Source organism: Pseudoalteromonas caenipelagi (assembly GCF_013140855.1).
Lineage (GTDB): Bacteria > Pseudomonadota > Gammaproteobacteria > Enterobacterales > Alteromonadaceae > Pseudoalteromonas > Pseudoalteromonas caenipelagi.
On the sequence record NZ_JABBPG010000013.1, the window covers coordinates 1 to 57,671 of the forward strand.

55 protein-coding genes and 3 tRNA genes (1 of these 58 running past the window's edge) are annotated in these 57,671 nt (G+C 42.6%); 33 read left to right on the forward strand and 25 right to left on the reverse strand.

Going from position 1 to position 57,671, the window contains the following annotated elements; translation table 11 throughout:
• Positions 1–429: 429 nt before the first annotated feature.
• The gene (locus HG263_RS20435; RefSeq protein ID WP_171627932.1) at positions 430–1,080 is read right to left on the reverse strand and encodes a transporter substrate-binding domain-containing protein; all 651 of its coding nucleotides are present in this window, start codon (positions 1,078–1,080) and stop codon (positions 430–432) included.
• A gap of 184 nt (positions 1,081–1,264) precedes the next feature.
• Here HG263_RS20435 and HG263_RS20440 point away from each other — a divergent pair, with 184 nt between their 5' ends.
• The 4 genes from HG263_RS20440 (at position 1,265) to HG263_RS20455 (ending at position 6,365) form a co-directional block, all read left to right on the forward strand.
• On the forward strand, positions 1,265–1,963 hold the full coding sequence (locus tag HG263_RS20440; protein ID WP_171627933.1) for a DNA-3-methyladenine glycosylase I: 699 nt from the start codon (positions 1,265–1,267) through the stop codon (positions 1,961–1,963).
• Entirely contained in the window at positions 1,960–3,411 is a 1,452-nt protein-coding gene (locus HG263_RS20445; RefSeq protein ID WP_171627934.1) for a protein adenylyltransferase SelO, read from the forward strand. The genes HG263_RS20440 and HG263_RS20445 overlap by 4 nt, the downstream gene beginning before the upstream one ends.
• Positions 3,412–3,428: 17 nt before the next feature.
• Positions 3,429–5,204 (forward strand): ABC transporter ATP-binding protein, encoded by a 1,776-nt coding sequence (locus tag HG263_RS20450; protein WP_171627935.1) that lies wholly within the window; start codon positions 3,429–3,431, stop codon positions 5,202–5,204.
• Between the two features lie 117 nt (positions 5,205–5,321).
• Complete coding sequence (locus HG263_RS20455) at positions 5,322–6,365, forward strand: OmpA family protein (protein WP_171627936.1); 1,044 nt, start codon at positions 5,322–5,324, stop codon at positions 6,363–6,365.
• A gap of 51 nt (positions 6,366–6,416) precedes the next feature.
• On the opposite strand, the gene HG263_RS20460 is transcribed toward HG263_RS20455, so the two are convergent.
• The 3 genes from HG263_RS20460 to HG263_RS20470 all read right to left on the reverse strand — a co-directional run bounded on the left by HG263_RS20460 (position 6,417) and on the right by HG263_RS20470 (position 9,196).
• Complete coding sequence (locus HG263_RS20460) at positions 6,417–7,109, reverse strand: 4'-phosphopantetheinyl transferase family protein (RefSeq protein WP_171627937.1); 693 nt, start codon at positions 7,107–7,109, stop codon at positions 6,417–6,419.
• Positions 7,110–7,187: 78 nt separating this feature from the next.
• On the reverse strand, positions 7,188–7,571 hold the full coding sequence (locus HG263_RS20465; RefSeq protein ID WP_171627938.1) for a hypothetical protein: 384 nt from the start codon (positions 7,569–7,571) through the stop codon (positions 7,188–7,190).
• 5 nt (positions 7,572–7,576) lie between these two features.
• Positions 7,577–9,196, reverse strand: a complete 1,620-nt coding sequence (locus HG263_RS20470) for a S41 family peptidase (RefSeq protein ID WP_171627939.1) — start codon at positions 9,194–9,196, stop codon at positions 7,577–7,579.
• A gap of 250 nt (positions 9,197–9,446) precedes the next feature.
• Between HG263_RS20470 and HG263_RS20475 the strand changes: the two genes are divergently transcribed.
• Complete coding sequence (locus tag HG263_RS20475; RefSeq protein WP_171627940.1) at positions 9,447–9,824, forward strand: hypothetical protein; 378 nt, start codon at positions 9,447–9,449, stop codon at positions 9,822–9,824.
• A 295-nt stretch (positions 9,825–10,119) separates the two neighbouring features.
• Positions 10,120–11,235, forward strand: a complete 1,116-nt coding sequence (locus HG263_RS20480; RefSeq protein ID WP_216628528.1) for a DUF3103 family protein — start codon at positions 10,120–10,122, stop codon at positions 11,233–11,235.
• Between the two features lie 111 nt (positions 11,236–11,346).
• Here HG263_RS20480 and HG263_RS20485 read toward each other — a convergent pair whose 3' ends face one another.
• Positions 11,347–12,987, reverse strand: a complete 1,641-nt coding sequence (locus HG263_RS20485) for an endonuclease (protein WP_171627942.1) — start codon at positions 12,985–12,987, stop codon at positions 11,347–11,349.
• Between the two features lie 301 nt (positions 12,988–13,288).
• Here HG263_RS20485 and HG263_RS20490 point away from each other — a divergent pair, with 301 nt between their 5' ends.
• The 4 genes from HG263_RS20490 to HG263_RS20505 all read left to right on the forward strand — a co-directional run bounded on the left by HG263_RS20490 (position 13,289) and on the right by HG263_RS20505 (position 18,281).
• A complete protein-coding gene (locus tag HG263_RS20490) occupies positions 13,289–15,097 on the forward strand; it encodes an assimilatory sulfite reductase (NADPH) flavoprotein subunit (protein WP_171627943.1) in 1,809 nt (602 codons plus the stop codon).
• A gap of 49 nt (positions 15,098–15,146) precedes the next feature.
• Positions 15,147–16,865 carry an assimilatory sulfite reductase (NADPH) hemoprotein subunit gene (gene cysI / locus HG263_RS20495; protein WP_171627944.1) on the forward strand — a complete coding sequence of 573 codons (1,719 nt, stop codon included), beginning with the start codon at positions 15,147–15,149 and terminating at the stop codon, positions 16,863–16,865.
• A gap of 45 nt (positions 16,866–16,910) precedes the next feature.
• A complete protein-coding gene (gene cysH, locus HG263_RS20500) occupies positions 16,911–17,651 on the forward strand; it encodes a phosphoadenosine phosphosulfate reductase (RefSeq protein WP_171627945.1) in 741 nt (246 codons plus the stop codon).
• A gap of 114 nt (positions 17,652–17,765) precedes the next feature.
• The gene (locus tag HG263_RS20505) at positions 17,766–18,281 is read left to right on the forward strand and encodes a DUF4124 domain-containing protein (protein ID WP_171627946.1); all 516 of its coding nucleotides are present in this window, start codon (positions 17,766–17,768) and stop codon (positions 18,279–18,281) included.
• On the opposite strand, the gene HG263_RS20510 is transcribed toward HG263_RS20505, so the two are convergent.
• Both HG263_RS20510 and HG263_RS20515 read right to left on the reverse strand, forming a co-directional pair.
• The gene (locus HG263_RS20510; protein WP_171627947.1) at positions 18,265–19,368 is read right to left on the reverse strand and encodes an NAD(P)/FAD-dependent oxidoreductase; all 1,104 of its coding nucleotides are present in this window, start codon (positions 19,366–19,368) and stop codon (positions 18,265–18,267) included. The genes HG263_RS20505 and HG263_RS20510 overlap by 17 nt on opposite strands.
• A gap of 64 nt (positions 19,369–19,432) precedes the next feature.
• On the reverse strand, positions 19,433–19,651 hold the full coding sequence (locus HG263_RS20515) for a hypothetical protein (RefSeq protein WP_171627948.1): 219 nt from the start codon (positions 19,649–19,651) through the stop codon (positions 19,433–19,435).
• Between the two features lie 175 nt (positions 19,652–19,826).
• On the opposite strand from HG263_RS20515, the gene HG263_RS20520 reads away from it, so the two are divergent.
• Positions 19,827–20,585, forward strand: coding sequence for a substrate-binding periplasmic protein (locus HG263_RS20520; protein WP_171627949.1), 759 nt, complete (start codon positions 19,827–19,829; stop codon positions 20,583–20,585).
• Here the strand turns inward: HG263_RS20520 and HG263_RS20525 are convergent.
• The 3 genes from HG263_RS20525 to HG263_RS20535 form a co-directional block, all read right to left on the reverse strand.
• The gene (locus HG263_RS20525) at positions 20,554–21,006 is read right to left on the reverse strand and encodes a PaaI family thioesterase (RefSeq protein WP_171627950.1); all 453 of its coding nucleotides are present in this window, start codon (positions 21,004–21,006) and stop codon (positions 20,554–20,556) included. The genes HG263_RS20520 and HG263_RS20525 overlap by 32 nt on opposite strands.
• Positions 21,007–21,120: 114 nt before the next feature.
• Positions 21,121–23,859, reverse strand: a complete 2,739-nt coding sequence (gene acnA, locus HG263_RS20530) for an aconitate hydratase AcnA (RefSeq protein ID WP_171627951.1) — start codon at positions 23,857–23,859, stop codon at positions 21,121–21,123.
• Positions 23,860–23,986: 127 nt separating this feature from the next.
• Positions 23,987–24,364: an RNA-binding S4 domain-containing protein gene (locus HG263_RS20535; RefSeq protein ID WP_171627952.1), complete on the reverse strand. Its 378-nt coding sequence runs from the start codon at positions 24,362–24,364 to the stop codon at positions 23,987–23,989.
• Positions 24,365–24,534: 170 nt separating this feature from the next.
• Here HG263_RS20535 and HG263_RS20540 point away from each other — a divergent pair, with 170 nt between their 5' ends.
• The 5 genes from HG263_RS20540 to HG263_RS20560 all read left to right on the forward strand — a co-directional run bounded on the left by HG263_RS20540 (position 24,535) and on the right by HG263_RS20560 (position 29,235).
• Entirely contained in the window at positions 24,535–24,816 is a 282-nt protein-coding gene (locus HG263_RS20540) for a hypothetical protein (protein ID WP_171627953.1), read from the forward strand.
• A 210-nt stretch (positions 24,817–25,026) separates the two neighbouring features.
• Positions 25,027–25,692, forward strand: a complete 666-nt coding sequence (locus HG263_RS20545) for an SDR family oxidoreductase (protein ID WP_171627954.1) — start codon at positions 25,027–25,029, stop codon at positions 25,690–25,692.
• Between the two features lie 119 nt (positions 25,693–25,811).
• On the forward strand, positions 25,812–26,177 hold the full coding sequence (locus HG263_RS20550; protein WP_171627955.1) for a hypothetical protein: 366 nt from the start codon (positions 25,812–25,814) through the stop codon (positions 26,175–26,177).
• 5 nt (positions 26,178–26,182) lie between these two features.
• Positions 26,183–28,522 carry a fatty acid cis/trans isomerase gene (locus HG263_RS20555; protein WP_171628001.1) on the forward strand — a complete coding sequence of 780 codons (2,340 nt, stop codon included), beginning with the start codon at positions 26,183–26,185 and terminating at the stop codon, positions 28,520–28,522.
• A 92-nt stretch (positions 28,523–28,614) separates the two neighbouring features.
• On the forward strand, positions 28,615–29,235 hold the full coding sequence (locus HG263_RS20560; RefSeq protein WP_171627956.1) for a dUTP diphosphatase: 621 nt from the start codon (positions 28,615–28,617) through the stop codon (positions 29,233–29,235).
• A 4-nt stretch (positions 29,236–29,239) separates the two neighbouring features.
• On the opposite strand, the gene yrfG is transcribed toward HG263_RS20560, so the two are convergent.
• A complete protein-coding gene (yrfG, locus tag HG263_RS20565) occupies positions 29,240–29,896 on the reverse strand; it encodes a GMP/IMP nucleotidase (protein WP_171627957.1) in 657 nt (218 codons plus the stop codon).
• Between the two features lie 60 nt (positions 29,897–29,956).
• On the opposite strand from yrfG, the gene nudE reads away from it, so the two are divergent.
• The 5 genes from nudE (at position 29,957) to HG263_RS20590 (ending at position 31,844) form a co-directional block, all read left to right on the forward strand.
• The gene (gene nudE / locus HG263_RS20570) at positions 29,957–30,520 is read left to right on the forward strand and encodes an ADP compounds hydrolase NudE (protein WP_171627958.1); all 564 of its coding nucleotides are present in this window, start codon (positions 29,957–29,959) and stop codon (positions 30,518–30,520) included.
• Between the two features lies 1 nt (position 30,521).
• A complete protein-coding gene (cysQ, locus tag HG263_RS20575) occupies positions 30,522–31,316 on the forward strand; it encodes a 3'(2'),5'-bisphosphate nucleotidase CysQ (RefSeq protein WP_171627959.1) in 795 nt (264 codons plus the stop codon).
• Positions 31,317–31,477: 161 nt separating this feature from the next.
• Positions 31,478–31,554, forward strand: a tRNA-Met gene (locus HG263_RS20580).
• A 69-nt stretch (positions 31,555–31,623) separates the two neighbouring features.
• A tRNA-Met gene (locus HG263_RS20585) sits at positions 31,624–31,700 on the forward strand.
• Between the two features lie 67 nt (positions 31,701–31,767).
• Positions 31,768–31,844, forward strand: a tRNA-Met gene (locus HG263_RS20590).
• Between the two features lie 220 nt (positions 31,845–32,064).
• On the opposite strand, the gene HG263_RS20595 is transcribed toward HG263_RS20590, so the two are convergent.
• From HG263_RS20595 to HG263_RS20620, 6 genes are all read right to left on the reverse strand, one after another.
• Positions 32,065–33,213, reverse strand: a complete 1,149-nt coding sequence (locus HG263_RS20595) for a dipeptidase (RefSeq protein WP_171627960.1) — start codon at positions 33,211–33,213, stop codon at positions 32,065–32,067.
• Between the two features lie 76 nt (positions 33,214–33,289).
• Positions 33,290–33,538, reverse strand: a complete 249-nt coding sequence (locus HG263_RS20600) for a YheU family protein (protein WP_171627961.1) — start codon at positions 33,536–33,538, stop codon at positions 33,290–33,292.
• On the reverse strand, positions 33,535–34,515 hold the full coding sequence (locus HG263_RS20605) for a hydrolase (RefSeq protein ID WP_171627962.1): 981 nt from the start codon (positions 34,513–34,515) through the stop codon (positions 33,535–33,537). Before HG263_RS20605 ends, HG263_RS20600 begins: the two co-directional genes overlap by 4 nt.
• 215 nt (positions 34,516–34,730) lie before the next feature.
• Positions 34,731–34,871 carry a hypothetical protein gene (locus tag HG263_RS20610; RefSeq protein ID WP_171627963.1) on the reverse strand — a complete coding sequence of 47 codons (141 nt, stop codon included), beginning with the start codon at positions 34,869–34,871 and terminating at the stop codon, positions 34,731–34,733.
• 119 nt (positions 34,872–34,990) lie between these two features.
• Positions 34,991–35,455: a TIGR02444 family protein gene (locus HG263_RS20615; RefSeq protein ID WP_171627964.1), complete on the reverse strand. Its 465-nt coding sequence runs from the start codon at positions 35,453–35,455 to the stop codon at positions 34,991–34,993.
• Positions 35,452–37,371 (reverse strand): ATP-binding cassette domain-containing protein, encoded by a 1,920-nt coding sequence (locus tag HG263_RS20620; protein ID WP_171627965.1) that lies wholly within the window; start codon positions 37,369–37,371, stop codon positions 35,452–35,454. The genes HG263_RS20615 and HG263_RS20620 overlap by 4 nt, the downstream gene beginning before the upstream one ends.
• A gap of 176 nt (positions 37,372–37,547) precedes the next feature.
• On the opposite strand from HG263_RS20620, the gene HG263_RS20625 reads away from it, so the two are divergent.
• Positions 37,548–37,748: a YheV family putative zinc ribbon protein gene (locus HG263_RS20625; protein ID WP_171627966.1), complete on the forward strand. Its 201-nt coding sequence runs from the start codon at positions 37,548–37,550 to the stop codon at positions 37,746–37,748.
• 17 nt (positions 37,749–37,765) lie between these two features.
• On the opposite strand, the gene HG263_RS20630 is transcribed toward HG263_RS20625, so the two are convergent.
• Both HG263_RS20630 and HG263_RS20635 read right to left on the reverse strand, forming a co-directional pair.
• Positions 37,766–37,978, reverse strand: coding sequence for a SlyX family protein (locus HG263_RS20630; RefSeq protein WP_171627967.1), 213 nt, complete (start codon positions 37,976–37,978; stop codon positions 37,766–37,768).
• Positions 37,975–38,964, reverse strand: coding sequence for a WD40 repeat domain-containing protein (locus HG263_RS20635; RefSeq protein WP_171627968.1), 990 nt, complete (start codon positions 38,962–38,964; stop codon positions 37,975–37,977). Before HG263_RS20635 ends, HG263_RS20630 begins: the two co-directional genes overlap by 4 nt.
• Before the next feature lie 255 nt (positions 38,965–39,219).
• Here HG263_RS20635 and fkpA point away from each other — a divergent pair, with 255 nt between their 5' ends.
• Entirely contained in the window at positions 39,220–39,972 is a 753-nt protein-coding gene (gene fkpA, locus HG263_RS20640) for an FKBP-type peptidyl-prolyl cis-trans isomerase (RefSeq protein WP_171627969.1), read from the forward strand.
• Positions 39,973–40,047: 75 nt separating this feature from the next.
• Here the strand turns inward: fkpA and rsd are convergent, their stop codons facing one another.
• On the reverse strand, positions 40,048–40,518 hold the full coding sequence (gene rsd, locus HG263_RS20645; RefSeq protein WP_171627970.1) for a sigma D regulator: 471 nt from the start codon (positions 40,516–40,518) through the stop codon (positions 40,048–40,050).
• 449 nt (positions 40,519–40,967) lie between these two features.
• On the opposite strand from rsd, the gene hemE reads away from it, so the two are divergent.
• The gene (gene hemE, locus HG263_RS20650) at positions 40,968–42,032 is read left to right on the forward strand and encodes a uroporphyrinogen decarboxylase (protein ID WP_171627971.1); all 1,065 of its coding nucleotides are present in this window, start codon (positions 40,968–40,970) and stop codon (positions 42,030–42,032) included.
• A gap of 72 nt (positions 42,033–42,104) precedes the next feature.
• On the opposite strand, the gene speE is transcribed toward hemE, so the two are convergent.
• Positions 42,105–42,965, reverse strand: coding sequence for a polyamine aminopropyltransferase (gene speE, locus HG263_RS20655; protein ID WP_171627972.1), 861 nt, complete (start codon positions 42,963–42,965; stop codon positions 42,105–42,107).
• A gap of 703 nt (positions 42,966–43,668) precedes the next feature.
• On the opposite strand from speE, the gene HG263_RS20660 reads away from it, so the two are divergent.
• The 5 genes from HG263_RS20660 (at position 43,669) to HG263_RS20680 (ending at position 49,148) form a co-directional block, all read left to right on the forward strand.
• Positions 43,669–43,935 (forward strand): hypothetical protein, encoded by a 267-nt coding sequence (locus HG263_RS20660; protein ID WP_171627973.1) that lies wholly within the window; start codon positions 43,669–43,671, stop codon positions 43,933–43,935.
• Between the two features lie 215 nt (positions 43,936–44,150).
• Positions 44,151–46,031: a biosynthetic arginine decarboxylase gene (gene speA / locus HG263_RS20665; RefSeq protein ID WP_171627974.1), complete on the forward strand. Its 1,881-nt coding sequence runs from the start codon at positions 44,151–44,153 to the stop codon at positions 46,029–46,031.
• A 123-nt stretch (positions 46,032–46,154) separates the two neighbouring features.
• On the forward strand, positions 46,155–47,030 hold the full coding sequence (gene yihG / locus HG263_RS20670; protein ID WP_171627975.1) for a 1-acylglycerol-3-phosphate O-acyltransferase, YihG family: 876 nt from the start codon (positions 46,155–46,157) through the stop codon (positions 47,028–47,030).
• A 19-nt stretch (positions 47,031–47,049) separates the two neighbouring features.
• The gene (yihG, locus tag HG263_RS20675) at positions 47,050–47,970 is read left to right on the forward strand and encodes a 1-acylglycerol-3-phosphate O-acyltransferase, YihG family (protein ID WP_171627976.1); all 921 of its coding nucleotides are present in this window, start codon (positions 47,050–47,052) and stop codon (positions 47,968–47,970) included.
• Entirely contained in the window at positions 47,967–49,148 is a 1,182-nt protein-coding gene (locus tag HG263_RS20680; protein ID WP_171627977.1) for a mechanosensitive ion channel family protein, read from the forward strand. The genes yihG (HG263_RS20675) and HG263_RS20680 overlap by 4 nt, the downstream gene beginning before the upstream one ends.
• Here the strand turns inward: HG263_RS20680 and chrA are convergent.
• On the reverse strand, positions 49,128–50,261 hold the full coding sequence (chrA, locus tag HG263_RS20685; RefSeq protein ID WP_171627978.1) for a chromate efflux transporter: 1,134 nt from the start codon (positions 50,259–50,261) through the stop codon (positions 49,128–49,130). The two genes, HG263_RS20680 and chrA, sit on opposite strands and share 21 nt — an antisense overlap.
• Before the next feature lie 129 nt (positions 50,262–50,390).
• Between chrA and HG263_RS20690 the strand changes: the two genes are divergently transcribed.
• Entirely contained in the window at positions 50,391–51,167 is a 777-nt protein-coding gene (locus HG263_RS20690; RefSeq protein WP_171627979.1) for a substrate-binding periplasmic protein, read from the forward strand.
• A 74-nt stretch (positions 51,168–51,241) separates the two neighbouring features.
• Positions 51,242–51,868, forward strand: coding sequence for a YiaD family glycine zipper/OmpA-like lipoprotein (locus HG263_RS20695; protein ID WP_439332005.1), 627 nt, complete (start codon positions 51,242–51,244; stop codon positions 51,866–51,868).
• 141 nt (positions 51,869–52,009) lie between these two features.
• On the opposite strand, the gene HG263_RS20700 is transcribed toward HG263_RS20695, so the two are convergent.
• The 3 genes from HG263_RS20700 to HG263_RS20710 form a co-directional block, all read right to left on the reverse strand.
• Positions 52,010–54,589 (reverse strand): serine hydrolase, encoded by a 2,580-nt coding sequence (locus tag HG263_RS20700; RefSeq protein ID WP_171627980.1) that lies wholly within the window; start codon positions 54,587–54,589, stop codon positions 52,010–52,012.
• Between the two features lie 228 nt (positions 54,590–54,817).
• A complete protein-coding gene (locus tag HG263_RS20705) occupies positions 54,818–55,162 on the reverse strand; it encodes a rhodanese-like domain-containing protein (RefSeq protein ID WP_171627981.1) in 345 nt (114 codons plus the stop codon).
• Between the two features lie 2 nt (positions 55,163–55,164).
• A complete protein-coding gene (locus tag HG263_RS20710; protein ID WP_171627982.1) occupies positions 55,165–55,353 on the reverse strand; it encodes a YgaP family membrane protein in 189 nt (62 codons plus the stop codon).
• Positions 55,354–55,450: 97 nt separating this feature from the next.
• Between HG263_RS20710 and HG263_RS20715 the strand changes: the two genes are divergently transcribed.
• Both HG263_RS20715 and HG263_RS20720 read left to right on the forward strand, forming a co-directional pair.
• A complete protein-coding gene (locus tag HG263_RS20715; RefSeq protein WP_171627983.1) occupies positions 55,451–55,744 on the forward strand; it encodes an ArsR/SmtB family transcription factor in 294 nt (97 codons plus the stop codon).
• A 15-nt stretch (positions 55,745–55,759) separates the two neighbouring features.
• Positions 55,760–57,671, forward strand: partial view of an efflux RND transporter permease subunit gene (locus tag HG263_RS20720; RefSeq protein ID WP_171627984.1) — the 5' portion only. The gene runs 1,379 nt beyond the window's last position; only the first 1,912 of its 3,291 coding nucleotides appear in the window; its start codon is at positions 55,760–55,762; its stop codon lies beyond the right edge, outside the window.

Sequence of the window (57,671 nt, forward strand, 5' to 3'; positions counted from 1 at the left end):
TGGTGCTAAATCGTCTCTTGGGATGCTGAGGTTATGCACTTCGATAAAGAGACGAATTAGCGCAAGGTGAAGGTAGCCAGTTTATAGAGCGCAGACCTGTTGATGGCTGTGAAGTAAGCAACCTTCACAGCTTAATCACCCTTCATAGGTGTTGAGGAGGAAATAGAGTCCCTCGGCAGAGTTAAACTGGTTCTGGAGGCGAGTCCCTCGGCAGCAGCTAAACCAGCTCATTTCACCTTGCGCAAAGGAAACGCACTCACTGCGTTCGTTGTCGTTAACCCTTTGCACCTTAACTTCGCTCACTGTCATTAAACATTTGCACCTTAGCTTCGCTCATGTCGCTAACCTTTTGCACTATACTTCACCTTGCGCAAAGGAAACGTACTCACTGCGTTCGTTGTCGTTAACCCTTTGCACAGCCGTTTATATTTATTGCCCTTTAATTCTCAGACAGTGCTTTGCATAATCATCGTAATAGGCCTTATTTTTCCAAAGAGCTGCAACTCCTTCGTCAAATATCGACACATATTGTTCGCTATGCTTGTTGATGAGCAAGTAGCCTTGCTTTATAAATGCGGGTTTAGCTTGAAAGGTGATCAACTTATTTTGCTCTGGCGTAAGTGCTTTTGCATACGCAGTTTTGGTTTGCTCTGTCAAAATCACAATGTCAGCCCTGTCTCGTAGCAGGAAAGGCAAATTTTTCGTTGTGTAGGTCGCATTAACAATGCTTATGTCATATTTTTTTACCGCTTCAAGCAGCTCTTTTGGGTAAGTGAGCCCTTGGTTCAACACTAGGCGATATGGTGCAAGATCTTTATAAGTTTGGTAGGTGAACTGCAAGCTTGTTAAATGATAGAAGCGGCTAATTTCTGTGGTAATTGGGGTCTTAGTATAGATATAGTCGTTGGCTCGTTGTTTGCTGAGGTACCAATAGGCACTGCCTGAGAACTCAGTTTTTAAGCCTTCTTGATAGGCTCGCTCCCAGGGCATAAACACAAATCGAACTTTAAAGTCAGATATTGCAAACGCATCACGGATAAGTTTTGCAACACAACCTTGATCTCTACGCCCTTGATCCATATAAGGGGGCCACTGACCTGTGCTAATATATATCGTCTTTGGTGGGCTTTGTGCTGTGCATTTACCTGCGTTAACTAAAAGAAACAAATACAGAAGTTGTCGTAGCACCAGTATTCTCGATGGAAAGTATTATTATTTAATATAGTCACTTTCTTATTTTAAGGAAATGAGGTGGTCACTTTTTATGGACACATTTAAAACGATTCTGGCATGCGCGAGTGAGCGAAAAGGCTCCGAGCATCACGTACTTTCTTTGCTTACTGACCCTAAACCGTCAGAGGAGCTCTTACAATTGAATGATTCTGATTGGCTCGAAGAGTTTACTCGGAAGATTTTTCAAAGTGGTTTCTACTGGAATGTTATAGACGCGAAATGGCAAGGGTTTCGAGAGGTATTTTGGGATTTTGAGGTCAACAAGTTGTTAATGATGTCTCCGGAGATGCTTGAGCAAAGGGCTAGTGATGAACGTATAGTACGTAATTATAAAAAAGTAATGACCATTCCAGATAACTGCTTGATGATCCATGAGACAGCTCAAACACACGGTTCATTTGCAAAATTTATTGCTCACTGGCCGACAGATGACATTGTTGGATTATGGCTGTATTTGAAAAAGCACGGTGCACGGCTAGGAGGAAATACCGGCCCATTTGCGTTAAGGGTATTGGGAAAAGATACCTTTATCCTATCGCGGGATGTGGAATCCTACCTTCGTGCTCACAACATCATAGATGGTGGTTTGCATACAAAAAAATCGCTACAGGCCATACAGAGTTTCTTTAACACTTTGGTATCTCAAAGTGGCTGGTCACTACAAGCGCTCAGCCAACTTATTGCTCTAAGTGTAGGTGATAACATTATTCACTCGAGTGAAGCATCATGAGTTATTTCGACCGTTACACACAACTCGGCTTACAGTTTACTGTAGCCAGCTCGCCAAGATTGGCAAATAAAGCCAGTACTAAAAAGCTTAATCTGTTGCTGTGGAACGAGGATGTAGCAGATAAGTACGCGATTGCTTTTGACAAAGAGCATGCTCACTTATATTTGAGTGGTCACACACCACTTGAAGGGGTTATACCAAAAGCTTTGGCTTATTCAGGGCACCAGTTTGGCCATTTTAATCCGACTTTAGGTGATGGTAGAGCACATTTAATCGGTAGCTTTAATGATCGGCTTGGGCAAGCATACGATTTGCAATTAAAAGGCTCTGGTACTACTCCTTTCTCACGAGGTGGAGATGGGTTGTGCGCATTAGGTCCGGCGGTTAGAGAGTTTGTCATGAGTCAGGCTATTGGTGCGCTAGGTGTGCCAACAACCGAATGTTTGTCGGTTGTCACAACAGGAGAAGACGTTTATCGAGAATCACCTTTACCGGGCGCTGTTTTATGCAGAGTTGCAAGTAGCCACATTCGTATTGGGTCTTTCCAATATTTGGCGTTGCACGAAGACAAAGAAGCACTCAGTCAACTATTAGATACGGCTATAGAACGCTATTACCCTGAAATTAAGGAGCAAGGGGATGCACGTATTCTTGAGTTTTTACGTGCGGTATGTAAAAGGCAGGTAACATTGATTGTGCATTGGATGCGAATTGGTTTTGTCCATGGCGTAATGAATACCGATAATATATTGGTCGGGGGGGAAACCATAGACTATGGGCCATGCGCAATGTTGGAGCAATTTTCCTTTGAGCAGGTATTTAGCTCAATAGATCGACAGGGACGATATGCCTTTGGTCAGCAACCCAATATTGCCAGCTGGAACTGTGCGCGCTTAGCTGAATCGCTGCTGATGTTATTTGCAGCTGACAATAAGCAGGCAGTAGCACAGATGAGTGAGGTGCTGACTGAGTTTGCAAGTGATTTTAATCAGCAATATCAGCTTATGTGGGCAAATAAGCTCGGATTACTTGATTGGCGCGATAGTGATGCCAACTTATTATCTGAGCTACTGGGTACACTAAAGAGCGAAGGACTTGATTATACAAATAGCTTTGCCGCCTTGACGAATCAGTTACTTGATAAGCCATTGTGTTGCTTCGAAGTGCCTGAGGAGCTTTCTCCTTGGCTTTCAAAGTGGCAAGCACGCATTGAGGAGTACAATACAGTAGAGGTTTGTGCGTTGATGCGTTCCGTGAATCCAGCCATTATTCCCAGAAATGCGTTAATAGAGCAAGTTATTAAGGACTATTACGAGCAAGGCGATAGTGAGTTACTTGAACATTGGTTACCGCTGCTTAAAGACCCTTATCGATATCAAGAGTACGAACAACAGTACATTGAATTTACGACAGAGAACACCCACTACAAGACCTTTTGTGGCACTTAATTTTTTACAGGAAGAATATGACAAAGACACTTACTTGGCACAGCATTAAACAACAAGTGCTGGCACATAAACAGCCGTTAGTGATTGCGCATATTATCGCTTTTTTTGCGGCGCTAGTGAGTGTACCCATCCCATTGATGATGCCTTTGCTGGTTGATGAAGTCTTACTAGAAAAGCCAGGCCCTGCGATTAACTTTTTGAACGGGTTATTGCCCGTTGACTGGCAGCAAAGCGCGGTTTATATCATTATCGTATTGCTCAGTGTTATGTGTATGCGTCTTGCTGCACTCGTGCTTGGTGTTATTCAATCGAGACAATTTACCATTATCGGTAAAGATATTAGTTTGAATATTAGGGAGCGCCTTCTAAGACACCTGCCGCAAGTACAGCTCAAAGAATATGAAACTCAGGGCGCTGCGGCTATTAGCTCTAGGTGTATCACTGACGTGGAAACTTTAGATCAATTTATCAGCCAGACGCTATCGCGATTTTTAATTGGGCTACTGACAATCATTGGTACCGCAATCGTTTTACTGTGGATTGACTGGGCATTGGGGTTGATCATTCTGTTGCTTAATCCCGCGGTAATCTATTTTTCTAGGCAATTTGGCAAGCGCGTCAAAAATTTAAAAAAGGATGAAAATGCGGCATTTGAAGCCTTTCAGGCAGCATTAGTCGAAACCCTAGATGCAATTGCTCAATTAAAGGCTGTACGCAGAGAGACAAGTTACTTTGAACATGTTCGTTCGACCGCAGCCGATCTCAAACACTTTGCGGTGCAATCTCAATGGAAAACAGATGCGGTTAATCGTTTAAGCTTTACGGTATTTTTGCTTGGCTTTGAAGTGTTTAGAGGCATAGCCATGTTGATGGTGGTGTTTGCAGATTTAACCGTAGGGCAGATATTCGCAGTGTTCGGCTACTTGTGGTTTATGATGGGCCCTGTGCAAGAATTACTGGGTATTCAATATGCATACTATGGTGCTTCTGCTGCTTTGCAGAGGCTAAATCAAGTGTTTGCTTTCAAAACTGAAGCGGCGGCACCACCGCAGAGCTCTCTAGTATTTGAGCAGTCGCAAATTGGTATTTCATTCAAGCATGTCAGTTTTGCCTATCAGCCGGAACTGCCTGTTTTACAGGATGTATCATTGGATATCCCAGCAGGTAAAAAAGTGGCGGTTGTCGCTGTGTCGGGAGGAGGAAAGTCCACACTAGTTCAACTGTTGCTTGGGTTATATGAAAAACATACTGGTAGTATTGAGATTGCTAATACACCAGTTGAACAAATTGGCTATCAATCTATACGGGAAAATATCGCGACAGTTTTGCAACAGCCCATTCTTTTTAACAGTACAATTCGTGACAATTTATCACTAGGTCGTAATCATAGTGATGAACAACTTTGGCATGCGCTTAAAGTGGCCGAATTAGAAAGTACGGTGAGAAACATAGATGGCGGGCTTAATGCTCTGGTAGGACGAAATGGGATACGCTTATCTGGGGGACAAAAGCAGCGGTTGGCAATTGCGCGAATGGTACTCTCTGATCCAAAGGTGGTGATTTTAGATGAAGCTACCTCGGCGTTAGACATCGAAACCGAAGCCCGAATTCATAATAATTTAAAGGCATTTTTGCATAACAGGACTACTTTGATCATTGCCCATAGACTGAGTGCAATTAGACAAGCTGATTTAATTTATGTTTTGGATGATGGCAGAATATCACAAGCAGGTGATCATCATAGTTTGTTGTCCGAAGCTGGGCTTTACCAAACACTGTTTGGACATCGTTAATAGTTAAAAAAGGTAAATACCTTCACGTTAAGTAAAAATTAATTTTTGGCCTACTATTATAAGGCTAAATTCATGAGCTATCTGTGCTCACTTGGTATAAAAAGGACGGGACGAAAAATGAAATTTAAATCGATTAGCTTAGCAATTGCTGCGTTATTAGCAGCATCAACAGCGAATGCAAATGAGCATAAAGAAGGCATTCATTTTGGCGTATTTGGTGATTATTATAATGCAGATTGGAACGATGTTCGCGATGCAGCCGGAGTGGATGTTGATGATTCGACAGGGTGGGGTGCAGAGATAGGCTATCGTTTCAACAACAATTGGAGTGCACGCTTAGAATATGCTGATATGGACTTTGACTTATCAGGTGTGGGCACTGGTTCTATGGATGCTGACCGTTTTGGTGTCGATGCACTTTATCACTTTGATGACAGCCCTTTTTATGGGCTAGTCGGTTTAAAAGCGGTAGACGTCTATAAAAGCCTGACATTTGCAAATGTAGGGGCCGGTTATCGTCACTACTTCAACAATAACTTTTTTGTAAATGCTGAAGCCGCTGTTTATCAAGGTTTAGACCGTGGTTACACCGATGTTGGTGCAAAATTAGGTCTTAACTACTTCTTTGGTTCAAGTGAACCTGTGAAAAAAGTAGAGCCAGCACCAACGCCAGTTCAACAGCCAGTGGCAATGGACAGTGATAAAGATGGTGTTATGGACGCGGATGATCGTTGTGCAAACACGCCTATGTCAGATGCCGTTGATAGCAGCGGTTGTACAAAATATGAAGAGCGTGAGGTTTCTGTTAAGCTGCTAGTACGTTTCCCTCACGATGCCGCTAAAGTAAACCAGCAATATTTTGATGACATTAATGAAGTTGTTGCGTTTATGAAAGAGTATGAATCTGCAACTGTGGTGCTCGAAGGTCACGCATCCGCTGTGGGTGATGCAAAATACAACCAGGCGCTATCAGAGAAACGCGCTCAAGCGGTGGCTAAACAAATGATGAGTGATGGCATTTCAGCTGACCGTATTTCGACGATTGGTTACGGCGAAGAGCGTTTGAAAAATACAGCCAATACTAAAGAAGCTCATGCTCAAAACCGTCGTGTAGAAGCAACGGTGACTTCTACGGATCGCGTTAAAGTAAAGCGTCAATAATTACAGAGTAGAAACATTTATCTGGAGGCTCGCTTAATGCGAGCCTTTTTATTATGTAAGCGAGTCTTTAAATGCACATTCAGTGAGCACGAGTTGCTCATTTATCTGATAAAGCACCTCAACTTTCATGCCCTTATGAATGGTTTGTGACAAAGGTTCTGTTATCGCAAATAGTAATCTTTGTGAGTCAAAGTCGATTAGCTGAGCCGCTTCAAACCCAAAAAAACGCTTCACACTCGGGTAGAGCGCTTTATAAACGCTCTCTTTTGCTGAAAACATCACCGTGAGTGGGCAAGGTACATGCTCTGCGAGAGTTGCGTGTATTGCTGTTTCCAAAGGGTGTAGGATTTGGCCTTTTAATTTAGTTTCCTGCGTTTGTGACATTGGTTTCTCAATGTCGATTCCAAGCCCTTTTAATTGATGAGCAGGTGCTGTCATTGCAAGTGCTATGCCTTGGGTATGGCTGATACTACCGATAATGCCGTCTGGCCAAATTGGTGCTCTGTCTTGTGCTGTTTCAATAGACACATGTTTAATCCCCATTTTCGCAAGTGCTGCTTGAGCACATACGCGACCTGCTAGATATTCAGCTCGACGTTTCGGAACTGCATTATTTAACTTTTGCGGCATCACTACATGGTGCTTTATGAAGTCTGTTTGCTCGAACTGTTCTACATCGAACGTGCAGCAGTGATAAGGGAAATCAAGTAGCGGCTTAAATGGATTAGCAGGAAGATAATGCATACACAATTTGGTCTTATAATTCATTGCTGAGTAATTTAACACAGTATGGGGTGTTGCTAACAAGCCTAGTACTATTTTTTAATGTATCGATGTTACAGCTTTACACTGAATATTGTTTAATTCTATATATTTATCTTTTTTAGGGTAATACAGGACACATTGTCCATTTCGTATTTGCAACTCAAGTCGAGTAACTGATATGTCGTGTTCACCAAGGATAGGTTCATAACCGGGCTTATTCATTCCTTGTTCAAGCATCAAAGTACTGCTTATCATAAAAACATTGTCAGCTAGTTGCGGTGTTACGCCACCTTTTAGCTTCACAACCGCATCCTGGATCCGCTTTTTAACCGCAGGGGATGTATTTGTTAGCAGCGCTTTGTGTGTGACAAAAGGTAGGTTGTGTTTGCAGCCTACCTGTAAGCAAACACATAGCAATATTAACGTGTTTTGTCGCTTCATGGTTGTTACTGCTCCCGAATAGGTAGTGAGATTGCCCCATTACGCAATGGGTGCCAAGGTGAAGTAATTGCTGGTCCATCAGCCACTAATCGAGCCCCTTGAGTGGCTTGGCTGCGGTTTTGCTCAGGACACTGACCTGTATTCATATAGTTTAAAGCAGCTGCAAAGAGAGCTTCAGAAGGTGAGCCTAAAGGGTTTGAAAAATCATCGTTAACGCTGCAACCTGATACTCTATTCGATAAACCTAGCTCAACATTATTTTGGCTGGCGGGTACGGGTAAAAATCCATCCGCATATTCTCCAAACCCTTTGGCATTTTCGCTTCTAAACTGGACTGTGTAGTAGACCTGTCCACAATTAGGTGTAGGGAAAAACCCGTATGGTTTTCCGCAGGTGGTTGAGCCTACCAGTACAACATCAACATCTATGCCTCGTAATGCGTTAATGACCAGTTCACTGGCAGAGCAAGTGCTGCTGGTTGTTAATATATACACTCTATCTAAATTGGTACTGGGCAGCGTTTCATCGGTATATATTTGTTCTTCCCAATCAATTACACGGTATTCGAAGGGCATCGCGCGGTTTTCTGCTGTTCGCTTGTCATTATAAACAGTGGTGCTAAACACCTTTCCTGTGCTGTTGGGACCAGACCCTGTATTAGAAGGTCCTGCGATCATGTAGGCCAGCTGTGAAGCCATGTTAACTAGGCCACCACCGTTATAGCGTAAGTCGAGCACTAGTTCAGTAATATTTTGGTTAGCAAAAACTTCGAAAGCATTGATAAGCGGCCTTTGCCCTACAGAAATAAATTGGTCAAAGTGCAAGTAGCCAACATTGCGGCCATTAATATTGGTTATTTGATGCTTACGTACAGGGGTAGATACAATATCAGCGGCGCTAAGTAACACCTCATTAATGGTGCCGTCTGCTTTTCGCAGTGCAAAGGTATGATTATCACCTGCTTGAGGGGAGAGGGCGTTATTAATGGTTGCAAGCTCATTGGTACCAGTTGCGTTTATGTCGATACCATCGATAGCAACGATAGTATCGCCTCTTTTAAGGCCCGCTTGCTGTGCGGGGGAGTCATCTTGCGTATAAGCAACACGGATCAGTCTAGGTGGCGTGCGGTTGATGAAAGCCCAGCGAACCCCATAACTTGCGACTACACCCGCTTGTGATTCTTTCTTATAATCTTCATAGCTTTCTGAAAAGTGGAACTGATCTTTTAGCTTGCCTGATGCTGTAGTGGCAGACGTTTTTAATGAATCAAAGTAAGCTTTAATAGAACTAAACGTATCAGGGTTTTGATCTGGTATTTCATCATACCAAAGGTAAGTTTCATGGCTAAACGAACGCAACCACAGCTTTTCCAACGTGGCACTGCCGGCTTTATCTGGGTAGGGTGTATTCTCAAAAGGGTCTAGACCGCTACGAGGGTTTGCACAGTAATTTATATATTGGTTTGCAGGTGGATAAGTCCCCATATTCCATGTTTCTGGTGGCAACGAGCTAGTTGGGTTAAGTGATGAGGTTGTGGTATTGCTACCACCACCACCGCAGCCGACCAGTGTATTGGCAATAAAAACGATGCTTAAAAGTACTAAACCAAAATTTGAGTTGTTCATATTATGTGCTTTTTGAAACCATTAATTTAAAGCTAGCAAGGCAAGGTTGCAAAGGCAATACAAAAGCTTAAAAGTTGTACCTTCATTGTTCACATGCGTGTCTTGGTAAAGATCATATTTAACTCTTTTGAGTAAAACTAGGTAATGAACAGTGCTTATAATAGTTTACTCTAGCCAGCCAGTGCTTACTTGGTTACACTTGCCTCTAGCAGCTATCTTATAATCAATTAGTTTAGGTAAATCATATCATATGTCAGAAATTCAGTTTTTAAACGTCGACTTAGAATTAGAGTCAAAACATGACATTAGTGCCTTAGTAAGTGATTTGAAGCAAAATGCCATTGTTTTACATTACGACAAAGATGAATATCGTCAGTTAGCGCGCATTGAAGCTGAAGCTGATGTAACAAGTCCTGACAGGGCGATAAACCACCTTTGTGAATTAATAGAGTCGTGCTCTAAACCAGCATTAAAGCAATGGTTATCATGTACCAAACGTACTTTTGATATTGGTTTTAACTCTGGTACATCGCCAAAATGTTATTCTCAGGCATTACATGTAGATACTCTGTTACGCATTTCAGCCATTGGTGCAGGGATTGAAATTACCTTATATCCAGTTGAATAAATACTCTACTCTCAAAAACGCTTGCATTTAAGGTGGCCTGCTAGGATCTGGTAGGTCTGCCTAAACTCTACAATTACCACTAAAACAGCGCTATTAGAATTACCCAGTCTCAAATTAAAGTTACAAAAACTTCTGCTTTTACGCGTACCTATAAAATATTTTGTTAAATTTAAATTAACAGGTTGATAAAAATTTAAATAAGTTTTATCTTCTTCTACTCAAACACACGGATTATTGTCAGGAGTAGAATGTGAAAAAAATAACAAAATTAGCATTGCCCGCGTTGATCGCTGCGATGAGCATGCAAAGTCTAGCTGCCACACCTGTATCACAGGTTCAACAGGCCTTTCCAACGCTAGATGTGTTCAATCCTGCTGGTGACCAAATAGCTGGCATGAAACAACAATTGGCGCGTCAACTTGCTAAGCAGTTGCCTACCATCGGTGCTCATTTACAAGCACAAATGAGTCAATACCGTTTACAGTTGCCTTTATCATCGAATCTAGTATCAGGGGCGTTAGCACAACAGTTGCAAAGTGCTTCAGATCATACGCGTACCCTGAAAGGTTTACCTAGTTCTTCACAGTCTCTATATCAGTTAAGACTTGCTGATGTATCCATGCTTGAGCGTTGGCAAAGTGGCGAAGACGTGCTGGTTGCTTTTGCTCCTAAAGGAGATGATAAGACATGGCAACATGTTGAAGCGTATGACCAATCTGGCAATACGCATTTACTTGATGCACACACACTGCCTAAACAGCCTGTGTTGGTTGTAGAAATTGATGGCCGCCAAAGTATGAAAGAAGGCTTGGCAGTAATGCAAAGTGTATTCGAAAGTGGTCTTGGTAAAGCTCGGCCGTTACAAGCAGAGATACAAAGTGACGCGCAACCTATTTCGACTAGTGTGCTTAAGCGTATTCGTCTAAACGACGATGAAGAGCCTTGGATTTCGGGTGCAGCTGAAGTATACGGTGTTGTCACGGGCGTTAACCCAAGTCGAGATGAGCCTGTTTTAGATATTGTTGATATGCCGTATCTAGATCATGATGGACGCGATTACACACCTAACCAAATTATTATCCATTGGGATCGTTATCGTTGGCAAGCCGCAGATATGTTGTTAATGGAACAAGACGACAACACCAACTATCAAACATTAGCAACAACGCTGCTAGATATTGTTACTCAGGTAATGCGCGCAATTCCAGATCCTAACGTACAGGGGTATGCCATCATCCCGCAATTGACTAATCAGTTAATTAAAGCAATGCCAAGTTCATGGTTTACTAATGATGATGACTATGTTGACGTGTTTTATACCTTATTTGAAGGCCAGCAGTATACGGGCTATATGGGAGCCAGTGGCAATGCAAAAATCAGTTTATCTCCCTTAACCATCAACCCTCGATAATTTTCCCGTTGAGTCGGTTAGCAGCCTAAAGGACTAGGTTGCCTTTTTATTATTAAAACTAGTTAGAAGCGAAAAACAAAAGCCACCCTAGGGTGGCTTTTTTTTTATGATTTACCAAATTTGCTGCACAAACTCAGGATGGTCAACAAATGGGTTACGGTTGCCTTGAAATTCATACGCTGCTTGGTTGCGAGCGCGTTCTAAGTCATCAACAGGGTCCGCTTGGTGCCAACGCAATAGCATAGAAACAACCCATGCCTCAAACACTTGATCTGATGTGCCATTAAGTACCGCGTCACTGTATACCGTGTTGTTTTGCCAGCTACTAATCACATGCTCATAGCGCGTTGCCATATAGAAATAAGCACGAGCAAAGTCACCTTTGAACTGGTCGATTGGTTCAAAAACAGTACCGGTATAATTCAATGTACTCGTCGCACTGCCTAATTTGCTGCCGTTACTTGATACATAAGTGGCACTGGCAACTTCACCAAACGGGAAGTTACTGCGCTTTGAGTTCACAAATCCATCGGTTGCGAAAATATGATGTATATCTGAGTTCATTGGTTCAATTTTTCCACCAAACCAGCTTTTAGGAAAAGAGTGTTCCCGGTTATAACAATCTCCTTCGCCGGAGTAAGAACCACACTGATTGGTTACTGCGACATAGGTAACGCTGTCAGTGCCACTTGGGTTCTCAGAGTAGCGGTCGAGCACTGAGTTATCTTTTTCAAAGTAATTGTCACGCTCCGATTGGTCTATAAATTGCCAAATAGCAGTGTAACCTTGTGACTGATGAGTGCTGATAATGCTATGCAGTTGGCTTTTCAGTGCATAGCCGCTAAGTCCAGCGGTTGAAGCATAATACTCAGATGGGTCGGTTGGTGTGCCACCTCCGTCGCCATTTCCATCACCTATAGTGAAAGTATGTTGCTGCTGGTTTGTAAAGCTGCTGCCTTGCGCTAGGCTGCCCGCAGGCCCAGTTAGGCTGTATGAGCCATTACCAAAACTGCAGCACATGCCATCGCCATAGCTATCTAATACGGTAAAAGTATAGCTATCATCAGTAACACATAATGTTTCAGAATAAGTTTCGTTACTTGCATAACCATTACCTGAAGCAACTTGGGTGTTGCTGCTGTTGACTAATGTCCAACTTGTTTCACTACCGTAGTTGTCTGTGGTCAGTGATAGGTTTAATGAAGTAGCTTGGCAGGTGTTAGTTGGAGGTGGGGGCGTGGTTTCGGTGGGTTGAAAATTATCAATGTAAACAATCTCACTCCCATCAAACCCTGAACCATCATAAAAACGCAATCCAACATTAATAGTCGTATTTGCTGTTGCAGTGTATGTATGACTGATTTGTTGCCATTGGTTGAGTGTAAACGGATCAGAGTAGCCATGATAGCCGTCGACGATTAAGCGAGCTTTGACACCCCCTTCGGTGTGATAAACCCAAGTGCTGAACGTATAACTTTGCCCTGCTTGCACTGCCACTTGCTGCAATAAGTCGGTATTGCTTTGTGTGCCAGTATTTACTGTTATCTGTGCAGCAGTTTGACCAGATTTCACCCTGTCGCTTGTTGCGTTCAGTGCAATTCCTGAATCAATCGTTGTCCAACCTGAAGGTTGGTTTTGTTGCCAATTTTCAAAATCGCCATTAGCGACTTGTGCAAGTGTGCTTTGGCTTAAAGCCATTAAACCCGCTGCTATCGCAAGCTTTTGTTTATAGTATGGTTTCCCGTGTTTCATTTAGTTTCTCTTTATATTTTAAGTTATATTTTTGCTTTTATATAAACAAAGGCCGAGCTTACTGAACCTTTGTTATTGCAATGTTAATATTAGAGTGCCTATTTTTAAAGCAAATCTTTTAATCTGTTTTTGTTGGTGTTTTTGTTTATTAATAACCAAATGGAATATAAAAGCAGATCTTCGTCTTTTTCTTGTCGGTAGAGATCAGTATGCTGCAGGCATAGAAAAGCTTGCTGCCAACTTTTAGCAAGTGACACACCAATCTGAGCAAACGATGTTTTAGGGTTACGGGGATTATTCGATGTTGTTAAGTCAACTTAGTGCTGCGGCAAGCCCGCTCACACAAGAGCAAGTGCAAAAATTACAAGGTTTGGTTGCAGAACTAAACCCTATTCAGCAAGCCTGGGTGAGTGGCTATTTGGCTGCCAATGCAAATACTGCTGCTTTAGCAGGAAATGTGGGAGCTGCAGCTGGTGCTGTTGAAGCGGCGCCGTTGACTATATTGTACGGTTCTCAAACAGGTAACGCTAAGTCTGTTGCAAGCCAATTAAAGTCGCAAGCAGAATCACGCGGTTTAAGTGTGAAGCTGGTTAATATGGCGGATTACAAAACATCTGCGTTGAAAAAAGAGAAGTTTTTAGCCATTGCGGTATCAACGTATGGTGAAGGTGAGCCACCTGAAGATGCAGAAGCCTTACATGCCTTTTTAGCAAGCAAAAAAGCCCCTAAATTAGACGGAGTTAAAGTTGCTGTTATTGGCCTTGGTGACACTAGCTATGAGTTCTTTTGTCAAACAGCGAAAGATTTTGAACAGCGCTTAACCAAGCTTGGTGCCGATGTTGTTTATCAGCGTGCAGACTTAGATGTTGATTATGAAGAGCAAGCAACACAGTGGATTGCTGGTGCGTTGGATATTTTCGAGCCGGACTTAAAAGCACAGCAACAAAGTCAAAGCAATGTTGTTAGCATGGGACTGTCTACCCCTGTTGCACAAAGTCAATATACCAAACAGAACCCGTTTGCTGCTGAGTTGAGCGTAGTACAAAAAATTACAGGCCGTGATTCAACGAAAGATGTACGCCACGTTGAAATATCGCTTGAAGGTTCGGATATTACGTATTTACCTGGCGACTCTTTAGGTGTGTTTTTCTTAAATGATGAAGTGCTGGTGGATAAAGTCTTAGCGGCGTTGAAGATAGACCCAGAAACATCAGTAACGATAGGTTCTGAGACGTTATCAGTAAGAACGGCGCTGATTGAAAAACTAGAGTTAACTCAGAGTTACCCTGGCTTTGTAGAGAAATATGCACAAGCAACTGAGAACGCACAACTATTAGCGTTACTAGACGATAAAGCAGTGCTGCGTGAATATATCGAAGCGCGACAAATTTTTGATGTGATCTTACAAAACCCTGCCACGATATCGGCTCAGGCATTGGTAGATTGTGCACGTAAGTTACAAGCGCGTTTGTATTCAATTGCATCAAGCCAAGCAGAAGTTGAAGATGAAGTACACTTAACAGTGGGCCTCGTAGAGTTTGATGCATTTGGTGAAAAACATTTTGGCGGTTGCTCAGGTTACTTAGCAAATCGTGCAGAGGAAGGTGTTAAAGTTAAAGTGTTCAGTGAACATAACGACAACTTCCGTTTACCTGCAAACGATGAAACGCCAGTGATTATGGTAGGCCCAGGTACCGGCATCGCGCCATTCCGTGCGTTTTTACAAGAGCGAGACACACGCGAAGCGACAGGTGAAAACTGGTTGTTCTTTGGTAACCCACATTTTACTCAAGACTTTTTGTATCAAGTTGAAATCCAAGGATACGTTAAATCTGGGTTGTTAAATAAAGTTGACCTAGCGTTTAGCCGTGACCAAGCGCAAAAGATATATGTGCAAGACCGTTTGCGTGAACAAGGCGCAGAGGTATTCGCATGGTTAGAAAAAGGCGCACATTTTTATGTGTGTGGTGATGCCAATCGTATGGCAAAAGATGTACACCAAGCCTTGATTGATATTGTTAAAGCCCATGGTGGCAAAGATGACGAACAAGCTGAGCAATACCTAAAAGAGCTGCGCAGTCATAATCGTTATCAAAAAGACGTGTACTAACACAAGTACACACCACTGACCGTCACAGTAGAATTTTTAGGATTGAGCCATGAGCACAGATTATAAACCAAATAGCAAGCTAGACCCCAATGCAAAGTTTGCAGATAACGAGCGTTTGAAAACGCAAAGTAACTTTTTACGCGGCACCATTGAGACTGATTTAAAGGATCAATTAACAGGTGGTTTTACTGCTGATAATTTCCAGCTTATTCGTTTTCATGGCATGTATCAGCAAGATGACCGTGATATTCGCCCAGAGCGCACCAAGCAAAAATTAGAGCCACTGCACAATGTGATGCTAAGAGCGCGTATGCCTGGCGGTATTATTAAGCCACAGCAGTGGTTGGCGATTGATAAGTTTGCACAAGAAAAGTCAATGTACGGCAGTATTCGTTTAACGACTCGCCAAACGTTCCAATTTCATGGCGTACTTAAACCCAATATCAAAGAGATGCACCAAATGCTAAATAGTGTTGGCATTGATTCGATAGCAACGGCTGGGGATGTAAACCGTAACGTGCTGTGTACCACAAACCCGGTTGAATCAGAATTGCACCAAGAAGCGTATGAGTGGGCAACAAAGATCTCTGAGCACTTATTACCGCACACTAAAGCATATGCAGAAATTTGGTTAAATGGTGAAAAAACAGAGACCACTGAAGAGCCAATTTTAGGGTCTACTTACCTGCCACGTAAGTTTAAGACAACAGTGACTATTCCACCGAACAATGAAGTGGATGTACATGCCAACGACCTGAATTTTGTTGCCATTGCTGATAATGGCAAGCTGGTTGGCTTTAACGTTTTGGTGGGTGGCGGCTTAGCCATGACTCATGGTGATGTGACGACCTATCCACGTAAAGCGGATGATTTTGGTTTTATTGCATTGGAACATACGCTAAAAATTGCTGAACACGTTGTATCGGTGCAGCGTGATTGGGGTAATCGTGTTAATCGTAAAAATGCGAAAACGAAGTATACCCTAGACACTTTTGGTGCAGATGCATTTAAAGCTGAAGTTGAAAAACGCGCCGGCGTTAAGTTTGAACAAAGTCGTCCGTATGAGTTTACCCACCGTGGCGATCGCATTGGCTGGGTTGAGGGCATTGATGGTAAACACCATTTAACCTTGTTTATCGAAAATGGTCGTATTCTAGATTACCCAGATAAGCCATTAAAAACAGGCTGTAGAAAAATTGCTGAAATTCACCAAGGCGATTTCCGTATGACGGCAAACCAAAACCTGATCATTGCAGGTGTACCGTCGGAACAAAAAGCGGTGATTGAGCAAATAGCGCGAGCGCATGGCCTAATTAATGACGCACATACAAACCAGCGTAAAAATTCGATGGCGTGTGTGGCGCTGCCAACGTGTCCATTAGCAATGGCTGAAGCTGAACGATACTTGCCAGATTTGGTTACTCAAGTTGAGGGCTTACTAGAGAAGCACGGGGTGGCTGATGACAATATTATCTTGCGTGTTGTTGGCTGTCCAAATGGATGTGGCCGTGCAATGTTGGCGGAAGTTGGTCTGGTTGGTAAGGGCTTAGGTAAATATAACGTGTATTTAGGCGGCAACCGTCAAGGAACTCGAGTGCCTAAATTGTATTTAGAAAATGTCGGTGAAGATGTGTATCTACCTGCGCTTGATGAGCTGATCGGTCAGTGGGTGAGTGAGCGTCAAAAAGATGAGTGCTTTGGCGACTTTGTGATCCGCAAAGGCATTGTGACAGAAGTTAAAGTATCTAAAACCGACTTTCACGCATAATAATTGGTGACTTGGCAAGCAGGCTTGCCAAGCTAGGAATGACTAATGAGCGACTACAAAAAACTCTTACAGTTAGATGGCGAAGAACAAGTGGCATTGCTTGCTCAAGCAAATGAGTTGTTACTGGCAATGACGCCGCAACAGCGCGTTGCATGGGCGCTAGAGCATTTACCTGATACCGCTTTTTTATCATCTAGCTTTGGTATCCAAGCTGCAGTGATGTTGCATTTGGTAACGTCAGAGCGTGCTGATATACCGGTAGTATTAACTGACACGGGTTATTTGTTTCCAGAAACTTATCAGTTTGTGGATCACTTAACTGAGCGTTTGAATTTAAACCTAAAAGTGTATCGTTCAGCCTTGAGCCCTGCATGGCAAGAAGCCAAATTTGGTAAATTGTGGGAGCAAGGTCAAGATGGTATTAAGCAATACAACACACTGAACAAAGTAGAGCCTATGACGCGTGCATTGAAAGAGCTCAATGCAGGTACTTGGTTCAGTGGTCTGCGTCGTGATCAATCATCAAGTCGTGCAGATAAACAAATACTAGAGATAAGCAGAGGCACGGTAAAAGTGTATCCTATTATTGAATGGAGCAACCGTGATGTTTATCAATACCTGACAAAGCATGACTTACCGTATCACCCACTTTGGGAGCAAGGATACGTGTCTATGGGCGATGTGCATACAACGCGTAAGTTAGAGCCAGGTATGAGTGAAGAAGAAACGCGTTTCTTTGGCCTTAATCGTGAGTGTGGTTTACATATTGACGGTGATGGCATTTAAACATTCTCCAGCCATGGAGGAGGCGCAAAAGCACAACTTCGGTTGTGCTTTTTTATTGTCTATTTTCGTTGTATGCTGCCTATGAAAATCGTTATAGAGTGTTGGGGTGTATGAATGAAGTATTTTAGCTATTTAATGATCATGGTATTGCTCGTGGGAGTAGGCTCGCTATTCATTCTTAAAAAACCGGATGGTACCCCTTGGTTGAGCTTTGGTGCAGTGACGGAGCAGGTAAAACAAAAAACAAATACACTACTTAACGATGCAAAGCGAAATCTAGAGACAGTCACAGAGCATACAACGTCACATGCAACCAGTACGAGCCAATCTGGCGCAATCTATAAGTGGCAAGATGCAAATGGCAACTGGGTGTATTCAGATAAGCCTAACGCGCAAGGTAAAAGCCAAACTCACACCTTAGACCCAAGCAGAGTCACCGTGATGGCTGCGGAAGATACCAGTATTCTAAACGAGCTGGCGGCAAAAAAAGCGCAGATTGACAGCAAACTTAAAAATCCTTCGGCGTTAAACCCAACTGATGTAAAGCAACTGATGCTGGATGCAAAAAACATTCAAAAATTAATGGATGAGCGCACTAAGCGACTCGATCAGGCTATTGAAGGTAACTAACTTTTTTACTTACATACTGTGCTATTGCCAGGCTGGCGGTTAGACCCGGAGATTCAACACCAAATAAGTTAATTAGGCCTTTCACACCATGCACGGAGTGATCTTGAATAACAAAATCTTGTGCAGCATCTTTGTACAGTTTAGGGCGTATACCACAGTAGCTAAGTTGTAATCGGCTACTATCTAAACTCGGCCAATACTTGTTAATTTCACTCACAAAACGGGCTTTAGCTTGCTCGTTTGGTGTGTAATCAAGCTCATCAATAAAAGAGGTGTCGGGACCAAACTTTAACTGTCCTGCTAAATCAATCGTTGCATGCACACCCAGTCCGTGTTGCTCTGGCATCGGATAAATAAGGTGTTTAAATGGGTGAGAGCCTTGATAACTAAAGTACTGTCCTTTGCAGTAATGCAACTCGGGAATAAAACGCGCGTTTAACGCATCTATTTGCTTCGCACAAGATTGTGCAAAAAGCCCTGCTGCATTAATGAGGGTTGTGCATTTTAGATTAAACAACTCACCATCACAGTTAAGTGTTACGACAAAGTAGTGGCCATCAAACTGCGCACTGACAAAGCGGGTATTGTTGACGTACTGCCCCTTGTGTTCTGAGAGTTTATTCAGATAAGACAGCATAAGTTGATGACTGTCTATAATGCCTGTTGATGGCGACCAAACTCCCATGGGTGCCTTTATTTGCGGTGCTTTTTGTGCCAGTTCAGCCTGACTTAGAAACGTGAGATCTCGCACCCCATTGTCTTTGGCTTGCTGCACAAGTGTATTTAGCTTTGTTTTTTCACCTTCACCATGAGCAACTAAGACTTTGCCAACTTTTTTGAACGGTACATGATACTTTTGGCAATGCTGATACAGTAGCGTCTTACCTTCAACACACAGCCGTGCTTTTAAGCTATTACTTGGGTAATAGATTCCTGCATGTACGACTTCGCTGTTTCGGCTGCTTGTATGCTCACCAAAATAGGTATTTTGTTCAATGACAATAACGTCTTGATGTTCACTGAGTGTAGCGGCGATAGCTAAACCCACGACACCGGCACCAATGACTAAGGTTTCAATGTGTTCCATAATTTTTAGCGCTGTCTAGCGGTGTGGGATATGGTAGCAAAGCAGGTAACAAGGCACTAGGTGATCAGCGTCTTTCCCTGTGCATAAGTAAAATGGTGAGATATATTTTGGTAGGTAGTGAGCAAATAAGACCAATAGCAATACAAGATGCACCAATTGCAAACCCCACTGGACCAAGATGAGTTAGCAAGTTATAGCTCAATAAGGTGTGGCCTGTGAGTATGAGAGTCAGCCCAATGATGATAATTATTTTTAACAGCTTGATTTGTTTTTGGGCTGGCATAAGTGGCTCCTCGGTGAGACCTTGGTGAAACCTCTGATTATGTTAAAAGTATAAGTTGAAAGTAGTTTAAGGAGTATGTCTTTGTGCCTAACTATTGCGCTACATCAAACGATTGGCGTACTAAAAACTCCAACGATTTGCGCAAGCGTCAACTACACTAGAGAATATGATAATTATGACAAAAAGAAGTATGGCCAAACGACTAAACATTGCGCTCATTGCTTTTGTTTTTATTGCGTCAATGTCATATGCGCAAGTAAGCAAAGTGGTGGGAGGACACAACCCATGGCCTCCTTACATTGAGGCTGATGGGTCGGGCTTAGTGCGTGATATTTTAGTGGCGGCTTTTGATTCTCAAGGAATGGAATTAGAAATTCAAATCGCCCCTTTCAGCCGGATGATAGTGTTGCTTGATAAGCATGAGGTTGATTTTATAGCGGCGCTTTGGTGGACAGAGAAACGACACGAAACAATTTTGTTTAGCCAGCCGTATTTTCATAATGAACTGGCGGTGGTGAGCAAAAAAAACAAGCTAATGGATTTTCGCGGCGCCAAAAGTTTGCGATACAAAACGGTGGCAGCAATTAGAGGATACGCTTATCACGAGTTGTTCGAGAGTATCGAACAATTGAAAGTCATTGATGTGCACAGTTTGCATGCTTGTTTGGAGTTGGTGCATAAAGGCAGAGTTGATTTTGCGGTTGCAGATATATTGGCATTTCAACATGAATTAACAAAAGACCCAGAGCTGAATGATTTGATAGCCCACACACCCACATTATTAAGCTGGCCTTTACATATTGGTGTAAGCCGAGAACACCCTGATGGTAAAGAGATCATTAATCGCTTTAACCAAGGGCTTATGCAGATTAAACGTGAGGGCCTTTATCAAAATATTGTTGCTAAGTATTTTGGCGAGCACGCGCCACAATAGCGGCTGTCATACGTGATACGCAGCATAGTTCGCCTTTTGCATTGGTGATTTTTACTTCCCATACAGAGGTGCGTTTTCCTAAATGTAATGGCTTAGCTGTGGCTGTTAATAACCCATTTCGAGAGGCTTTTAAATGATTGGCGTTTATTTCTTGGCCCACGCAGTAGTAATTGTCAAAATCTATAACAAAATTCGCCGCGTAGCTGGCAACGGTTTCCGCCAAAGCAACATTCGCACCGCCATGTACCATACCGATTGGGTTATGGTGATTGACTGTGGCTGGCATAGTGGCAACTAAGTAGTCATCGCCAATTTCTGAAATTTGTATGCCCAGTGTTTTCATCAAAGAGCCTTTACCATGCATCCCTTCATCGAGTTGTCGACAAAGCGCTAAAGTGATGGGCTTGTACCAAATAGCCATAGTTTCAAAATATTCCGCTGCGTATCAAGGTGAGAAGTAGTGTATGAGAAATGTTGAGTTAAGTCACTCAAAGTGAGGAGGTGGTATCTACCACCTCCTTGTTCTTTAAGGCAGTTATTTGTCGCTGAGCATATTCCTGAGTACATACTGTAATATGCCGCCATGTCGGTAGTAGTCCCATTCTTTTGGTGTATCAATACGAACATCAACCTGAAACTCTTTGCTGGTACCTTGCTCGGTAGTCGCGATGATTTTAACTTCATCGCAATTATCACACAGCCCCATTACTTCAAAGCTTTCTTCTCCTGAGAGTGCTAAAGATTCATGGCTATCCTCAGCTTTAAATTGTAATGGCAATACGCCCATACCAATGAGGTTTGAACGGTGAATTCGCTCATAGCTTTGCGCAATAACGGCTTTTACACCTAGCAATAGTGAGCCTTTCGCCGCCCAATCTCGTGAGGAGCCGGTGCCATATTCTTTGCCTGCTAAAATAATCAAAGGAACATCGCGCGTTTGATATTCCATCGCGGCATCATAAATGCTCATGACTTTATCATCTGGCAATAAGCGAGTGATCCCCCCCTCTGTACCCGGTGCCAGTTGGTTACGTAAGCGAATGTTGGCAAAGGTGCCGCGCATCATCACTTCGTGATTACCACGACGAGAGCCATAGGAGTTAAAATCACTCTCTTTGATGCCTTGTTGCTCGAGGTATAGGCCTGCAGGTGCCTCTTTTTTAATGTTACCAGCGGGAGATATATGATCAGTGGTGACCGAGTCTGCCAGTTTTGCTAAGCATTTAGCACCAGTAATGTGTGGTAGTTTAGGGACTTCTGTGGTCATGTCTTGAAAAAATGGTACATGACGAATATAGGTTGAATCTGATTGCCAAGGGTATAATTCACTGCCTTCAGTGCTGATATTCTGCCAGTGTTCATCTCCTTGATATACATTGTTGTAGTTCGATGCAAACATCGTTTTCGTTACTGTCTCGTCGACGAGCTGTTTGACTTCACTAACACTTGGCCAGAGATCTTTTAAGTAAATATCTTTGCCAGCTTCATTTTGGCATAGCGGCTCGTTGTATACATCTATATTTGTGCGTCCGGCTAATGCATAGGCTACAACAAGTGGAGGAGAGGCGAGGAAGTTCATTTTTACATCTTGATGGATGCGACCCTCAAAGTTCCTATTCCCTGAAAGCACAGAGCTGACCACTAATTTATGCTTATTAATAGCCTGTGAGATTTCTTCAGGAAGTGGACCTGAGTTACCTATACAGGTTGTACACCCGTAACCAACTAAATTAAAGCCTAGCGCCTCTAAATGAGTGAGCAAGTTAGCTTGTTTTAAGTAGTCTGTAACCACTTTTGAGCCTGGTGCCAATGAGGTTTTGACCCAAGGCTTTGGCTTGACCCCCAGCTCGTGAGCTTTTTTGGCAACTAATGCCGCAGCTAAAATAACACTTGGGTTGGATGTGTTGGTACAACTGGTAATTGCGGCGATAACACAAGCTCCGTCGTTGAGTGAAAAGGTTTGTCCTTTATAGTTCACTTGCGCAATACCCAATACCTCAGGCTCAGTCGTGGTATCAGTCGATTGGCCCCCTTCGTCAACTATTCTCGCCTCTGGTAGAGAGGTGTTTTGTTCTCTGCGTTTCTCTTGCATCGCTTTAAGCTGCTCGTTTATGAGCTTGCCCGCAGCATCTAAATTAATTTTGTCTTGCGGGCGACTTGGGCCTGCAATGCTAGGTACAACGGTGCTTAAATCTAAGGTGAGTGTATCGCTGTATTCAGGCTCATCTCCATCATAGCGCCACATACCTTGATGTTTTGTATAGGCTTCTATTAAAGCAAGCTGCTGTTCATCACGATTGGTTAAACGCAGATATGATAGGGTCTCTTCATCAATAGGAAAAATGCCACAGGTTGCGCCGTACTCAGGCGCCATGTTGGCAATGGTTGCTCTGTCAGCCAAAGGCAGTTGTGCTAAGCCGTTACCGTAGAACTCTACGAACTTACCAACCACCCCGTGCTGACGCAAGATTTGTGTGATGGTTAATACTAAATCGGTTGCAGTGGTTCCTTCTGGGAGTTCACCTTCCAATTTAAAACCAACCACTTGTGGGATCAATAAGCTAATTGGTTGACCAAGCATGGCGGCTTCAGCTTCTATACCGCCCACCCCCCAACCAAGCACACCTAAACCGTTGATCATGGTGGTGTGTGAATCAGTGCCAACTAATGTGTCAGGGTAGGCAAAGGTTTCTCCATCTACTTCGCTTTGAAATACAACACGAGCAAGGTACTCAAGGTTTACTTGGTGCACAATGCCTGTGGCTGGTGGCACGACCGTTAGGTTATCAAAAGCAGACTGACCCCAACGTAAGAATTCGTAACGCTCTTTATTGCGTTGATATTCAAGTTTTGCATTTAAGTCAAATGCACCTGAATGACCAAACTCATCCACCTGTACAGAGTGATCAATCACTAATTCAGCACTCGACAGTGGGTTAATTTTTTTAGGGTCACCACCTAGACGTGCCATTGCATCTCGCATGGCTGCTAAGTCAACAATGGCAGGCACACCAGTAAAATCTTGCATAACTACACGTGCGGGCGTAAACGCTATCTCTTTGTTAGGCGTGGCATCAGGCTGCCAATTTAGTAGATGATCGATATCTTCTTTGGTCACCGCACGGCCATCTTCATGGCGCAGTAAATTTTCCAGCAATATCTTTAGGGAAAAAGGCAAACGTCTGGCTTTTGCGCCAAGTTTGTCTAATGAATGCAAATGAATTTGTTGCTGGTTGATGGTCAGCTGTGTGAGAGTGTCGTAAGAATTGTGCATGCTACCTCCGCTTAATGCGTTGTGAAGCGATGATTGGCATATGCCGCTTACCTTGCGGCATATTTTTTAGCCATATTCTTAACTGTATTGCGATGAAATAAAAAAATTCAAGGGTGTCGGGTGTTTTTTAACCAAATGAGATTGGTTTGCGCCCAGTGTTACTGTCTTTTTTATCTTTTCGGCTTCTATTGCGTTTTTTGCGCTGACTTGGTGCATCTTGCACTGTGTTAGTTGAACTGCTTGGCACAGGACGTTCGGCAGGTTCAACCCCTTCGGCTAGGATCAGTTGATAGTACTCACCATCAAACGCTAAGGTATCTCCAGCATAGAGCTTTTTTCTCTTTACTGTGCAAGGCTCACCATTAACCGCCACGTAGCCTTCACCAATTAGCATTTTTGCTTGTCCGCCAGTTTCTGCTAAATCAAGCACTTTCAATAGGTTGCAAAGCTCTATGGGCTCTTCTTCCAATTCTATTTCGATATATTCCAAGGGCTGCTCTGACATCTTTAGCTCGTAATTTTGCTATTTGCGTTAGTATACCTCTTTGCTGCGATGAGTGACGAAACTTTTTCCAAGTTTAAAAGATCTTTAACGTAACTGAAGTAATTGGCGTGTATCTTGCTGACAGATTTGCATGAGTTGATTGTTGCAATTTATGACGAGGAACAAACAATATGGGTATTCGTTCAACATTAAAAAAAGAGTTAATGAACTTAGATTCTTTAGGGTTAATGACCGCCGATGATGTAAGAGTCTATTTGCAAAGCCACTTAGCACGAGCAAGGGATAAAAGTGCCCAGCGCTTTAACTTAATAGCGCGCTTTAATGCGCATCACAACCAAATCCAGTCGGGCTTACCTGCGCAGGAGTCGACGTTAACACACCAGCGCCACCGTTTGTTTAAAGAGGTGCTTTACCCCAAATCAGCTGTGCAAAAATGGCTTTCTCAGCAATAACCCGCCTTTTTCCAAACTTGTTTTGTGTGCTGCTTTCACAGGTATAGCCAGCTATATATCAGTGAAAGCGTCTTGATATTGAACAAAGTCCCCTCATTGGAATGCTCGTTTTGTTAGTTTGTAAGTATTTCCTATTTCAAAACTCTTATTCAAACCTGAGGTTAGTTATACTAAATGTAATTAATCAACATAACCCACAAGGAGTTAATGATGAATAAACATATTGTTGTAACGGGTGCTAACCGAGGCATTGGATTTGAATTTTGCAAACAGCTTAGTGAGCAAGGCCATAAGGTAACGGCTGTTGTACGCCAAGCATCCCCAGAGCTCGAGGCGCTGAATGTTACAGTGATATCGGGCATTGATGTGAGCAATGCTGAGCATGTTTCTGAGTTAGCAAAGCACCTGTCTGGCCAGAGCATTGATATATTAATTAATAATGCGGGCGTGTTTTACAATGAAACGCTCTCTAATATGGATTTTGATGCCATTGAAAATCAGCTACAAGTCAATGCCATTGCGCCTATTCGCGTTGTACATGCGTTGCTTCCGTATTTCAATGAAAGCAGTAAGATTGCCATGATCACCAGCCGAATGGGATCGATTGCGGATAATGGCTCGGGTGGGTATATCGGCTATCGCATGTCAAAAGCGGCGCTGAATGCCGCAAGCGTAAGTTTGGCGCATGAATTAAAAGGTAAGGGGATTGCTGTGGGGTTATTCCACCCTGGTTTTGTACAAACACAAATGGTGAATTTTGCTGGAGATATTTCACCAGAGGTCGCTGCAGAGCGCTTGTGCAAACGCATCGATGCATTAACAATTGAAAACACGGGCGGATTTTGGCATTCAAACGGTGACACATTGCCTTGGTAAACGCCTCTGTAGCACTACATGGCTGGCCTTGCAGATAAGGTCAGCCATCGTTCAATTAAGATTAATACCAACTTATGCTAGTATGAGAGCAACTTTGGCTTTTAATGTGACTAGCAATAATGGAATTGTCAGAAAATACCCCTTTAAGCTTACCGCTATTTTTACTCAACGATGAACTAGAGCAAAGAGATGTGGCAAACCCAGATCTTGTTCTTGAAGTGATCCTTGATGAAACACTGTTGGCACATTTGTGCCAAAACCCTAAAGCGGATGAGAACATCAGTATCAACATTGAACAATATCAACTAAAAGCAGAGCTGGCACAATATGAAAACGCACTCAATGAAGCACACCAAGCTCAGTTGCTACTTAACCATGGGCCAGTATTAAGCGCCGTTGTGAGCTTTGAAAATGAGCAAGTGTTTATTTCTCCACCGATGGAAATGATGCCAACATTTGATTTGGGCGAAGAAGAGGACAATTAGTGAAAATGCGTACTTGGTGGTTGTTGGGTGTTGCTATTATTTTATGTGGTTGCGTGACCTTGGGCATGAGTCATTACGACGAGATGTATGGGCAATCCAGCGTACAAGTACGTAGTGTTGAGTATACACAAGGTCATGGCTCAGAGTATCTGCAGCTGGTGAAACCAGTTTTAGAGCAGCGCTGTGTGGTATGTCATGGTTGTTACGACGCGCCTTGTCAGTTAAAGCTTTCTTCCCCCGAGGGTATTGATAGAGGCTTAAATAAAGAGCGGGTTTACAATGGCACGCGATTGTTGGCACAAGCGCCATCACGGCTGCTTTTTGATGCCAAAAGTACACAGCAGTGGCGCGATAAAGGGTTTACCCCGGTACTCAATGAGCGTGCGCAGAGTGAGCAGGCAAATTTGGCTGGTAGTGTTTTATATAACAGCCTACTACTTAAAATGAGCAAGCCTTTTGCACAACAAGGCTTGCTTGGCAATGAGTTTGATTTCTCTCTGGATAGAGAGCAAAGCTGTCCAAGCATGGATGAGTTCAATGACTTAGCGAAAAACAAACCCCATGGTGGTATGCCTTATGGCTTGCCAGCCATTTCTCAGGGCGAGTTTAAACAGCTAGAGAATTGGTTAAAAAAAGGTGCCAAAATGGCACAAATTGCTCCACCGTTAGATGCAGAGCTCAAACAAGTAAAGCGCTGGGAGCAGTTTTTAAATCAATCAGGGCTTAAGCATCAACTCGCGGCGCGATATATCTACGAGCACTGGTATCTCGCTCACATTTATTTCCCTGAACAAAATAGCAGTACCACGCCTAACTTTTTTAAATTGGTGCGCTCGAAAACACCACCAGGTGAGCCGATAGAACTGATTGCTACACGCCGTCCGTATGATGACCCTCAAGTGGCGCGAGTTTATTACCGATTAATGCATGAACGAAGCAGTATTTTATCGAAAACACATATGCCATTGGCACTATCAGATAAAAAAATGACACGCTTGTATGAGCAGTTTATCGGCCCTGATTTTGAGGTAACCGAGCTGCCAAGTTACGAACCGGAAGTAGGCTCCAATCCGTTTAAAGCTTTTTCGGCAATTCCAGTTAAGTCCAAGTATCAATTTATGCTTGATGAGGCTGAATTGATCATTAAAGGATATATCAAAGGGCCAGTTTGTAGAGGCCAAGTCGCGTTAAATGTGATCAATGATCAGTTCTGGGTGGCATTTGTAGACCCTGAAAAAAACAGCATTCCCGCAGTAAGTGAATTACTAATGCGACATGAAGATGACCTTGCTCTACCTGCGCAGGAGCAAAGTAACGTGTTACCCATTTCAAGCTGGGTGAAATATGCCAACCGTCAACATGAATATATTCGTGCAAAGACACAGCTTGCTAATGAACTGCTTGCAGATGGTAAATTGCTGACCACCGACTTGATTTGGCAAGGCGATGGTCATAACGACAATGCGGCGCTGACGGTGCTTCGTCATTTTGACAGTGCTACTGTGGTCAAAGGGTTTGTAGGACAAGCGCCAAAAACCATGTGGTTGCTTGATTATGCTTTATTTGAGCGGATCCATTACTTATTGGTGGCTGGGTTTGATGTATTTGGCAATATTGGGCATCAGCTTCATACCCGGTTATATATGGACTTTTTGCGTTTAGAAGGTGAGCAAAACTTTATTAACTTACTGCCTCAAGATGTGCGTCAGGAAATAAAAAATCACTGGTATCGTCACTCAAATGTTAGCTTGAGCGAATTTATTAATCGCAAAAGTTTGTTAGCGGCGCCTACCGGGATTGAATACACGACCGATGACCCTAAAACTGAACTGTACGCTAAAATAGCGAACGCATTAAAACCTGTGTTGAGCCAGCGTTACGACTACAAGGCGATAAAGGGACCATTGGCAAAGTTAAATAACTTACCTTATCAAGCCATTAATTTGTTACCGCAAGTCTCCTTTGTATTGCAAAGGCAACGTAACGGTCAACATAAGGCATTTACTTTAGTTCACCATAATGCCCATTACAATATTTCCTCGTTGCTTAATGAGGATGCACAACGGGCATTTGAAGAAGACACAGCTACATTGGTGCCGGGTTTTATCGGTGATTACCCTGAAGCTATTTGGTATTTAGCAGATGATGCAAATACCGAGGCTTTTGTCACTCAACTACAAGCGGTGCGCAATGAGCAGCAGTATCGAGCACTTACGCAGGCATTTGCAATTCGCCGTACACACCCACAGTTTTGGCAATATAGTGATCTATTACATGAGGTCGCCAAGCAATATCGCGGTGTAGAATACGGTTTATTCGACTTTAACCGATTAGAGAATCGCTAATCAGTAGACTTGAAAAGTTGTCGCTCAGTCAGTGCACAATCGCGCTGGCTGAGGTATCATTATGGCCTTTTAAAGCACAAAGAGAGAGCGCAATGTCAGCCAATATCACTAAGCTAGCCGTGATGTTAGAAATGCAAAATGCCATGAATACCAAAGTACATGAGCAGTGGTTTAACCAAGGGTTTGAGTGGTACCGAGCAATTTGGGTTGAATGTGCCGAAATGCTAGATCACTACGGCTGGAAATGGTGGAAGAAACAAACGCCAGATACAGAGCAAGTGATTTTAGAGCTGGTGGATATTTTCCATTTTGGCCTTTCTTTGCGCATTGATGGTAAAACGTCTTATCAGCAACTCGCTGAGCAATTAGATAGCGAATTAAGCCAGCCTCAGAGCGCTGCTGATTTTAAACAAACACTGGAAACATTAGCGGCAAGTGCCGTGGCAAATAAACAATTCAATGCCCATGCGTTTGCTGGATGTATGCAGCAAATAGGTATGGATATTGATGATTTATACCGTGGTTATGTTGGTAAGAACACGTTGAATTTCTTCCGCCAAGATCATGGCTATAAAGATGGCACTTATATCAAAGTGTGGGATGGTCAAGAAGATAATGAACATTTGGTTGAAGTGGTAAAAAGCCTAGATACTGAACATCCAGACTTTGCAAAAAATGTTTACGCCGGTTTACAGGCACGTTACCCAAGCTAACCTACTATTTGATAGGCAATAACGTCCTATAGTCCGTGATAGATAAATAGTCAGTAATCACATTGACTGGCTGTTTACTATCAGGGTTGGCTACTGCCAGTAAGTGGCCAATTCCAAACTCTTCAGCAGCTTTTAGCACACTCAAACTGTCGTCCACGAAGAGTGTTCGCTGTTTATCAAAACCCAAATCCGCTTGAACCTGTTGCCAAAGTGATTGGCTTTCTTTACTTACGCCATAATGATGGGTTGAAATTAATATATCTAAATAGTGAGCAAAATCAGCTAGTTCAACTTTCAAACTTAAGCTATCTGGGTGTGCGTTAGTGAGTAATATTAACTCTTTGCCAGCATCTTTTAGCGCAGTTAGAAACTCAGGTACGTCCTCGCGCACAGAGATTAAATCCTGGATCTCTCGTTTTAAGGCCATAATTGGCAAGCCAAGTTGTTCGTGCCAATAGTCTAAGCAGTACCATTGAATTTGACCATGTACGGCTTCATAACGTTTTAGTATGTCAGCTTTTGCGGCTTCAAAACTGATGTTTTGTTTTTTTGCATGCTCTGTCGGAATCACATGCTGCCAAAAATAACTGTCAAAATGTAGATCAAGTAAAGTCCCATCCATGTCTAATAGCACGGTATCAATTTCAGACCAATTTAGCATAGGCATTTATCTTCAAAGGCTTTATGATTAAGTGTATGTCATCATAACAAATAAATACTTATGTCACAGAAAAAGCATCCAACACCTCCAGAGATCTTACATTGTGAAGTTACTGCAAAGAGTCGCTTATTTACCGTTGAAGCGTTACAGCTGCAGTTTTCAAATGGAGAGCAGCGCCACTATGAGCGTATTCGTGGTGGAGGGCGAGGTGCGGTGATGATAGTGCCAATAACTGCTGATAATGAGCTATTATTAGTAAGAGAATATTGTGCTGGAACACACAATTATCAGCTAGGCTTCCCTAAAGGGCTGATTGACCCAGGAGAAACGCCAATTGAGGCAGGTAATCGTGAGCTAAAAGAAGAAGTTGGCTTTGGCGCTAAGCAATTTTGTGACTTAAAAACGTTATCATTGGCACCTAGTTACTTTAACGCCAGAATGCATATTTTGGTGGCCAAAGAGCTATATGCAGAGCAATTAGAAGGGGATGAGCCAGAACCCTTAGTGACCGTTAGGTGGCCTTTAGAACAGTGGCAAACGCTACTGAGCCAGAGCGATTTTACGGAGGCACGTAGTGTTGCAGCATTGTTATTGCTTCAACAATATTTAGCGGCGGAGGTTTAACATGCAAAAACTGCTCGAGCCTTGTATTGCCCTAGCGATTAAAGCTGGGGACGCAATCATGGATATCTATCAAAAAGAAGATATTGGTGCGCGTGAAAAATCAGATCACACTCCTGTGACGGAAGCTGATTTAGCGGCCAATGAGGTACTCATGGCTGGCTTGAAAGCGCTAGCGCCTGACATCCCCATAATGTCTGAAGAAACCCCTATCCCCGAGTTATCTCAACGTGAAAAATGGCAGCGTTACTGGCTATTGGATCCGATGGATGGCACGGGGGAGTTTATTTTGCAAAGTGGTGACTTTGCAGTAAACATTGCGTTGGTCGAAAACAACCAACCGGTATTAGGTGTTATCTACTGGCCATCAAAACAAACGACTTATTATGCGACCAAAGGACATGGTGCTTTTAAACGTTCTGTTGATGAGCAGCAGCAAATCTTTGTGGCTCCCCCTAACAGTCTTACATTGGCGGTGAGCCGTCGGCAAAAGTTAGAAGCTGTGAGCCAATATCTAAATAGCCACTTTGACACAGTGGCTTTGGGCTCATGTTCTTTGAAAGCTTGTTTGATTGCCGAAGGAAAAGCCGATTGCTTTTTACGTGTAGGCCCGACCGGCGAATGGGATACAGGTGCCTCACAGGTTATCGTAGAAGAGGCTGGTGGATGTATAACAGATGCTGAGTTTAATCCGCTGACATATAATCAACGTGAGCATACAGAAAACCCTGACTTTATCGTAATGGGCCACCCTGATTGGCAATGGCAAAAACTGATCACCCCCCATCATCGTAGTTAATATTGCGCTTTGTGTAATATTTGCTCAGTTGGTTTGTTTTGATGCTTTAAATGCTTGCATTTAAAATTCAATCCTATATGATAGCGACCTCTTCGAAAGACATGCCTTAACAGCTTGTTTATTGAAGGATAAAATTTAAGATAATATCTTAAATTTACAGGCGCGGGATGGAGCAGCCTGGTAGCTCGTCGGGCTCATAACCCGAAGGTCGTCGGTTCAAATCCGGCTCCCGCAACCACTTTTTTTGTGGTTCTGTAAACTTCTAGCAGTAAGTCAGAAGTATAAAATAGCACTTGCAAATTACAGGCGCGGGATGGAGCAGCCTGGTAGCTCGTCGGGCTCATAACCCGAAGGTCGTCGGTTCAAATCCGGCTCCCGCAACCACTTTTGTGGTTCTGTATAACTTCTACCAGTAAGTCAGAAGTATAAAATAGCACTTACAAATTACAGGCGCGGGATGGAGCAGCCTGGTAGCTCGTCGGGCTCATAACCCGAAGGTCGTCGGTTCAAATCCGGCTCCCGCAACCAAATTTTGGTTATTGCCGAAGGTCATCGGATTTACACTCTCTATTTATTACCCATAACAAAACTACCTGCTTAGCATTAGTTTGTTGCCTTTTTGATTGCTCATTTTGAAATAAACTGGTTTCTTGACAGTTCCTTTTGTTGTGACTGAGAATCAGCTTCTGTCTTTTACAGCGTGTAGCGTGGGTAAGAGCAAAGCGAACCTTGCTCTTACCAGATGACGTTAAAACTGCGTTGCGTATTCTTCTGCTTGACGCCACACTCGCAGCGTATTACCACTTAGAATTTTTTTGATCTGACTTTCGCTATAGCCTCTGTCTAACAAGCCTTGAACAAGATTTGGGTAGCTAGAGACATCTTTAAGGCCTGCAGGAAGCGAATCACCCACACCATCGTAGTCAGAACCAATACCTACATGATCGATGCCGATAAGTTTTACGACATGGTCAATATGATCAAGTACCTGCTCTAACGTTGCGTATGGGAAAGGGTTCTCTTTTATGTATTTGTCTCGCTCGTCAGCTTTATTACGTTGTTCGTACCAATTGCGTGCGCTGGAGGTGACAAAGCTAGAGCCAAAGTTGATTTGAATAACACCGCCATTCTTTTTCAGTGCTTTGAGCATATCGTCATCCATATTACGCTCAAAACCAGGGGTGTACTTTCGTAGTGATGAGTGAGAGGCGACAACGGGTACTTTAGAAAGCTCCATAACTTGATAAAAAGCAGCATCGGAGATGTGAGAAACATCGATTAACATGCCGATTTTGTTCATCTCAACTACGAGCTCTTTACCAAATGGGCTTAGACCTTTCCACTTGCGGCGAATATCATAAGATGAATCAGAAATATGATTGCTTTGTGAATGTGCCAAAGTGATGTAGCGGACACCTCTATCAAAGAAATGTTTGAGATTTTTTAAATCGCCCTCTATCGGAGAACCATTTTCCATTCCCATCGCAATCGATATTTTGCCTTGTTTAAAGTGGGTGTAAATATCTTTGCTTGATTTAGCCATTGCAAATTTATCTGGTGCTCTGAACACCAAAGCTTCCATGCCATCAATAAGCTGATTAGCCAGTTGATAGCTTTTGCCTTTGCCTTCAAATTCAAGATTGGCGGGAATATAAATAGACATAAAAGGGGCATTTAAACCACCTTTGACCGCTCGCGGATAGTCAAAATCTCCGCCCTCAGTGGCTCGGCTGACATCATCCCATTTATTTTTAATACGATAGGGAACGTCGATATGTGTATCGATAAGAATACTTTTTTGAGCGATGCGCTGAGCGCGTTCAGACGCTTGATAATCTTGCGCTTGTGCGGTCAAAGCCGACAAAGCAAGGGCGCAAAGAGTAAAACGTAATGTCATTAGCCTGCCTTTGATATTTATTAGTATACCCAGACTATAACTGAAAAGTTCGGTAGGCTAAATGGTCTGCGACCAGTTACTCATATTGTGGGTACTCTTCACTTTGCATCGCTTGAAATTGTGCCTTTGAGACAATATTGACTGACTCATGTAACTGTGAAAAAACAATAACGGCTTCGCCGCTTTTTAATTGTGCTTTTACGTGTTCTACTTTGGCTTCAGTTGAGAACTCCTGATCTCCGTAATCAGTGCCTTCACGAAGCACGTAATGTTCAATCAGATTATTTAAGGTTTTGGTGTCTAATTGTTGATAAGGAATGATCACTTTAATTTCCTTTGGCTTAGCTCATTAAAATAGTGAGGGACCACTTTTTCTAGCCAAAATTGTGGTTTCAGTGGGTTTGTGCCGCTAATAAAGCCAACATGCCCACCAGTGTTTGACACTGCAAGCGTGACGCTATCACTTACTTGCTCAGGTTTTGGGACTGCTTGTGATGATAACATCGGATCGTCTTTTGCGTGGATAACTAAAGTTGGGGTAACGATATCTTTAAGATAATGTTGCGCACTGGCTTTTGCGTAGTAATCCTCTGCATCTTCAAAACCATGCAAAGGGGCGGTGATCAAATTATCAAACTGCCATAAATCGTCAATGGCGTAAAGCTGCTGCTCATCAACAGTTAACACGTCTGTAATGGTATCGAGTTTGCGAGCAAAGGAACGCTTCATTCTATCGAGCAAGTATTTTTGATAAAGGCCATAGCAGCTTTTTCTGATCACTTGGCAAGATGATGACAAATGATGCGGAGCTGAGATCACCGCAGCACCATGTAAGCCGCTTTGTGCTTGCTGTTCACCTAGGTATTTAGCTAATACGTTGCCACCTAGAGAAAACCCCACCGCATACAAAGGTCTATCGACATAACGCTGCTTTAAAGTCTGGATTAAGAAGCCAAGATCAGAGGTTTCTCCGCTGTGATAAGCGCGGGGCAGGCGATTGGCGCTCCTAGAACAGTTACGAAAATGCATCAATACTGCATCAAAGCCTTTTTGGGTGAGTGCTTTGAGCATGCCTTTGGCGTAAAAGCTATTAATGTTCCCTTCTAGGCCGTGTAACACAATCGCAAGTGGTGCATTGGGGCGTTGCTCTTTTGCCCAGGCTAATTCTAAAAAATCGCCATCTGGGGTGGTTAATTCTTCAAATTTAACAGGCACTTTTTGCAGTGGACGAAAAAAGCGCGGCAAAATTGTTTGAGCATGTCGATTGCGCATCCACCATGCGCTGTTAAATGAGTAGTCCATAAAGCGTCTTTGAGTCCAAGGTGGCAGCAGTGTAGCAAAGATAGTCAAAACTGTTGAGTGCAAAATAAAAAGCACCCGACTAACAAGGTTAGTAAGGTGCTTTGTGCGTCGTGCTTAATTCTTTTTACTTCTGGGGGAACCAGTGAGTGGGCTGTTAATACCCTTAATGCTGATTTAATGTATAAACATCAAGCTCAACATAGGCTTTACTAATTTTAATTAGGTACTTCAGCTTCTTGTACTTTTTTAACGAAGTAGTAAACGTAGAAGATACATAGTGCAATCACCACGCCTAAGATCCCAAAAGAGAGAAACAACACTGGGTCACTGAAAAAATCTCTAAAGAATACGTTCATGGCTGATGCCTCCTAACTTGTCGATGAAGTAATCTTAGTTGACGGGAGAGAGGCGAGATATGATCTCGATCAAGTTTCAAAGCTGATAGGCTAAGGTGATACTCAGAGCTTGATCTCGATCATGATTTATCGGCAATTAAGCTCATTTTTAGACGCTTAAGTTGGTTTTCATTAAGATACAGCGCAAGGTTGTTACTGGGTGTCGCACTCGTTAAGTGGGATTGGTTAAGCGAACTGATTAGCGCTGACTGCTGCAATCGCTCCAATTGTAGCTCGCTGTTGAGTAGCTGCTGACGGATCTTGCTATAGCTTTGATGGTCAATAAACTGCTGTTTGAGTGTTTGTCGGATGGTGCGATGAGGGCCCAAAAGCTGTGTGTCTAAGTTTTTGCATATGCTTTCAAGCTGTGTCACTAGCTGCTCGGTGAGCTGTAAATTGAGCGTTTCAAGATAAAGCAACAACAGGCATAAGTTGATATTTTTTTGGTGCTTGTCTTGTAGGCTCAGCAAGGTGTGCTGTGCACTGCCTTGCTGATACACTGTACATGCAAACTGCCAAAATGCATGTTCATCTAACGTACTCATACGTCAATACTTTGCTCAAACGCGGCTTGTTTTTCTTCAAGCTCTTCTAAAGCGAATAAGAGCGACTCTTCTACTTCATTCAGTAGTGGCGTTACTTTGGCTTGCTGAGCCAGTAACTCAGTCAGTTTGGCTTTGTTTTCCTCTTGATAGATATCGTTATCAGCAAGCTGTTGTTCGATTTCAGCAAGTTGTTCAGAGTATTTATCGAGTGACTTCTCAAGTTTCTCAATGTTTTTCTTCAGAGGTTGGACTGACTTTCTAAACTCAGCTTCAAGGCGTTTTTGCTCTTTTCGATTAACGCTAGAGTGCGCTTTAGGCTGATCTTGTGGTTTTTTACTTGCTTCTTTGTTGGCGTTGAGTAGCCACTGGTAGTAGGCATCTAAATCATAGCCAAACTGTGTAACTTCTCCATTGTCGACTAAGTAATATTCATCTGCGGTATTTTTGAGCATGTGACGATCGTGAGATACTGTCACCATTGCACCTTCAAAGCCTTGTAATGCCATAACCAAAGCATGGCGCATTTCTAAGTCTAAGTGGTTGGTTGGCTCATCTAGTAATAGCAAGTTAGGTTTTTGGTAAACTAACATCGCAAGGACCAGTCGTGCTTTTTCGCCACCCGAAAATGGCGCAACAGGCTCAAGTGCTTTATCACCATGAAACGCAAAACCGCCCAAAAAGTCACGTAATGACTGCTCGCTGGCTTTAGGGTCTAGGCGCTGAATATGAGTGATTGCACTGGCACCTAAATCGAGAGATTCAAGCTGATGCTGGGCAAAATAGCCCACTTTCAAGCCTTGGTGCATAAACACCTCACCTGATTGCGGCTTAAGTTCACCTGCTAAAAGCTTAATTAGCGTTGATTTACCCGCCCCATTACGGCCCAATAATGCGATGCGACTACCTGGGACCAAGTTGAGTTTTATTTTGTGCAGTATGGTTACATCGCCATAGCCCGCCTGCGCGCCATCTAGTGTCATAAGCGGGTTAGGCAGGGTTGTCGGCTCCGCAAATTCAAAATCAAAGGGGGAGTCTGCGTGTGCCGGGGCTAATTTTTCCATGCGCTCTAGTGCTTTTACACGGCTCTGCGCTTGCTTGGCTTTACTGGCTTTTGCTTTAAAGCGAGTAATGAACTTTTCTAAGTGGGCTATCTGTTCTTGCTGTTTGGCAAATAGGGCTTGGTGCTGAGCCATACGCTCTGCTTTTTGGCGCTCAAATTGCGAGTAGTGACCTTTATAAACATTAATTTTTTGCTGGTCTATGTGCCAGATCTGGTCCACCACGGCATCTAAAAATTCTCTATCGTGAGAAATAAGCACAAGTGTACCTGTGTAGACTCGTAAAAATCGCTCCAACCAGTAAACAGCATCTAAATCTAAGTGGTTAGTTGGCTCATCAAGCAACAATAAGTCTGCGTCACGAATAAGCGCCTGCGCCAAGTTCAAACGCATGCGCCAACCACCTGAAAACGCACTGACAGCGTGCGTAATTTGTTCATTACTAAAACCCAAGCCATGCAGTAACTCACCCGCTTTGGCTTCGATGCTATAGCCTTTCATCAGCTCTAGTTGTTGATGAACTTTTGCCTGTTTTGCACCATCTTGTGCTTGTTCAGCTTCTTGTAATGCAACGCGACATTGATAGTATTCAGGGTGTCCTTGTAGCACATAATCCAATGCGCTTATTTCTAATGCGGGAGTTTCTTGTTTAACAGAGGCAATAGACCAGTCTTTGGGAATTTGTAGCTCTCCAGCATCCAGAGTAAGTTCGCCTTTAAGTAGGGCAAAAAGTGACGATTTGCCACAGCCATTAGCCCCAACAAGACCGACTTTGTGCTCTGGAAATAACGTGGCGCTGGCATCTTTTAATAAACTTTTTGTACCGCGTAGTAATTCAATATCAGACAGTTGGATCATAATGCTCTATTTTAAAACCCGAATTAAGGTGCATCATATCATGAACAATTGAGTTTAAGTCAGCGAAAAAGATGTGTCGATTGTTGGCGTATATCACTGACAATCGTATGCTATCTAGCTGGTTTGGGTTAAAATAGCGACTAACTAATGTTGGCGATGAGTTGTAGGGGCAAGCCATGAAACAAAAAAAGCGTTTTATTGCAGGGGCATCGTGTCCAGAGTGCAAAGAACTCGATGTGATGATGCTATTTAAAGAGCATGATGTTGAAAAGGTTGAGTGTGTAAAGTGTGGTCACATCATGACTCAGCCAGAGGAAGCAGTCCAAGCATCTACACGCCAATTTGAGCAGGTCATTGGTGTATTTAAGCCAGAGTAATACTCTGGCTTTGTTGTTTAATAATGCGGAGGAGGCGGCTCTTGATGTTGCGGCATTAAACCTTCTTCGCGACTTTCTTTTATTTTTTCACCCAACAGCTCTATCTGACGCTGCATTTTTGACAACCTTTGTTGGTGCATTTTGAGCTCGTCATTGAGCGTTTCAATGGTATCGTCTTGAAAAGCCACTTTCGCTTCTAGCTCCGTAACGCGATTTTCTAATTCTGTCATTGGGACTCCACTTGATCAAAGCGCTCTAACAAGCCGCTGGAACTTTCAGTCATTAAAGCATTTTTTTGTTCGAGAAATGTGACATCGAACACCACTGCCGATTTAGGTCGACTACCTTCGCGCGGTTGTACTTTCCAAAGGCCAAGCTTTTGGCCATCTTTTACGCGCCACAATGTAAGCTCTCTATTTGGTGAGCCTGTGGCAAGTAAAGTAGCAGATTGATTGAAGCGTACCGCGCTAAATATTTTCTGGCGCGCAATATACTGCAATTGTGACACAAGATCACCCGATGTCAGCTGCCAAATACTGGCTTTCTTTAAACTATCGGCGGTAAAGGCATATTGGCCTGACGCGTCTAGCGCTACTTTTGTTACACGACTAGGGTGGTTGAAGCGATGAATAACTTGACCGGTACGAGTATCCCAAAAATAAGCGGTATAGTCGTTTGCTCCAGTCAGCGCGAAGGCACCATTGGGTGATAAAGCGATAGAGTTAATTTTTTCTTGGTGACCAAGGAACTCTATGCGCCTTCCGCTTTCTAAGTCCAGATGCACAACCACGTTATCGCTACGACCATATAACACGAAGTGACCTTGGTTACTCACTGCGATATCGCGGATGGTGCCTGTTTGGATCTGATAGAAGCCTAGGTTTTTACCAGTGGTTATATCCCAAATTGCAAAAGTGTCATTTTCAGCGGTCACCGCAACACTATTGTCATACGCGATGGCCAATGAATGGACTAAATTGCCATTAGATTTGGATTGTTGCCATTGATATTTTAGTCCGTGGACTTGATTGTCCCATAGACTGACACCATGTTCTACGGATGACACTAAACTGTAACGGCCATCGTGTGAAATAGCGGCAGCAAATGCGCCGCGGGCGGCATGCTCAACGGTTAAATCTGCTTTTTTATCAGCTGGGGTACAGCTGCTTAAAAAAAATAGCGCAGTAATCAGCAATAAGCGATCAAGTTTGAGCATAATATGGGTATTTCCCCTTAACGCTATGAATTACACAAGGTAGACTAGAAGACTCTAAACACTTGCTTGCATTGTTACTTTGATAGTAGCGTATCGTTATCACAAAGTCGCTACAAGTCACAGAAAACGTTATATATCTGCTTTAGTGCTTTACAATTTGGCATCTATCACGATGAATGGTAATGTGACTAAATATAGATTTAACCATTAATATAATATTAACAAGGCGGCCGAAAGGCTTGTCGGAGAGAGAGAATGAAACAGACGATTAAATTGTCTTTGGTAGCAGCGTCGGTACTTGCACTGGCTGCGTGTAACCAAAAGGCAGAAGAAAAGCCAGCTGAACTAAAACTAGAAACAGAAGCACAGCAGCAAGCCTATGGCATTGGTGCTTCAGTTGGTAACTTTTTACAAAAAGATCTAGAAGACAAGAAAAGCTTTGGTATTGAGCTGGATCAAGCTCTTTTAAAGCGTGGCTTTGAAGATGCACTAGCGGGCAGCGCACAGCTTGATGAAGCTAAAATCCGTGAAGTACTGACTGCACTTGATACCTCTGTACGTGAAAAACAAGCTGAAAAAGTGAAGCTTGAAGCAGAACAGAACAAAGCTGAAGGTGAGAAGTACCTAGCTGAAAATGCGAAAAAAGAAGGGGTATTAGTTACTGATTCAGGTCTTCAATATGAAGTTATCTCTGAAGGTGAAGGTAAAAAGCCATTAGATACTGATGTTGTTAAAGTACATTACAAAGGTACTTTGCTTGACGGTACTGAGTTTGATAGCTCATATGCACGTAACCAACCTGCTACTTTTGGTCTTCGCCAAGTAATCAAAGGTTGGACTGAAGGTTTACAACTTATGCCAGTTGGTTCTAAATTTAAATTCACAATCCCAGCTGAGTTAGGTTACGGTGAGCGTAACTTAGGTAAGATCCCAGCAAACTCTACATTGATTTTTGAAGTTGAATTACTTGAAATTCAAGAAGAAGAGAAAAAAGCTGAAGCTGAATAAGCTGATGATTAAATAGCAAAAAAGGGCCTAATGGCCCTTTTTTAATACTTAATACGTTCCGCTACGTAGTCAGTATCAGTCGCTATGGTTAGCGTATAAGTTATCAATCAACTCATCTTCTAGCTCAAAACGAGATTCCAGAACTTCACCTAAATGAGATAAATCTTTGTCAAAGCTTTGTAGCACCTGATCTTGTGCGTTTTCAGCATATTTATCGTTGAAATCCAAAGCAATATCTGTCGTATCTGCAATACGTGGATACAGAGCTTTTGCGAGTTTGGCACTATCAGGGCCTTTCTCTTCACATGCTTCAACTAAGTTGTCGTAAATTTCAAAGTGCCCAGCAGAAAGGTAATCCATGAGGATTTGACAAAAAGATTGAATCTGCATTTGATCTGGCAAGGCATGATCCTTTTTATCATAAGGAGAGAATCCCGCAATTTTACAGTACTGCAGTAATAATTCTTGTCGTTCTGCTAACCATGCATCAATAACACTATGGCTGCCTCCCCATTTTTCTTGGGCTTGTTCTAACCTCGAAAGCATAGTGATCTCCTGTTGCGGATTATTTTATTCTATAAAAAGGAAATCTGCGGCAAAGGTCAACCTATTTTTATTTTTATTAGTGAGAAACTTCATAACTTGTTGATTGTTATGGTGTTCCTTTTTTGGTGTTATACAAAAAGAAAAACCACCTGAAGCGGTGGTTATAATGCAGTTTAGCTATTTGATAACTATTTTTATTTTTATTATAAAGGTGTTTTGTTGTTATTTTTGTAACGCGGCATTTTTATAACAAGTTTTTACCTATGTTGTAAATAGTTATATGACATGTTTTTTGTATGTTTTTGGCAATGGTTTGCTAACATTTTGAGTTAACTGGAGTTTAATCTAGATCATACAGAGGTGAATTTGCGCTTTGGTTTAGATAGAGTGCTCGCCAAGATAGTGTTACAATCTGCACAATTTTTAAAGCTTTGGAATCGAGATACGCTATGAGCGAATTGAAAAACGATCGTTATTTACGTGCGTTGATGAAACAGCCAGTTGATGTTACTCCTGTGTGGATGATGCGTCAGGCAGGTCGTTATTTACCTGAATATCGTGCAACCCGTGCGCAAGCTGGCGACTTTATGAGTTTGTGTAAAAATGCAGAACTTGCCTGTGAAGTAACGTTGCAGCCACTGCGTCGCTACCCACTTGATGCGGCTATCTTATTTAGCGATATTTTGACGATTCCAGATGCCATGGGTTTAGGCCTATATTTTGAAACTGGTGAAGGGCCTAAATTTGAGCGTCCGATCAGCTCGTTGCAAGATGTCAAAAACATTCCAAATATAGACCCAACCGATGAGCTGGGTTACGTAATGAATGCTGTCAGTACTATTCGTAGAGAATTAAAAGGCGAAGTACCGCTTATTGGTTTTTCCGGTTCTCCGTGGACACTGGCCACTTATATGGTGGAAGGTGGAAGCAGCAAAACATTTGGCAAGATTAAGAAAATGGCTTTTGCTGAGCCACAAACTTTGCACTTATTGTTAGATAAATTGGCAGACTCAGTCATTGATTACTTAAATGCGCAGATCAAAGCTGGTGCGCAATCTTTGATGATATTCGACTCTTGGGGTGGGGTGTTAAGTCCTCGAGATTATAAAGAGTTCTCGCTGCAGTACATGCATAAGATTGTTGATGGTTTAATTCGAGAGCATGATGGCCGTAAAGTACCTGTCACGCTATTTACCAAAAGTGGCGGTCAATGGATTGAAGCGATAGCGGCAACAGGCTGTGATGCAATTGGTCTTGACTGGACGATTGATATTGCTGATGCAAAACGTCGAGTTGGCGATAAAGTGGCGTTACAGGGGAATATGGACCCAGCTATGCTGCATGGTACGCCTGAGCGTATTCGTGAAGAAGTACAGTCTATTTTAGCTGGCTTTGGTGAGGGCTCTGGGCATGTATTCAACTTAGGTCACGGGATCACACCTGATGTAGACCCAGAAAATGCTGGTGTATTTATTAATGCAGTGCATGAATTCAGCGCTAAATATCACAAATAATTGCTGAATGAAGAATATAAAAAAACCCAAGCGATGCTTGGGTTTTTTATAAAGGACGAGCTGATACCTAAATTATTTGGTAAATGCACGTTTCATAAAGTTAGGTGTTGCAAGTGCACCTTTGTGAATACCAGTGTTGTAGTATTCTGTTGAGAATTTAGCGTTGTCAGCATCATTTTCTCTGAAGCCATTAAACTTCTCACTTTTACGAGCAAGTGTTGCTGACCACAACCCGCTTGGGTAAATAGGTTGAGGAAATGGCAAAGTTTGTAAGTCTACAAATCCCACATCTAACATAGCATCGCGCATTTCTAGTAATAAAGGCATGTGAGTCAGTGGTGATTCACTTTGTTGAACCATAATACCGCCAGGGCGTAATGCGTTTAGGCAGCTTGTATAAAATGCGTGATTAAATAAACCTTCACCAGGGCCTACTGGGTCTGTGCCGTCAACAATGATCACATCGATAGACTCTGGTGCTGCTTCGCGCATATATTTGATGCCGTCATCAAACATAACCGTTGCTCTTGGGTCATTATTTGACTCACATAGCTCAGGGAAATACTTTAAAGACATTTGTGTAACAACTTCATCAATGTCGATTTGAGTGACACTTTCGACACCTGGGTGCTTCAGTACTTCGCGCAGAGTACCGCAGTCACCACCACCAATAATAACGACGTTTTGTGGAGCCGGGTGAGAAAAGAGTGCCGGATGGCTCATCATTTCATGATAGAAAAAATTCTCTCTAGAGCTGACCATAGTGCAGCCATCAATGATCATGAGGTTGCCGTAGTTGGTCGTTTCGTACATTTCTACGTTTTGGAATGGCGACTGTATTTCATCCAGCTTTTTGTTGATGCGCAATGAAAAGGCACTGCCATCACGATCGCTTACTTCCGTAAACCAACGATTTGCTTCTAAATTCGACATATCAATTTCACACTTACAAAAAAATAGTTGGCAATTTTGCCAGTGCTTGTCCGTTAGCTCAATCAAAATTTGTTCACTAGGACAACTATTTTGATTGGTACGTGCAGCACCGTATCGGTTTAATAATAGAGCAAGTTCATGGTTTATGGAAAACAACGACTAATAAAGCCGAAATGACACCCTATGCGCTCAATTTACAGACAATAAAACTGTGCTGTAGGTTAATAAAGGTATTGCCAAAGAAATAATTATAAATCAGATGATTATCAAAAAAGGAAACGCAATGTAGAAAGTATAATGGTTAGTGCGATAGGGGGCGAGAGTAGCATAGCAAGGTGTAACAGTACCCAAAGTTCCGATAGCGTTGCGGTTGCTTGCGGATAAGAGCCAACTTTAGTTTGTGAGTCTATTGCGCAAAACGACAAAAATTTGCGCAATAAGCGCTGTATGCCTAGAGAGTTAGCGGAGATATCCGTGCCAACATGAAAGAGGGCATAAAGAAGCAGGTAAACCATATTCGTACGGTAAAGTGATGGTATGAATATGAAACAAAATATAGTTACTTTTTAATCGGTGGGTGCTTGATGCTAGTAAATAGTAATAAAGTGCTTACAAAGTGCGCAAAATTGAGTTAGCCTAGTATAGGTGTTCTTTATACAGGCACTTAAAATTTTACACTTCACTAAACATATAAGGAAGATATATGAAACTTAAATTAGGCTTATCTGTAGCACTAGCTGGTAGCATCTTGCTATTAAGTGGATGTAACTCTACTAGCGAAAGCAGTGATGATCGTGTTGCAAAAGTGGATAATGACTTAGTGTGTGAATCTCGTCCTACGACTGGTAGCAACTTAAGAAAAAGACGCTGTATGTCTCGTCAGTTAGCTGAGCAAGTACAAAGAGAAAATAAAGATGCTATGCGCCAAGTAGAAAAAAAGGGTCGCGGTCAAAGTCATACTAGATACTAATGCCTAAGCAGGTTCACCTGCTCTGGAATAATAGCGCTAAACTTTCAATCGTTGGCGCTTTTTCTTTCAAGCATCCGCACTTTAAACATCCCTTGTGTTTATGTTCCCAAAACTTTTTTACACCAAAATAGCCTCTGTAAATGTCTTAAAATTGTGTCGCTAATCAACCCTTGGCGTATTAATATAGGGGTTTTAGTTGATGAAAAGAGTAAGCCATGACTTGGGGTTTAGATACTGCGCGAGAAATTTACAATGTTGCTCATTGGAGCGAAGGGTATTTTGATATTAATGCTCAGGGTGAGCTAGTCGCTTATCCTGATGGCGATCACAATAAAACCCCTATTTTGCTCAATCAATTAACAGAAGAATTTAAAGCTCAAGGTTTAACATTACCGGTGTTAGTGCGTTTCACTGATATTTTAAAGCACCGTGTTGATACGATGACACACGCTTTCACGCTTGCGTGTCAGCAACGAGACTATCAAGGTCAGTACAATTGTGTTTACCCTATCAAAGTGAATCAGCAACGCTCTGTTGTGACCAAACTTTTGGCGCACCCAAGTGGTCAAGTAGGATTAGAAGCAGGCTCAAAACCAGAGCTAATGGCTATTTTAGGTGTTGCTACGACGCCTATTACGATTGTCTGTAATGGTTATAAAGATAGCGAATTTTTAAGATTGGCATGTATTGGTCAAGCGATGGGCCACAAAGTGAATATAGTGGTTGAAAAGTTATCTGAGCTGACAACCTTAATCAAAGAAATTGACGATCTGAAAATAGAGCCTGCAATAGGTATTCGCATTCGCTTAAACTCAGTTGGTAAAGGGAAATGGCAAAACACAGGGGGTGAAAAGGGCAAGTTTGGTCTTACTGCTGGACAGGTGCTTGAAGCTGTAAATATGCTCAGAGCTGCCAATAAATTACACTTGATGAATCTAGTTCATTTTCATATCGGCTCTCAAATTGCAAACATTCGTGATATACATCGTGCGCTTAAAGAGTGTGCTCGTCATTTTGCGGAGCTTTCTCAGTTAGGAGTACCACTAAATACCGTTGATGTAGGTGGTGGCTTAGGTGTTGACTATGAAGGGTCTGGATCGCGTAGCGCCTGTTCAATGAATTATACGGTTGCCGAATATGCTCGTAATGTGGTCAGCGCGTTTGCAGAGGTATGTGAGCAACATGATTTGGCTCACCCAGCTATTATTACAGAATCAGGACGTGCTTTAACTGCTCATCACGCGGTCCTAATTACCGATGTGATTGACGTGGAAAAGGCGCCAAATGAACGCACACCCAGTGCGCCATTAGATGATGCACATGTTATTTTACAAGAACTGTGGCAAGCATATAGCCGTATCACCGCGCGTTTAGCGCTGGAAACTTATCACGATGCTATGCATCTATTTAGTGAAGCACATGCTCAATATGTACATGGTTTAGTGAGCATGACTCAGTGGGCACAGATTGAACAGCTGTACTTCACTATACTCCATCGCGTCAGAGAGTTACTCAATGAAAACGCGCGTGCACACAGAGAAGTGCTTGACGACCTTAATGAAAAGCTGGCAGACAAGCTGTTTGTCAATTTTTCACTATTCCAGTCATTGCCAGATGTATGGGGGATTCAACAGTTATTTCCTGTAATGCCTATTGAATCTTTGGATAAGCCTTTGACACAAAGAGCTATTTTACAAGATATCACCTGTGACTCTGATGGGCAAATTCGTGATTATGTAGAAGGCTCAGGTATCGAGTCTAGTTTGCCGATCCCGCCTTATGTACCTGGTCAGCAGTACCATATCGCCATGTTTATGGTGGGGGCTTATCAGGAGATCTTAGGTGATTTACATAACTTATTTGGTGATACAGACTCAGTGCACGTAGAGCTTAGCGATGACGGTTATAAGTTAACAAATGCGATCAAGGGTGACAGTGTGCAAGAGGTTTTAAAATTTGTACATTATGATCATAAACAACTCGCGCAAAACTTTGTTGATAGGGTTGAGCAAAGCGTTGCTGATGAGCAACTTAGAGCACAATATTTGCAAGAGTTAAATGCTGGGCTAGCAGGTTACACGTATTTTGAAGATTAGATAAATTATCGGTTGTTAGGTTTTTTGCCTATCGAAAACAAGGTATCATCTTTTGCCATATTAAAGGCTTAGTCACACATAATAGAACTAAGCCAGTTGGTTTGGTTGTAAAGGAAACAATGCATGTCTTTGTTACGTTGTAATTTGAGTTTGCTACTGTACGCTCTAAACACACTTTTTTGGTGTGTCCCAATTTTTATATTTGGTCTGATTAAGTTATTACCAATAGCCCCACTGCAAAAGGCATGCAGTTGGTTAGCTAAGGGGTGTGCTGGCCTGTGGGTTGCTGGTAATACTTGGAATCAGAGATTACTCTCGCCGTTTTCTTTAAATGTCGTTGGTTTGGATAACCTTAAACAGCGTGACTGGTATCTAGTAATAGCAAATCATCAAAGTTGGGTTGATATTTTGGTTATGCAGCGTGTGTTGCACAAGAAAATCCCTTTCTTAAACTTCTTTTTGAAAAAAGAGTTGTTGTACGTGCCCTTTTTAGGCCTTGCTTGGTGGGCGCTAGACTTTCCATTTATGACCCGTACAAGTAAGAGCCAACTTAAGAAAAACCCTAAACTCAAAGGCAAAGATGTTGAGACAACGCGCAAAGCCTGCGAAAAGTTTAAAACGATGCCGGTTAGTATTGTGAATTTTGTTGAGGGGACACGATACACTGATGATAAACATCGCCGTCAAAACAGTCCATTTCAACATTTACTAAAACCGAAAGCTGGCGGAATAGCTTTTGTTATGCAAGCTATGGGCGAGCAAATTAGCAAAGTGGTTAATATTACTATTCACTACCCTGATGGGATCCCAACCTTTATTGACTTTGTCAGTGGTAGAGTTAAATGTGTGGATGTGCATATCGAAATTTTGCCAGTCAGTGAAAACTTGATTGGTGATTATAGTAATGACAGTGATTTTAGAGTGCGTTTTCAAAGCGAACTGAACCACTTATGGCAACAAAAAGATAAACAACTGCAGCATCTAAGTGGTTCTAAGTAAATAGTCAGTGAGGTTGCTAATGCTTAGAAATTTTTTACCAAATTGGTTTTTTGGCTTGTGCGCTACTTTAGTTTTATTTGTTAATACTATTGTTTGTGGCTTAGTCGTGTTTATTCTGGGCTTAGTAAAACTATGTTTACCTATAAATGCGGTATCTCATCTTTTGCATATCGCATATGGTACGTGGTGCAAAGGAAATCGGCTGGGGTTAATGATAGGCTGTGAAGACCTTAACATCGACGTACCTGAGCAGGTAAGACAGCAAGGTTGGTACCTACTTGTTTCAAATCATATTAGCTGGCTTGATATCGTGGTGCTCAGTGGTGTTGAAGCTCTGCCCGCGCCAAAATTTTTTCTCAAAGATGAGTTGAAATACATCCCTTTTATTGGCACTGGTGCTTGGGCTATGGGCATGCCGTTTATGAAGCGTGCCAGTAAAGCTCAAATAGCCAAAAACCCCAAACTAAAAGGTTTAGATGTTGAACGTACCAAGCGTAGCTGCGGTAACTTTAGACGGCACCCAACAACGGTAATTAACTTTGCTGAAGGAACGCGCTTTACACCACAAAAACAGCGCAAACAAAGTAGTGAATATCAACACCTGCTTAAACCCAAAGCGGGAGGAACGGCATTTGCGTTAGAAGTGTTGAATGAACAACTAGATGGCTTATTGAACACGACACTGGTTTATCAGGCTCAAGGCCAACATATATGCAGAAGTTTTATGCTCGGTCAGTTACAAAGCATTCATGTAGCCATCGAATTGTATGATATGAACTCAGTACCACAAGGCAGTTATCAATTAGATAAAGACTATCGCATTCGTTTTCAAAATTTTTTAAATGCAATTTGGCACACTAAAGACGGACAAATAACACAACAGATGCTAGAGCATAGCAAAATGGACACGCAACCGAGTAAGGAAACGGCGCCACTATGACATTGGTACATTTAACAGATTTATTCGACACTTGGTTTGCGAGCGTGCCTCAGGGGAGCTTGCTCAGTGCGCTCGCAGCAAACAGTGTAGGTTTTATTGGGCTTGTCTTGTTGTATTTATTTACGAGACGCTTGGTCTTTCCAACGATTCAAAAAGGTCTTTTACGAGTCTCGCCTACCCGCATAGGTCACCTAGCGGCAGAGCTTAACAAAGTGACAGGGCGTTTAGCTGCTATGATCTGTTGCGTCGCATTTTTGGCCTTCAATGACAAGGTGCTAGTTGCTCCTGATTGGGTGATGGATCTACTGCAGTCTTTAGGGCAAGTGGTACTTGTGATCATCTCTGGTTTCTTGTTCAGTGGTATGGTCAATCTAGCCCATGCCATTTATAACCAGTTACGTTTTGCGCAAGATGTGCCAATACAAGGTATCGTACAAGTAACTAAGCTGATGACATTTATTGTCAGCGGAATCTTAGTGATTAGTTTGGTATTAGATAAATCACCTACTTATATTTTGTCGGGGTTTGGTGCGATTGCGGCGATTACCCTATTGGTTTTCAAAGATACTATTTTAGGCTTGGTTGCGAGTATACAAATCGCTGCGAATCGTTTGGTAAAAACAGGCGACTGGATCCAAGTTGATGCTTTTGGTGCCGATGGTGAAGTGATTGATTTAGGTTTAAATACAGTACGTGTGCGTAACTGGGATAATACCGTAACCACTATTCCAACTTATATGCTTATTTCCGATTCATTTAAGAATTGGCGAGCGATGCAAGAATCTGCAGGACGGCGCATTAAACGCGCCATACTTGTGGATATGCATAGTATTAAAGTACTAGATGAAAACGATGTAGTCAGATTACAACAAAAATTTAGTGAGTTAAAAAACCTCGAGCAATGGCCTGACAAAACCACTAATTTAGGGCTATTTCGCCGCTATGCCGAACAATATTTAGAAGAGCATCCAGCGATAAGCAAAGAATGTGTATTAATGGTCAGAGAGCTTGCTCCTGCACATAATGGTTTGCCGGTTGAATTTTACTGCTTTAGTGCAGATAAACGGTGGGTGGTTTATGAGCATTTACAAGCAGATATTTTTGACCATATGTTGGCAGTAATGGGCGATTTTGAGTTACGCCCATACCAAAACTTTTCAGGGCAGATGTGGCAGTAACATGCCCAATACACTAAATAGCAGTAACATCATCCAAATCGGCGGTTTAAAATATTTGAGTAATGCAAAGCCTGCAATCACAGCGGCGATGTGCCAAACAGAGTGAATCGCTGATTGCCAAATTGGGTTATAAAATGCCGCGCCTAACAAGCCTACTACGGCGGCATTTAATGCTGCTGTGATACTTGCAAATCGTGGTAAGGAGCTAAGCGATTGCCAGTTGTGATGGCATGCCCACATCAACAGTAATCCCGGTAGGAAAATAGCAATGGTAGCTTGCAACGCTGATATGATGCTATGTGTTGCATCTAGTTCTGCACCTAAAAATGTGGCAATGCTAAACATTGGTCCTGGTACTGCTTGCGCCGCGGCATAGGCGGTTAAAAAGCTTTCTTGGGCTAACTGCGGTACCGTATTTTGTAGCAGTGGCAGTACAACATGACCACCACCAAATACCAATGCTCCGGCTTGGTAGAATTGCGCAAAAGTATCATTGGGCAGACTAAAAAAGGTTAAGACGAATAATCCAAAAAACAAAGCAAGTACTGGCCAATTAGGCGTTGAGGTTATGGTTTTTGGGCTATCTGGGACATTGCTAAAACGATAGATGCAGGCAATCAATGCCGTGCTTGCGAGTAACCAAAGTTGGGCATGCAAATTAGGAAAGGTTAATAAAATCAGAGTACTTGTAAAAGTAACTACTTTGAGTGGGATAGTTTTACAAAAACTGTTTGCCATGCTTAAAATCGCATCGGCAACGATAACAACAGCAAAAAGTTTTAGCCCTGAAATGATGTTATCGAGTGCGCCATGCATCTGTGAGGTGGTCATCGCGAGCATTAACATGATCAAAAATGACGGTAACGTAAAGCCGATAAACGCGGCAATCCCGCCGATAATCCCCCCACGCTCTAGCCCTATCGCAAAACCCACTTGGCTAGAACCAGGTCCAGGTAAAATTTGTGATAAGCTGATCATTGCACCGTACTGCTCATTACGGATCCAACCTAAGTTATCTACAAAATGCTTCTTAAATATGCCTAAATGTGCAGCTGGGCCGCCAAAGCTGGTACAGCCAAGTAAAAAAAATTGATAAAAAATACTCAGTGCCATGGTTTGCCTTGTGATACAGTTAACTTTGTATGGTGACATGCTATTGTGACATATTTATTTCCACTTGATGTGTTTTATTGGATTCTTAAGCAAGTGACACAGTTATGTCAAAGTTAGAGGTGTTAGAATTTGCAGCAATTAGTTTTGCCTTTGTTGTTTCTCTGCTTTTACTTGAGTAGTAATGCGTATGCTGAACATCGCGCTATTCATGTAGCGGTTGATCACGCCCCTCCGTATAGTTCGGTGAGTAATGAAGGCGAGTCTTCAGGTCTCATTTTGGATATCATTCGAGCTACTGCGGCAACTAAATATCAAATTCGCGCTGTGCCTTGCCCTGTTTCTCGGTGCTTACGTATGTTGGAACAAGGCGATGTGGATGTAATGGGGGGACTACTAAAAACACCCAAACGTCTAGAAACCATGGTTTTTGTAAACCCACCCTATATGGCACTTTCCTCTTCTTACGTTTTTTATGGTAAAAAAGGCAGTGACTTATCTGTTTCTCAATTCGAGGATCTGTATGGTAAGCGAATTGCGGTGATGAGAGGAGCCGCGTTTTTTGAGCGCTTTGACAAAGACAAAAAACTTAGCAAAGTAGATGTTACATCGGAGCAGGTCGCATTAGATTTGGTGTTAAAGGGTCGAGTAGACTTGGCTATTGCGATAGAAGATACCGCAGAAGTCGCCATGAAGGTGCTCAAACAGCCGATCTCTCAGCTAGAAAAAATGGACTATCGTCATACCAATGTTATTTACGGTTATATGGCATTTAGTCGGAAGTTTTCTCAAACACCAGCGGCGCAATACATCACAGAGGAAATGCAAGAATTGGCTAAAAACAAGCTGTTAGATAAACTTATCGCCCCTTACGCTTTGCCGCCAATCCCTCCCGAACTGATGCAATAAGCGGCATAAATTAATACACCATTCATGCAGTACTCGTTAGCCTAAGCAAAAAATTGTTTGGGGAAAACCATATAATGAACAAACAAAAGATGATTGCGCTAACACTGGGTCTGGCATTATTAAGCGGTTGTGAAATGACAAATACAGGCAAAGGTGCGTCGATTGGTGCTGCTACAGGTGCTGTGCTAGGTAAAGCAACGGGTAATCATAAAGATAAGCGCATTTTTATTGGTGCAGCAATTGGCGCGATAGCCGGCGCTGCAATTGGCGATTATATGGATAAACAAGAAGCTGCTTTTAGAAAAGAATTAGCAGGGTCAGGCGTTGAGGTTATCCGTGAAGGCAATAATATGCGCCTTGTCATGCCAAGTAATATCACTTTTGCATCAGGCCAAGCGAGTATCTCTCCAAATTTTTATAATACTTTAGATGCCATTACCAAAGTGATGAACAAGTATGAAAAAACGTTTTTAACAATTGTTGGGCATACAGACAGTACTGGTTCAACGCAGCTGAACCAGCAATTGAGTGTACAAAGAGCCAACAGCGTCAAGAATTATTTGCTAGGTCAGCAAGTCTTGGCAGCTCGCCTTCATACTCAGGGGATGGGCGAATCGGCCCCTATTGCCAGCAATGCTAATGAGCAAGGTAGAGCAAAGAATAGGCGTGTAGAAATTCAAATTGTGCCAAACCAAGCATAATGACAATGCTATTAGAATATACGTGACGCTAAAGAAACGTGCGGCTCAACTTATCAAATGCAAAAAAATTTGAAAGATAATCAGGCCCTAATACGTGTGTTGAAAAAAGCGGTGTGTTGACACCGCTTTATATTGTTGGGATTAGTTAGAGTCGGCCAGTTGCAGTGCCAAGTGTAAAATAGTATTCAAAGCTTCATAATTGGCCTCGTGGTTGTCATCACCATTACTTAGCAAAATGACGCCATTTTGAGTTTTTAAGTTACCAATCATGCGAGACATAACACCTGGGTCTGAACCATCATGGTGAATATAGTCGCCGTCAAGCTCCCAAAAGTAGCCAATATCACGGCTAGGTACTGGAGTTGTTGTTTGTGGACTCAACATCGTCTCAACTGCGGTCGCTGAAAGTACCTGTTGTTGCCCTATTTTTCCGTGATTCATACTGGCAATTAAAAACCGAGCTAAATCGTTAACGGTAGAAATGGCAGAACCATCGGCGTAGGTGATTGCACCATAGTTCGGCATAGCTATGCGCTCGCCTGTTTCTGGGTGGTAAACAAAACGCGTTGCTACATTATCATCAGGTTTACCAACGCCCCATGTACTGTTTTGCATATTCAGAGGTGTGAAAATATAGTTTTGTGCAAGTTCCACAAATGGCGTATTACACTTTTGCTCCAACGCGTATGCGGCAACGGCGGTGGCAATATTTGAGTAGATGTATACCTCATTGGTGTTGAAACCATATTGAGAGGTAAAGTTTGCAGGTTGATAATAGCGACCATCACGATTTAGATAATCAGATAAATAAAGTGAAAGATCTGGGTTTATCTGTGGGTCACAGTTGTTGGTGCCCAGCATAGCATCACTCATGTTTTGTTTTGTCTCGTGAATATAATAAGCACACAAATACGCCGGAGTGGCGTCAATGATACCGCTGGTGTGTGTGACCAAATGTCGTAAAGTAACAGGTGTTTGCTGAGCAGGCGTGACGTCGATGGCAAAAGGCAAAAGAGCAGAAATGTTTTCATCAAGTGAAATGGTTTGCTCGGTTATTGCATGCGCTAATGTAGCACCGACCAGTGTTTTGCTTAATGAGGCAATGTAAAAAGGAGTATCAGCGTTAACGGGTGTGTTTTGCTCATCAGCAATACCAAAGCCTTTGGCATATCTAATCTTGCCATTGTTAATAACGGCAACAGCAAGTCCAGGTATTTCACCTTGCGCTACTTGCCTTGTAACTTGTTGCTCAAAGTCGTTAATACTTATTTGAGGTGACGTTTGCTTGCCCATCACTTTAAGTGCGTAGTTGTAAGTTGCAAATCTCTGTAAATCGTTTTCTAGGTTTGTATAGGCGCTGATGTGTACGTCAGGTTGTAAGCCCGAGAGCTCAAAACTCTCTCCTTTTGCATTATTGTATACCTCATTGGATAAGCCAATCTCCCAGCCATTGGGTAAGGTAAAACTGAGAATATCAGAAAACGCACCTGAGGTTTCTTCACCAACTTGGGTTACGTGAGGAAGCTGCTTCATGGCCATCGCAAACACTTCACCAGCGCTGACCGTCATTTGACTGGTTAACATATAAACGGGTTTAGTATAAGCATCGCTTTCACTGCCAATTAAGAAAACCTTTGGTGCGGTTCTGCCTGAGCGATTAATTGCCTGTTTTTTATAAGCCATCTGACGTTTATCTGTAAAGTGATTGGCAATAATTGTGGCAATAACATCGTTTCCGCCAAGGTTATTTCTAATATCTAAAATAAGTCCATCGGTGTCTTTGAGATCGCTCATAACAGTGTTGATTAATGCTTTCGCTGCCGCCAATTGCTCTTTCTCTGTTGCATTAGTGTCTGAATGATAGTGCGCCATATTATTGATTACTAAAATACCAACATTATCTGGTGTTACTCCCCATATCAGGGTGTTAGAGTCAGTATCTTGAGGAAAACTCTTAAAACTATCTGTGGTAACGTAACTGGCGGTGGTGTTGTAGTAGTCGGCCAACATATCGTTGATGACGTCCTCAGAGTCTACTTGTAATCCAAAGCGCAGGTATGAACGGGCCTTACCGTGTGCGCTTCTGAGCAAGGGGGCTGGCTTCATATTTGAAAAATATTTGCTGCCTTCGTTTATCGAAACATGTGCGTCTTGCAATGGCGCAACCATTTGTGCAAGCACATCAAATAGCTCTTCGTCAGTCATGCTATCGTGAATCTGCCGGGCATAAGTAGTATATTGAGCTTGCCAATCAATATCGCGTAACTCAAAAAATGCGTAATAATCATTGAACGAGTGCCAAAAATACTCAAAAACTTGGCTGGGAGTGCTTGATTGAGTAGCCTGAATTGGCGTTTTACACGACACCGGGAGTTCTTCTACTTTGAAAAGCGTTTCGCTCTGCACGCTATCTTTTTCGATAATATCTAGAATATGGGGGGTCGTGATAAGCAACATGCCGACGTGATCTTGCACGAACTCTTGATAACTTTTATCACTGATTTGTGTACATGCATAACTGTTATATTCATAGTGTTTGATGCGTCCATCAGCAATGGATAGAACCGTTCCATATGCTTTTTTATCCCAAACGCCTTGGATTTTATTAACCTGATAATGATCTTTGATCAGTATGCTGTGTTTGTCGTTATTGTCGTTACACCCACTGAGCAATAGGCTGGTTGCTATCGTAAACGCCATTATATTTATGTTTGGTTTCATCTCACTATTCCTTGAAGTGCAATTATTAGCAGCAAAGTCTAGAGAGGTTACCTGTGCATTACTGTTGGAGAATGGCAAAGAAATGTAAGTAAGTTACCGTATTACCTACATATTCATACATATATTAGCATTAGGGAATGTTAATAGAGCGACCTATTATACATGCCGCTCTGTTTGGTGGGGCGATGCGTGTTTAAGCTATCAAATTTTTATATAGTAATAGAGCTGCTAAAATACCTGACAAACTTCATCTGCCTTACAGGTGATCACACTAACGTTTTGGTAGCCAAGTCGTGTAAGCTGCTCTGCCGCAAATACTGCTCGGCCACCTGCAGCGCAATGTACATATATTGGGCGTTGTGCATCCTTTTCTAATTCAGGCAATTTAAACTCGAGTAAACCTCTTGGAATATTAACTGCCTTCGGTGCTGCTTTTGCCTGAAACTCAGCAGGCTCTCGTACGTCTATTAATAGCCCTTGGTTTTGCTCTATTTCTGTTTTCGCCTGTAGTGCCGTCAGGCACCTTTGATTGGGTCTTACAATTTTAAGTAGATCTTGAACTGGGGTTAGCATGTTTACTCCTTTACACCTAGCTGTTTAAGTAGCGTGATCATCGGACACCAATTGGTAAATGCCGATTGGATTAAGTTAGCAGCAATAAAGACACTAAACCATATCCAATTGGCATTTACATACTGGGTGAGTACAAGAGATAGCAGCAACATTAGGCCTGCAATGAGTCTTAGCATGGGGTTTAGTTTCATGATCGATATTCTCTTAATATTAGTAATAACTAATATTAGACATTGCTAATGTATCTGTCTATACTTTGCACAAATTAATTTTCGTTTGGTAGTGGGAATGGACTTTGAAATCATGGCGCATAATGCTGAGCAAGCTGAAGCGTTATTAAAAATGATGGCAAATAAAAATCGTTTAATGATTTTATGCAGTTTATTAGAGCAGGAAATGAGCGTCAGTGCATTGAACGAAGCTGTGCCGCTTTCTCAGTCAGCTTTATCGCAACACTTAGCGAGCTTGCGAAAAGCCAAAGTGGTAGAGACTAGACGAGATGGACAAACTATTTACTATCGTGTGATTGACGAAAAAGTACAGGCTGTTTTACAGCAATTGTATCAGCTATTTTGTGCCTAACGAGGGGGAATGTTCATGACTCTTTTTAATCGGGTTTTGGCCAGTAGTCTCTCCGGTAGACTGCCTTTATTTATGCTATTTGCAGCTGTAGTTATGGGCATGCTTGCACTGCAATTCACACCACGGGAAGAAGAGCCGCAGATTGTAGTACCAATGCTGGATATAAAGGTAAATACACCAAACTTAAGCGGGCCGGAAGTCGCACGTTTAGTGACAGAACCTTTAGAGAAGCTGCTGCAACAGATCCCGGGTGTTGAGCATATTTACTCAACAACAAATGGGGGGGGCACTGTCGTCACGCTACGGTTTCATGTGGGTGAAAACCGTGAGCAGGCTATTCTAAATACCTATACAAAATTATATGCAAATCAGCACAATATGGCTCAGGTGGTGGCTAGTTGGCAGATCCAACCGATTGAAGTTGATGATGTGCCGATCTTGATGTTAGGGCTGTACAGCAAAAATGCTGAACAGTACTCAGATTACGAGTTGACTCGGTTTGCACAGGAAGTATCTACACAACTACAAAAGTTACCCGATACCAGTGAAGTAAAAGTGATCACCGGGCGTAAGAGGCAGCTTAATGTGCACTTAGATGCGACGGCATTGGCCGCGCATCAAACCACGCCCTTGGATGTACTGATGGCAATACAAGCGAGTAATCAGTTACAAATGGTGGGCAGTAGGGTTGGTGATGGGCAGGTAATGACGCTTGAGTCTGGGGATGTGTTGCGGGATGTTCAGCAAGTCTCCCAGCTGACGGTGAATGTACTCAATGCTCAACAAGTGTTGCTAAAGGATGTCGCGGCAGTAACAGATGGTCCCGCGGAGCCTGAGTCATATCAGTGGTTAGCCATTAATGACCAACAACAAAGTTTGCCTTTAGTGACTATCAGTGTTGCTAAACAGCGCGGCAGTAATGCGGTAAATGTTGCACAGCAAAGCTTAGCGTTGATGGAGGAATTAAAACAGCGCCTTTTACCCCGAGGTATAGATGTCAAAGTGCTGCGTAACTACGGGCAAACGGCGGATGCAAAAGTGAATGATTTAACTGCAAGTTTAACTTTTGCTGTATTCACTGTAGTGATTTTTGTTGGCGTTTTTTTAGGTTGGCGACCCGCTATTGTGGTTGGTTTGGCTGTACCAATCTGTTATGGCATTACACTAGGTTTAGATTTTGCTTTTGGCTATACCATTAATCGGGTAACGCTATTTGCCCTTATTTTATCGCTGGGCTTGTTGGTTGATGACCCGATCACGGGCGTAGAAAACATCAGCCGTTTTTTGTCTGCGCGTAAAAGTAATCGCACAGCTGATACAGATCGAGAGGTTATCTCGGCAATGTCCGAAATAAAAACGGCTTTACTGATGTCAACATTAACAATCAGTGTGGCGTTTTTGCCTCTGGCTTATATCACTGGCATGATGGGGCCATATATGGCGCCTATGGCATTTAATGTGCCAGTCAGTGTGATAGCGTCTACGCTGGTGGCGTTTATTGTTACCCCATGGCTTGCAAAAAAGTTGTTACATAATCACCCCATCGAAGTACAAAATCAGCGCTGTGGAGTAACTATATATAGCCGCATATTGACGCCTCTGTTATCAAACCCGAGGCGGGCAAAGGCATTACTATGGGCAACTTTAGTTTTATTTGTCATCAGCGTGAGCTTGCCGATATTTAGAGCCGTGCCATTGAAGTTATTGCCTTTTGATAACAAAAATGAACTGCAGGTGTTGATTGACTTGCCAGAAGGGAGCTCACTAGAACAAACGGCACAACTAACTCGGCAAGTACAGCAAAAAGTATGGCAGCTTAATGAAGTGACGGCGGTTGCTGCCTATATTGGCAAACCCTCAAGTATCGACTTTAATGGTATGGTGAGAGGCTACTATCGGCGAGAGGCACCACATTTAGCTGATTTAA

Coding starts and splice junctions, on each gene's coding strand:
- HG263_RS20435 (WP_171627932.1), bottom strand. CDS start 1,080: ATGGATCAAGGGCGTAGAGATCAAGGTTGTGTTGCAAAACTTATCCGT.
- HG263_RS20440 (WP_171627933.1), top strand. CDS start 1,265: ATGGACACATTTAAAACGATTCTGGCATGCGCGAGTGAGCGAAAAGGC.
- HG263_RS20445 (WP_171627934.1), top strand. CDS start 1,960: ATGAGTTATTTCGACCGTTACACACAACTCGGCTTACAGTTTACTGTA.
- HG263_RS20450 (WP_171627935.1), top strand. CDS start 3,429: ATGACAAAGACACTTACTTGGCACAGCATTAAACAACAAGTGCTGGCA.
- HG263_RS20455 (WP_171627936.1), top strand. CDS start 5,322: ATGAAATTTAAATCGATTAGCTTAGCAATTGCTGCGTTATTAGCAGCA.
- HG263_RS20460 (WP_171627937.1), bottom strand. CDS start 7,109: ATGCATTATCTTCCTGCTAATCCATTTAAGCCGCTACTTGATTTCCCT.
- HG263_RS20465 (WP_171627938.1), bottom strand. CDS start 7,571: ATGAAGCGACAAAACACGTTAATATTGCTATGTGTTTGCTTACAGGTA.
- HG263_RS20470 (WP_171627939.1), bottom strand. CDS start 9,196: ATGAACAACTCAAATTTTGGTTTAGTACTTTTAAGCATCGTTTTTATT.
- HG263_RS20475 (WP_171627940.1), top strand. CDS start 9,447: ATGTCAGAAATTCAGTTTTTAAACGTCGACTTAGAATTAGAGTCAAAA.
- HG263_RS20480 (WP_216628528.1), top strand. CDS start 10,120: ATGAGCATGCAAAGTCTAGCTGCCACACCTGTATCACAGGTTCAACAG.
- HG263_RS20485 (WP_171627942.1), bottom strand. CDS start 12,987: ATGAAACACGGGAAACCATACTATAAACAAAAGCTTGCGATAGCAGCG.
- HG263_RS20490 (WP_171627943.1), top strand. CDS start 13,289: ATGTTGTTAAGTCAACTTAGTGCTGCGGCAAGCCCGCTCACACAAGAG.
- cysI (WP_171627944.1), top strand. CDS start 15,147: ATGAGCACAGATTATAAACCAAATAGCAAGCTAGACCCCAATGCAAAG.
- cysH (WP_171627945.1), top strand. CDS start 16,911: ATGAGCGACTACAAAAAACTCTTACAGTTAGATGGCGAAGAACAAGTG.
- HG263_RS20505 (WP_171627946.1), top strand. CDS start 17,766: ATGAAGTATTTTAGCTATTTAATGATCATGGTATTGCTCGTGGGAGTA.
- HG263_RS20510 (WP_171627947.1), bottom strand. CDS start 19,368: ATGGAACACATTGAAACCTTAGTCATTGGTGCCGGTGTCGTGGGTTTA.
- HG263_RS20515 (WP_171627948.1), bottom strand. CDS start 19,651: ATGCCAGCCCAAAAACAAATCAAGCTGTTAAAAATAATTATCATCATT.
- HG263_RS20520 (WP_171627949.1), top strand. CDS start 19,827: ATGACAAAAAGAAGTATGGCCAAACGACTAAACATTGCGCTCATTGCT.
- HG263_RS20525 (WP_171627950.1), bottom strand. CDS start 21,006: ATGGCTATTTGGTACAAGCCCATCACTTTAGCGCTTTGTCGACAACTC.
- acnA (WP_171627951.1), bottom strand. CDS start 23,859: ATGCACAATTCTTACGACACTCTCACACAGCTGACCATCAACCAGCAA.
- HG263_RS20535 (WP_171627952.1), bottom strand. CDS start 24,364: ATGTCAGAGCAGCCCTTGGAATATATCGAAATAGAATTGGAAGAAGAG.
- HG263_RS20540 (WP_171627953.1), top strand. CDS start 24,535: ATGGGTATTCGTTCAACATTAAAAAAAGAGTTAATGAACTTAGATTCT.
- HG263_RS20545 (WP_171627954.1), top strand. CDS start 25,027: ATGAATAAACATATTGTTGTAACGGGTGCTAACCGAGGCATTGGATTT.
- HG263_RS20550 (WP_171627955.1), top strand. CDS start 25,812: ATGGAATTGTCAGAAAATACCCCTTTAAGCTTACCGCTATTTTTACTC.
- HG263_RS20555 (WP_171628001.1), top strand. CDS start 26,183: ATGCGTACTTGGTGGTTGTTGGGTGTTGCTATTATTTTATGTGGTTGC.
- HG263_RS20560 (WP_171627956.1), top strand. CDS start 28,615: ATGTCAGCCAATATCACTAAGCTAGCCGTGATGTTAGAAATGCAAAAT.
- yrfG (WP_171627957.1), bottom strand. CDS start 29,896: ATGCTAAATTGGTCTGAAATTGATACCGTGCTATTAGACATGGATGGG.
- nudE (WP_171627958.1), top strand. CDS start 29,957: ATGTCACAGAAAAAGCATCCAACACCTCCAGAGATCTTACATTGTGAA.
- cysQ (WP_171627959.1), top strand. CDS start 30,522: ATGCAAAAACTGCTCGAGCCTTGTATTGCCCTAGCGATTAAAGCTGGG.
- HG263_RS20595 (WP_171627960.1), bottom strand. CDS start 33,213: ATGACATTACGTTTTACTCTTTGCGCCCTTGCTTTGTCGGCTTTGACC.
- HG263_RS20605 (WP_171627962.1), bottom strand. CDS start 34,515: ATGGACTACTCATTTAACAGCGCATGGTGGATGCGCAATCGACATGCT.
- HG263_RS20610 (WP_171627963.1), bottom strand. CDS start 34,871: ATGAACGTATTCTTTAGAGATTTTTTCAGTGACCCAGTGTTGTTTCTC.
- HG263_RS20615 (WP_171627964.1), bottom strand. CDS start 35,455: ATGAGTACGTTAGATGAACATGCATTTTGGCAGTTTGCATGTACAGTG.
- HG263_RS20620 (WP_171627965.1), bottom strand. CDS start 37,371: ATGATCCAACTGTCTGATATTGAATTACTACGCGGTACAAAAAGTTTA.
- HG263_RS20625 (WP_171627966.1), top strand. CDS start 37,548: ATGAAACAAAAAAAGCGTTTTATTGCAGGGGCATCGTGTCCAGAGTGC.
- HG263_RS20630 (WP_171627967.1), bottom strand. CDS start 37,978: ATGACAGAATTAGAAAATCGCGTTACGGAGCTAGAAGCGAAAGTGGCT.
- HG263_RS20635 (WP_171627968.1), bottom strand. CDS start 38,964: ATGCTCAAACTTGATCGCTTATTGCTGATTACTGCGCTATTTTTTTTA.
- fkpA (WP_171627969.1), top strand. CDS start 39,220: ATGAAACAGACGATTAAATTGTCTTTGGTAGCAGCGTCGGTACTTGCA.
- rsd (WP_171627970.1), bottom strand. CDS start 40,518: ATGCTTTCGAGGTTAGAACAAGCCCAAGAAAAATGGGGAGGCAGCCAT.
- hemE (WP_171627971.1), top strand. CDS start 40,968: ATGAGCGAATTGAAAAACGATCGTTATTTACGTGCGTTGATGAAACAG.
- speE (WP_171627972.1), bottom strand. CDS start 42,965: ATGTCGAATTTAGAAGCAAATCGTTGGTTTACGGAAGTAAGCGATCGT.
- HG263_RS20660 (WP_171627973.1), top strand. CDS start 43,669: ATGAAACTTAAATTAGGCTTATCTGTAGCACTAGCTGGTAGCATCTTG.
- speA (WP_171627974.1), top strand. CDS start 44,151: ATGACTTGGGGTTTAGATACTGCGCGAGAAATTTACAATGTTGCTCAT.
- yihG (WP_171627975.1), top strand. CDS start 46,155: ATGTCTTTGTTACGTTGTAATTTGAGTTTGCTACTGTACGCTCTAAAC.
- yihG (WP_171627976.1), top strand. CDS start 47,050: ATGCTTAGAAATTTTTTACCAAATTGGTTTTTTGGCTTGTGCGCTACT.
- HG263_RS20680 (WP_171627977.1), top strand. CDS start 47,967: ATGACATTGGTACATTTAACAGATTTATTCGACACTTGGTTTGCGAGC.
- chrA (WP_171627978.1), bottom strand. CDS start 50,261: ATGGCACTGAGTATTTTTTATCAATTTTTTTTACTTGGCTGTACCAGC.
- HG263_RS20695 (WP_439332005.1), top strand. CDS start 51,242: ATGAACAAACAAAAGATGATTGCGCTAACACTGGGTCTGGCATTATTA.
- HG263_RS20700 (WP_171627980.1), bottom strand. CDS start 54,589: ATGAAACCAAACATAAATATAATGGCGTTTACGATAGCAACCAGCCTA.
- HG263_RS20705 (WP_171627981.1), bottom strand. CDS start 55,162: ATGCTAACCCCAGTTCAAGATCTACTTAAAATTGTAAGACCCAATCAA.
- HG263_RS20710 (WP_171627982.1), bottom strand. CDS start 55,353: ATGAAACTAAACCCCATGCTAAGACTCATTGCAGGCCTAATGTTGCTG.
- HG263_RS20715 (WP_171627983.1), top strand. CDS start 55,451: ATGGACTTTGAAATCATGGCGCATAATGCTGAGCAAGCTGAAGCGTTA.